Genomic DNA, 57,671 nt, shown 5'->3' on the forward strand with positions numbered 1-57,671 from the left:
ACACAAGAAACTTAGGTTAGCAGGGAAGTCTTTATCTAGAAAAACTAAAGGATCTAATAACTACCAAAAGGCTAGACTAAAAGTAGCCAGGATACACGCAAAAATTAAAGATTCAAGGCTTGATTACGCCCATAAGCGCGCCTACTCAATTAATCGCCCGAAAATCAAACTGTTGTGGTTGAGGAAATAGCCGTAAAGAATATGGTCAAAAAGCGGTGCGACCCCGCGACCACGCCAGCTCGCTTGCGGAACGCGCACCAACAGACCATAAGTTAGCCAAAGCAATAAGTGATGCCAACTGGGCAGAGTTAGTCAGACAGTTAGAATACAAGGCCGAATGGTATGGACGGGAATTAGTCAAGATTGACAGGTATTTTCCCAGTTCTAAGCGTTGTTCTAATTGTGGTCATGTAGTAGGAAAATTACCTCTAAGCGTGAGAGAGTGGGATTGTCCTGAATGTGCAACTCACCATGATCGAGACATAAATGCAAGTATAAATATTTTGCGGATGGGAACCCGCGGGGTGCGTAATATCATGTCCGGTAGCATCGGTCTTGTATAGTAAATAGGCAACAGGCAACAGGCAACAGGCAACAGGCAAGAAAAAACTTAAATTTCCTGTAGATATCCACGCTAACTTTTACACAAACGATTGCCTTCGGACATGATATAAGACGCAAGCGGTCAGACCCCGCGCCGCCGACAGGCGCAAGCGGTCGGAACCCGCGACGACGCCAGCTCGCTTGTGGAACGCCGACCAAGAGAGGGAACGCCCACGCTCGAAGGCTGCGGGAGGAGCAGTGTCAGCGCCAGTCGCTCATGGGGGAGACCCCCTTTGGCGGCGCTGACTTGTCTGTGGAGCGCGCCTTTAGACCATCTGAGAGTAAATCTCGTTTATGCGGGTGCGGCAGAAACAGAAAGTCCCTAACAGTGATGTTAAGGAATCCCGCGCTGTCTCGTGAGAGCAGCGTCGGGAGGATGTCAATTAAATACCAAAAAGAGTTTGAATCCGATTTCTAATCCTAGTAAAGGGAGTATTTTCTGAAGAACTACGATCAAGTAATCCTAATTCTTGTAATGCCTGTCGGCGTTCACAAAGCTTTCGAGAAATATCAGTAGCTAAACTAGGAGATTCTTCTAATAATCTTTGCAAATCATGTTGCTCTATTACAAATAAAATTGAATCTTCAAGAGTTTTTACTGTAGCGGTACGAGGAGAACCCAATAACAAAGACATTTCACCAAAAAATTCTCCTTCGTGAAGAGTCGCAATATATTTACCAGTTTTTTCAGAAATTACCTCAATAGCACCAGAAAGAATAATGTAAAAAGAATCTCCAACATCATTTTCTCTAAATATAATTTGCCCTTGAGGAAATAACTGTCTATAACCATATTCTATTAATTTTCTGAGTTTTAAATCCGTAAGACTTTCAAAATAAGTGACTCTTCTGAGTAGGTCTCGCAAAGTCCAATTATTGGGTGATTTTAATGCTGATTTTTTAATTTTAGGTTGAATACTGCTCTGTTTTTGCTCAGAAGAAACACCATTTTGAGAAAAAACTTTACTTTCGCTAGTATTCGTAACAATACTACTGTTAAATAAGCTACTCAAATCTTGTGGATTTTTTAACCATAAATCTCTCTGAGGAAAGGGAATAACTATATCCTGCTGAGTCAATTCATGCTCAATTAAAAAATTCAAAGAACTTTGAATTATATCGCTATCTTGAGGATGGTCAATCCAAACTAATAACTCAAAATCTAAAGAACTATCACCAAAACCTTTAAACCATACTTTAGGAGAAGGACGATTTAATACACTCGTTTCTGCCCGAGCAGCAGCTAATAATGCTTCCGTTACTAACAGTGGGTCACTACCATAAGCAACTCCAACTGGCATATGAAGACGACTTCTAGGATCTTTATAGCTCCAGTTAATAATATTATTTTCTACAAATTTTATATTAGGTACAATTACAAATATGCCGTCAAGAGTACGCACAATTGTAGACCTAATAGAAATATTTTCTACTGTTCCTAATAAATTGTCTACTTCAATAAAATCTCCTACCTTAATAGGCTGTTCAAATAAAAGTGTTAAACCACTAATAAAGTTACTAGCAAGATTTTGTAATCCGAAGCCAAGTCCAATACCTAAAACCCCTGCTAAAACTGTAATGGTTCTCAGATCTATACCAGCTCTTTGTAAAACAATTAAAATACCTAAAGTGGCAAGTATATAGATAATAACTGAAGCGATCGCTTCTCGATTACCTCGGTCTAAACCCATACGAGTTAGTAGTAATCTCTTGATTCCTTCTCCAATAGTACGAGCAATAATTAAGACTGCTACACCTAATAGAATTAGTCTGACAATAGCACTTATAGAAAGATGATTATCTCCAATATAAAAAAGTGGAGTTGTTAATGCTCTAGATAAGTTTTGAAACCATTCTTTCCCTTGTAAAAAAATCCAATTCATACTTAGTTGTAAAACTATTTTTACTTCCAGATTAAAACTTACCGAATAATTAATAATTAATAATTAATAATTAAATAATTCTGGTTTAAAGCCTCCCCTTGGATAGGGGAAAAAGTGGTCGTTAGCGTAGCTTCCCGTAGGGTGGGATGGCGAGGTCTCGGAGCCATATCCAATCGACCAAGAGAAAAGAAATAATATCTCCTGATATTCAATCAAGGACGGTTTTAACCAGAGGTAATTATCAATTATCAATTATCCATTATCCATTATCAATTAATGAAAGCCTTTTGCACGACTAATTGTTACAGTAACAGCATTGAGTAAATAATAAGGTTTCATTTTTATCTTTGCTTATTGCTTTGATTTGAGCATTGTACTTAATTGTTATGCAAAGTACTGTATAGGGGTTGGCGACTTTAATTAAATACATATGGGTTTTAGATAACAAGACACTGAGAACTTGACATTTCAATTGTTACTATTTCATCTAAAAATAAGTCAACGCTAAATTTTTAAATAAATTTAAATTTTTAATTATTATTTTAGTGGTTTGATGAATATTCAGCAAATAATAGTTATATATAGTAATTAGGAATCATATGTGAGAAACTGATAGAGAAGTTATGGGAATTATAGATGGAAGAACTAGATGTTTTGATTGAATCTAATTGAAAACAAAAGGATTGACCAAAAGGAAAAATTTATCTTGTTTATACTTGTAGAGTGACAGCTCGTGGCACAGCCAGACAGAGGCTTTAAAGCTTAATTATTTAAGATTATAGTTATCTAGATAAAATTTAATTATTTACCAGGGAAAAATTCCCTGGCTGAACTAATCAAAAAGTATCCTTTACTTTAAAATTGTTTTGGAGACAATTCTAGTTTTTTTCCGGTCTGATTCAGAAAGTTCCTCTCCATCTTGTAAACGAGTCGCACTGGTTTGTAAAACAGTTGCTGCTCCTGTATCTCCCATTTGTAATGCTGTTTTAGCAGCAGTTTGTAACATTGTAGCAGCACCCGCTCGATCGCCTTGTTGCAATTTTGTTTCAGCTATTTGAGTTTGCCTATATTTTGCTAAAGCTAAAATATGATTTTGTACTTCCGAATTAATTTGAGGCTGATATTTTTGCGTAACATTAGCTTCAACTAATATAGGTTCAGAAAGTAAATCTTCTTTACTTTGAGCAGGGTCATCATAACGAACTTGTAATTGGACGATCGCCTGTTTTCCTTCAGGTAATTGCCCAATATAAAGATTAACTAGAACTACTCTTTCTACATCTTTCATTAAATCTCCCAGTCTGACCATAAAGCGGTCGTTCTCTTTTTGTACGGGCAATTCAATAGTATCTGGTGCAACTTGTGCAATAGGTTTAAGTTCTGCTAATCTAACTCTAGGCATCAGGGATAATCGCAAATAAGAATTAGTAAGTCCCACAGATTGAATCCGGTTAAACAGTCTACCAAATTCCTCTATTGCCTGTTCTGGACGTTGAATATAAGCAAGAGTCCCCCCACCTGCATCAGCTATTTTTTCCAGAACATCTTGATTCCAATCATCACCAAACCCTAGAGAATTTAAAGTCATACTATAGTCAGTAGCCAACTTTGCTAATTTAAGACAACGGTCATTATCCCCATGCTCATTTTCCCCATCAGTTAATATAAAAGCCTGGGAAATAGCATCCTTTTGGCCTTTATCTAACTCTTCTATTCCTAACTTCAAACCCTCATCAATAGCTGTACCACCAGAGGATCTTAATCTGTTAATCTCGCGCTTAATACTACCAGGGTCATTAATAACTTGATTAGAAACAATCACCTTAGCTCTATGGTCAAAAGCCACAACTGAAAGGCGATCGCCCTCCTTCAATTTATCTACAAGTTGTCCTGCTGCTTGTTTTACAGTTTCCAGTGGCCTTCCTTCCATAGAACCACTATGGTCTAAAATCAAACATAGGTTTAGTGGTACAGTTCTTTCTAGCTCATCAGCTAGAGCTGAAATAGATATGGCCAGTTGACGTTGAGATGAAGATTGAGTGGCATCAATATTGGTATCGTTAAGAACCGAATGTAGATTAACTTTCATAGATATACTAGAAATTTTACTACTACTTATTTAAGGATATATACACAAATATAGGGAAAAATTTCGATATGAATACATAAAAATTAGGTTTCTTAATAAAGTTAATGACAGTCGAGTCTAGATATAGACCAAGAAACCCAATCTATGCTAAGTATATTACCTAAAAAACGACAGAAGGCTCCCGGTATAATCTTTAATTTACCGGGAGATGAATGGTGACAACGATAATTGTGGTTTCCGTTGGTCATGCTACCCCAAGGATGCCATAATTATCTACAAATCTTAACAGTTTATCCAGCAGATATTTTAGGTAAACTTAGTTATAATAATCTTATTTTACAAGGAGTTAATCACAACGAGTGCTAGTAATTGAAGCCAAATTAAAAGGCAGTCAAAATCAGTACAAAGTTCTAGATGAAATGATTCTCGCTGGTCAGTTCATCAGAAACAGTTGTTTGCGCTATTGGATGGATAATAAAAACGTCAAGCGTAACGACTTACAAAAACTTTGTGCTGTACTAGCAAAGGATAAAAATTTTCCTTGGGCTAAGAAACTCAACTCTCAAGCCAGACAAGCGTCAGCCGATAGAACATGGCAATCAATACAACGATTTTATCGTAATTGTAGACAGAACTTACCAGGAAAGAAGGGTTATCCAAAATTTCCTTCGGAATGCTGCGCAAACAAAAAATTCACTCGTTCTGTAGAGTACAAAAATACTGGCTATAAACTATCGACTGACAGAAAGAAAATTGAGTTTATAGATGGTTTTAAAGCTGGTGTATTTGAACTATGGACAACCAGGGATTTAGTCTGGTATTCTCAACAACAAATAAGTCGTGTTAGAGTTGTGAGAAGGGAGTCACGGTTATTATTGCCAATTCTTGGTCAACGTAGAGAGAAAAGAAACTCATAACTTTGAGGGTCATTTCAGTTATCAGTTATCAGTTATCAGTTATCAGTGAACCTCCGACTGAAGTCGGAGGCTTGAAATACTGAACTAAATATTTTTTTCATCCCCTTAAAAGGGGAGGCACATACCCTCATTTTTTGGTAATACAGTAGGAATTGATTTAGGTTTAAACGCTTTCTATACTGACAGTAATGGAAATGCTGTTGAAAATCCTAAATATCTGAGAAAGTCAGAAAAACGACTTAATAAACTACAGCGTCGATTATCACGTCGCCATCAACTAGGTAAACCTCAGTCAAATAATTATCACAAAGCCAGAAAGCAACTAGGGCGGGCAAATCTCAAAATCAGTAGACAGCGTAAAGACTATGCAGTAAAGACTGCAAGGGCGTTAATTCAATCTCACGATTTGGTAGTCTAGACGCGGAGCGGCGCGCCGAAGGCAGATTTAAAGATTGCTAACCTAGTTAAAAACCATAATTTAGCTAAGTCTATATCTGATGCTTCGTGGTATCAGTTCACAGAATGGCTTAATTATTACGCTAAATTACATGGAATTGTCTGTGTTTCAGTACCTCCACATTTCACATCTCAAAATTGTTCAAATTGTGGTCAAACAGTTAAGAAATCATTATCAGTGAGGACTCATAAATGTCCCCATTGTGGGTATATTGCTCATAGAGACCACAACGCTGCAAAGAACATTTTGGCAAAGGGATTAGAAATATTAGGAGCGATAGTAAACAGTACCGAGGGGCACGCCTCTTACAGAGGAGCTGCGCTAACGGAAACTGGGGTCAAAAGCCCAAACGCTACGGGAGAGTCCGACCTCTGGAGAGCGTGATAGCAATATTGCGACCTCTAAGTTGTCTTGATGAACGTAGAATCATCAATGATGAGAATCCCGCATCATAATCTTTGATTATGATGCTGGGAGTATGTCAATCAATTAATAATTAATATAATTAATAGTAAGTACGCCATTTTTGCCAAATAATTATGGTGAAATCCACACCTAGACAAAAAAACTTGGTTTTGTTAATGATATTTCAGAGTATTATAACTGAATTAAAAAAAATGGCTAATATCAATCATACCCGCTACAATAACGCTACAACACGCTAACATAATTTAAAGATAGTACAATCAATGTTAGGAATTATCTAATGAACTCACAAATAAAAGCAGTTCAAGCAGGGAGTTACTACGGAGACACCTCTTTTCGTACACCACCCCCTGATTTAGAATCTTTAATGTTAAAAGAACGAATCGTTTATTTAGGGTTACCACTATTTTCATCAGATGAAGTAAAAAGAAATGTAGGCATTGATGTTACTCAATTAATTATTGCTCAACTACTTTATCTACAATTTGATAATCCAGAAAAACCAATTTATTTTTATATCAATTCTACTGGTACTTCTTGGTATACAGGAGACGCAATTGGTTTTGAAACAGAAGCATTTGCTATTTGTGACACCATGAGTTACGTTAAACCACCAATTCATACAATATGTATTGGTCAAGCTATGGGTACAGCAGCAATGATTTTGTCGGCAGGAACAAAAGGATATAGGGCAAGTTTACCTCATGCTACCATAGTTCTTAATCAAGCTAAAACAGGAGCTAGAGGTCAAGCAACAGATATTTCAATTAGGGCAAAAGAAGTTTTAGCTAATAAGACAACTTTTTTAAATATTCTTGCTAGAAATACGGGGCAATCAGTAGAAAAGATTGCAAAAGATACAGATAGAATGCTCTATATGACACCCGAAATAGCTAAAGAATATGGTCTAATAGACCAAGTTTTAGAAAGTAGAAAAGAACTACCAAAACCACTACCCGCTGCTGTTTAAGTTCTCAATAAAATCAAAAAAATTAAAGGTCAAAAAAATTATGCCTATAGGTGTTCCTAGCGTTCCTTATCGTCTTCCTGGCAGTCAGTATGAGAGATGGATAGATATCTACACCCGTCTTGGTCAGGAAAGAATTATCTTTCTCGGTCAAGAAGTTACAGATGGGCTAGCTAATAGAATTGTAGCCTATATGTTGTATCTAGATTCTGATGACCCAAATAAGCCCATTTATCTTTATATTAACTCTCCAGGTGGCTCTGTAACTGCAGGTTTGGCCATATACGATACTATGCAGTATATTAAGGCAGATGTAATTACTATCTGTTTGGGTTTAGCTGCTTCCATGGGTTCTTTTCTATTAGCTGCTGGTACGAAAGGTAAAAGACTAGCTTTGCCCAATTCCAGAATTATGATTCACCAACCAATGGGGGGTACTCGTGGCCAAGCAACAGATATTGAAATAGAAGCTAAGGAAATTTTGCGTGTTAGATCGCAGTTAAATAATATGCTCGTAGAATGTACTGGTCAATCTTTAGAAAAGATAGAAAAAGATACTGATCGAGACTATTTTATGTCTGCTGAAGAAGCAAAAGAGTATGGTTTAATTGACCAAGTAATTGACGAACGTCAAAACTAATAATTATAGCACTACTCAAATAGGGCGCGGACATTTATAAATGCGGATACGACCCCGGGACAATGACAGTCCCAAGCGGTCGGAACCTAGCGTTTTGCTTGGCAACGTATAAAGCGCAGCGGCTCTGCAAAAGCGGGTTTCCTCGCCATGGGAACGCCGACTAAGAGAGGGAACGCGCACCAAGTAGTTCAAAGTAGGTCAAGTATAACTTCTGACTTCTGACTTGCGCGTAGCGCTATAGTAGTAGGGTGAATTAAGTAGGTAGGCAAATATAGATTGAAAAAAAATTTGTCTAAATTCTTGAGAATGCCCAAAATTAATGTGTAATTGATTTTACACAACTACTTAATATTCACCCTACTTTATTTTCTGTAAAAAAGATATGGATATTGGAGATTATTATCGACAATTAGGGTTAAATATAGGAGCTAGTTTAGGAGAAGTTAAGGCTTCTTATCGACGACTAGCACGGCTATATCATCCAGATGTTAACCCCGACCGGCAAGCTAAAGATAAATTTATTGCAGTTACAGAAGCTTACAAAATCTTGTTGAAAATTGCTCCTACTCAAACAGAATTACCATACAATTATACTGTCAAATCAACAAAAAATAATTCAAAACCAGAAACTAAATCTCCACAAACTTCACCCTCAAAGCAAACAAAAGTTAAAGTAACTCGTAAGTCGAATCAACAGAAAAGTAAATCCCACTTATCGGAAGCAGAAAAACAACTGAAGCAAAATTATTATTTACATTTACAGCAATTATTAAAATATAAAAGATATCCTCGAGCGATCGCTCTAGTAGAAGGTTTGGCTCAAAGAATCCCTCAAGATTGGGAAATACGACAATGGCAAGCGATCGCCTATCAACGTTGGGCACGTCACCTCATTGGAGAAGGACAACTGGATAAAGCTAGAAACTATTTAAAGAAAGCACTCAAAACAGATCCCCACAACCGTGCCCTCTGGTCTGAGGTAGAACGTGATTTTCGTCAATTAGAAAAAATTTATTAATTATTTGTATATTCGACCAATCGTTGTATAATGTACCAAGTTTTTTTATTAGATAAAAATATAGGAATATTCGTTTAGTTTGTGACGTTATCCCTCGTTAAGCTAGCGCTATAACTAGGGCTTCTCTCCCTCACGGAAAAGGGCTTCCTGCAATGCTTGCGCAACGCTGCGCGAACAAAGGTTGAGCATCCTCTTAAGCTCCACAGGCTGCAACGATGAGACCCACCGCCGTTTTGTACTGTCCAGTTCTGTACTCACCTAGCTACCTTCAAGATTTTACCGACAAATCGGAAATTACGCTTGACTTCACCAGTTGAACACCAGCTCTCGAGCTGTCTCGGTTCTGCAATTAGGTGCGTATTACCGCTATTCCTGATTAGATTAATTATAGCATAATTCTTGTTACTTTACAGGTCGTGATTCCCCTCCCGTTAAATCAGAGATTATAAAGGGAGAGCCCTCGCGACATTTAGTTAGACATCTCCATAAAAGAGGGAGTAGGGAGTAGGGGGGGGAAAGAATTAATAAATAAGAGTGCAATAATTGATTGGATTTTTTATTATTGGAGATGTCTATTGAGAAAAAGAGAATAGAGAATAGGGTTAAAGGCTTCAAATTTTTTTCTCTGGTGCTAAATTATTTATCTATTTGACTAAAAGAATAGATTTTATTTCTCCTGACTAATGCTTGCCGTACTTCTTTAATCCGACAGTTCCCCTAACTGACTACTAAAAACACCTTAAGTATTTGTAGCAAACATTTATCTTTTATGTGGCGGGTTGAATACTCATGCAATTTTTCTTTCTGCCTTCTGCCTTATTAAAGAAAATGGTATAAAAGCTAATAGATTAAAATATATACTAATATTTTGATTTGCTTTAACAACAGTAATTTCTGTTTAAAATAAAAAAAAATAATCAAAAAAAACTAACAATGACAGATATAAATCAAGATTTCCAAAAAGCTATAAATCTGCAAAAAGAGGGAAAACTAAAAGAAGCAGAGTCAATATATATTGACATACTCAAGTCTGATAGTAATCATGTACCCACCCTAATTAACTTAGGTTTAATAGAGCAAAACCAGGGCAAACTAGATGAAGCAAGTCAATTCTATAAATATGCTTTTTCCATAGAGCCAAACAATATATCTCTACTTTATCTCTTAGCCAAAATTACACAAGAATTAAATCAATTAGACGAAGCTATTATCTATTGGCAAAAATTAGCAGAACTCAAACCAGATTCTGCCCTAGAATTTTATGGAAATATTGGTAATAGTCTAGTTCAACAAGGCAAATTTGATGAAGCACTAAATTACTTTCATCGTGCCTTAGAAATATCGCCCAAAAGTTTTCAAGCTCATCAAGCGATCGGTAATTTATTAATTAGACAAGATAAACTTTTGGAAGCTAAATCAGAATTTAGTCAAGCATTAGAAATTAATCCTAATTATCAAGTAGCTAAAGTTTGGTTAACTTTAGTTGATAAGTTACTCAAAAGAGACAATCTAGTTTCATTCAATTATCAAAACACCCCCATAAAATTTGAAATAACAGGAAAAAATCTAGCAGTAGAAATTGCTCATGTTGGTGGTAATTTTTATGAATTAGCCCAGTTAGAGTCGATCAGACAAAACTTAAAATCATTAAATCCAGTTATAGTTGATATTGGAGCAAATACAGGGAATCATTTAGTCTACTTTGCCAAATTTATTCAGCCAGCAAAAATCATTCCCATAGAATTTCATCCAGAAATTATTGCAGCTTTGAAGAGGCATATATCAATTAACCAAGTCGGCAATATTGACTTATCTAAATTAGGCTACGCTATTGCTAAAAATCGTGGTAAATCTTTCATAAAAGAACATCCTGCTAAAGATTTATTTTTAACAGAAATTGACAATGAAATCATCAATGCTCAAGAATTAGTAGTTTTTCCTTTAGATGAAATAATTACTGAAAAAGTAGACTTCATCAAAATTGATGTACAGGGCAAAGAAATAGATGTTTTGGAAGGAGCAAAAAATTTGATATCTAGCTATCAACCTGATATGTTAGTTGAAGTTGCCAAAAATAATATCAAGGATTTTAGGAAATTTTTAGCAGCAGTAAACTATCAAATAGTTAAAGCATTCGATCATGGAAGATATGTCAACTTCTATCTTAAACATACTTAATTAATGGATAATGGATAATGGATAATTGATAATTACCTCTGGTTAAAACCGTTACGGAATTGAATATAAGGAAATATTATTTCTTTTCTTGGTCGATTGGATATGGCGAGGAGACCTCGCCATCCCACCCTTCGGGAAGCTGCGAAGATCGACCGCTTTTTTCTCCTTAAAAGGGGAGGCTTTAAATCAGAATTATTTAATTATTAATTATTCGGTAAGCATTTAGCTATTAGCGGTCAGCTATTCCTAGGTCATGCTGCGCAAACAGCTTTTGAATGAATGAAATAAAAATTCGTTTAACTTGTACTAAATTTTTACCTATCAATTTAAGCACAAGAAAGATTTGTTTTGAGTTTTTAACTTATATAATTCAAGGGAATGAAGCTGATAGCTGAATGCTTACGGAAGTGTTTAAATGAATATAGACTTTAAGGTCAAAGGAACCTGCTTTTGTCAGATTTTATTATGACTATATTCTAGCTTAATAAGATTCCTTAATATAGGCTTTAAATCAAGTTCAAAAACAATAGCTGATAACTGACGACTATTTGCTTACAAAAATACTCACTAAAGCTTCAATTTGGATTGGCGACAAATATATGTAAATGGAAAGAAGAAACTAATGCCAAACTTAATTATCTGGATCGTAATATTTATAGTCAGCTTATTCGTTCTGATTAAAGCTTCTGACTTCTTTACAGATGCAGCAGAAAAAATAGGTATATCTTTAGGAATTTCTCCTTTTTTAGTAGGGGTAACAATAGTATCAGTAGGAACCTCTTTACCAGAGTTAGTATCATCTATTATCGCTGTATACCAAAACTCCTCTGAAATTGTTTTTGGTAATGTCGTTGGTTCCAATATTGCTAATATTTTCTTGATTATTGGTACTGCATCATTGATAAGTAGTCCTTTAAGGATACAATATGAACTAATTAATGTAGATTTACCACTATTTGTTGGTTCAGCTTTTTTATTAGGTTTAACAGTTTTAGATAATAATTTTTCTAAAAATGAAGCTATTATTTGTATCTTGGGATATGTTATCTATGTTTTATACACTATTAGTAGTGGTAAGGAAGAACAAGAGTTAGAAAAAGATGGAAATAGAAACTCAAAGAAAACTTTACCAACCAAACAAATAGCCATTGTGATTGCTAGTTCATTATTTGTCTTTTTGGGGGCAACCTATACAATTGAATCAGTTACTAAAATTTCTGAAATACTCAATATTGCTAAGGAATTAATTGCTTTAAGTGCAGTTGCCCTTGGTACATCATTGCCAGAGTTAATAGTTACAATTTCTGCTGCTAAAAAAGGGAACCCTGAAATTGCCGTAGGAAATGTCTTAGGTTCTAATATTTTTAACTCATTAGTAGTAATGGGAATACCAAGATTAACAGGCAATTTAGTAATTCCTGAAGATGTTATTGGTGGTGGATTATTGGTTTTATTAGCAGGAACAATTATGTTCTTTTTTGTCACTCAAGATAAACAAGTAACTCGTTGGGAAGGATTAATATTTTTCCTATTCTACGGGTGGTTTATTGGCAATATATTTGGGTTAGTGTGACATCCTCCGAACTCCAATACTTGAATTTGTAATTCCTGGAACAATAGGGAGTAATACCAATTTGAGAAATCTTTGTTACTATTTCTTGAGTAGGGGAATGAGGGAAAAGTAAACACAAGATTAATTAGGACTAACTAGGGTGCTAATTATCAAAAAAGTTATTTTCTGGTATTAATCACTTAATAATTGAAGTTTCACCTAAGTATAGTATTCTTTTTTCAAATTGGTATAATATAAAATCCTTTTATACAGTAATCGCAAAATTACTTCCTCTTAATGGGACTTAAACAAAACAGATTCATAAAATAATCTCATACCATTTCTCAAAAACTTTTCTACATTTTATTTAGCTGGGGACTTAACCCTAAGAGCAAATTGATAAATGTTTGCTACAAATAGCTAGGATATTTCTTAGGAGTCAACTTACCCCTACTGCTCCCAGGAGAGGAAGTCAGGAGTCAGGTAGGGGAGTCGTCGGATTGGCGACGTACAGAATGAATGGCTTCAATACCATTTTTTAGGTCGGAAATCATCCTTTTTGTCAAAGGGTATATCCTATAAAGTCTTTTTATTCCTCTTACTGGCGCGTCAAGCTTGAAATAGTGTTTTAGGAAAATTCTCCAAACCTTGTCATAGCAAGAATTATACTAAAAAATTTAATACATCATTTTCAGCTTGACGCGCCATTACTATTCGTAACATTCTTTTTTTTAATTGGTATAATATCATTTCTCAAAAACTTTTCTACATTTTCTTGAGCAGGGGACCCACCCCTCGCCCCTCCTGGGAGGGGAAGGGGAAGTGGTGGAGTGGGGGAGTGGGGGAGAAGCAAACACAAGAATAATTAACATGAACTTAGGTGAAATTATTAAAAAAGTGATTTTACTTGTGCTAATTAGTTAAGAACTGAAGTCTTGTCCAAGTATAGAATAATGCATGGGACTTGGTATAACCCCTCCCAGGAGCGGTAGTTGGGGGAGTCGGAGAAAATTAAACATAAGAATAATTAACATTAACTGGGTTGCTAATTGGCAAAAAAGTTATTCGACCGACGTTAATTACTTAATACTTGAAGTTTTACCTCAGTATAGGATTAATCCATGGGAACTGATATCAAATATATATAGGCACAGGGTTTCACGTCAAAGAGGTATAATATCATGTCCGAAGGCAATCGTTTGTGTAAAAGTTGGCATGGATATTTGCAGGAAATTTAAGTTTTTTTCTTGCCTTCCGGAGCTGTTGCCTATTTACTATACAAGACCGATGCTACCGGACATGATATAAATCCTTAACTGTCAGGGTTTTCCTAGGTCATGCTGCGCAAACAGTCATTTTTATCCCATCGACGTAATTCCCTTATCTAGACCGAATTTTCCTGCGGAATGCTGCGCAAACAGTCATTTTTTGGTGGAAAAAATGTCTAAGTACCATTAATACAGATTTTCTACTGAATAGGAATTTAAAAATTCATGCTATTCAAATTCTTTCTTTCTCCTGATATAGAATCCAGTTATACAGTGTATGTTCATAATTCTATAATTACTTCAATATTCAATCTCCCCACCTCCCCATCTCCCCACCCCCCCATCTCTACCAACTATATAATAAGTATTCAACCGAATTTGATATAACTCCTAACTCCTCAGCGAATAGCTAGTCTGAGCCAGAATATCGTAGAACCAATTTTCCATACGATTTCCATAAACTTGAATAGAATATTCAGCTTCCGCTTGTTGCCGACAAGCTAAACGATCAAGTTTGTCAAGATTGTTAATTGCTTTTACCAATTCCACTAGATTACCAGACTCAACTAGCCAACCTGTTTGGCCGTGACGCACAATTTCAGCAGGGCCTCCCTTATTATAGGTAATTACAGGCACACCACAAGCTAATGATTGAATGGCAGTCATGCCAAATGCTTCACTCCATCGATGGGTCATTAAGTACCCTCGACTGCGCCGCAGTACTAACTGCATTTCCTTAACTGGGAGAAAACCCAAATATTCTACTGGCGCATCAGGATAATTTTGCTGGATACTCTCCCAGTAAGACTTATCCTGAAGCAAACCCATTATTTTCAAGGGAATACCAGTATTTTTTGTCGCCTCAACAGCATCTTCCAATCCTTTTTCAGGAGAAATACGCGCTACCCAAACCAAGTAATTATCTGGTTTATCGCAGTATTGGTAGTCTTTTAAGTCAATACCATTTCCCACAATTCGACATCTACTAGCAAATGGGAAAGTTTCTGCCTGAGTTTTTGTGTGAACAGCAATAGTACCAGGAAAACTAATACTGGTTTTTTCTATAATCTCATCCATTGCCTTTGACAGAGAACCCATACTTACCAGATGGGCAATAGGGACATTCAAAAATAGAGATAAATAAAAGGGAAGCCAGTCATAAGCAAAGTTAACAATCAAATCGTAATTATTTTGCTCTTTTCCAATAAACTCCCACATTCTGGTAAGCACAGATTTAGGGATTATTGAAATGGGAGTATCACGATTTAATTGCTGAATACTAACTTGCAGCTCTCCGGTAATTTCAATAATGGGACAATCTACTTTAGTTATAGAACCCTGTGGCGCAACTATATCTACCTTGTGTCCTCTGAGAATCATTTCTTGGGCAATATTTTGTAATGTGAATTCGACTCCACCTCCAGTACCTGAACCAATAGCTCCCACAGGTGTAGAAGCAAATAATAATCGTAAGGGGTTAGCTTGAGTAGCTGCCATTTTTTTTGCCTAAATTATCAAAGGGAACATAAAACCTACATTCCGCACAACAAAATGTAGTATAGAATCAGGAGTCAGGAGACAGGAGACAGGAGACAGAATTTTAGAAGAAAATCATAGCTGCCGTGATTGAGTCATTAATCAAGCAAGTATTTATGCGTAAATTTTTTACTCAGAATTTGATCGACGAAAAAAGTAATTGAGATGATTTGCATAGTATAAATACTTACAAAGCTACGGATTTACATACTACTTTTAATGCTGCAAAATGACGTGCGGAATGTGGGATAAAACAGACAAGAAAATCATTGAGCAACATTAGAGTCTGAGTCAAATTAGAACAAATCCAGGTTATATGAAGCTCTCAATATATTAAATTATCCCGATTCCTTTAGATATTAAGGAATATTTTATAGATAGATACTTCTTTAAATACTTCACAATTTTTGATAACATCTGGTTGTGATTAAATGGGGGTGAAATACTTCTAAAAAATGCGATTGTAGCGTTTGAAAAAAATATTTCACAATGGCTGTATCATCTAAATGAAAAGGATATTCGTTGCCAAAACCCTTAGAAAAATACCAATTAATTAGTAATTTTCCATCAGAACTCAGAAGTTTATGAAACTCAATTAACTGTGATATTGGGTCTGGTAAATGTTCCATGACATCAAAACACATAATTGTGTCAAATGAGTTATCAATTTCCAATTTTGATGTGACTTGAATTTTGTCAGATAACCCTAATTTTTCGGAGCGCTCCAGAACAAAATTGCAGTTAATCGGATTTACATCTAAGTACTGAACTTCGGTAACATTTGGACACAAAGCAGCCGCAAAGGAATGTGTTCCAATCCCCCCACCAAAATCCAAAACCCGACCTTTAGCAAAATCAGCAATTAAATGTAGCATATTACCGATATAATCACAGCTTTTTAAATGCCACGCTGCTAACTCTAAGATATAGGTTGCTCCGACTTGGTCTCGATAAAATTCGATTGCCATTTCCCAATCAAAGTTTTGTCCCAACTTAGTCATAGCTTGATTACTTTCCTGAATTCGAGTCTCAAGGGTATGTCGATCTATCTGCAAAAACTCCTGGATGTGGTTTTTCAGATCGAAAGAATTGTCCCAATAAGCTTTGAGAAACTCAGGTTTAGCTGCAGTTAACATAGAAAATGACTCCTGAATTTTGTAAACTTCATGTTGCCGTTCTTAGAGATATATGATAATCTATAGTTATCTGTTCTATTCTTGCTTCTACCTGGCAACGTCGGCGTTATCCAGTCCACAAGCTGACACGGACTTCGCGGAACGCGGAGCGTAGCTCTTACTGCCCCCCATAGCTAAATTTAACGCTGCATTTCCTACGGAATGCTTCCCTACGGGATGCTACGCAAACGCAAACAAGTCTTGATCGCAGCTAAAATTGCAGTGTTCGCAATTGAACAAACGATTCTGTTTTGATCTTGAAACTAATGAACCAGCGGTTAGCTTTTCTACTAATAGTTACAGACGACAGATTGACATTATCTGGCAATATTTCAAAAGTTTTAACCCATTCAATTCTAGGTAATTTTATCTGACCCACCTCTCTTGCTCCCCTCCCAGGAGGGGATGGGGGTGGGTATTGAACCATCTAAAGTGTTTGCGTAGCATGACCTAGGAAAACTATCATCTTTGCCTTTTTTCTTTAATTTAGGCTAACCAGAGACTTTCTTAAAGTAACGCTTTCAAGATGATGACAAATATCTCAAAGCATATTGAGGTGCTGTTTTAGACACTTTATAGTACCAATAGTTTTGAGGTTTAACCATTGCTACCAAAAGCAAAGGCCAAGTCAATAGCAGTAGGAAATTTAATTTTGCTATCAGGATTAATAGAATTGTGATTAAGGATGTTTCTCGTCAGCCATAATCCCCAATTACAGGCATGACGAGCCACACCAGCCTGTTTGGCCAGTAATGTTTTTTGTTGATTTGTGGGTTTCAACTCAGTTTTGAATCCTAGTAACATAAAACAGATAATCGGAGATTATTATAGATAATATCAGATTATAGGTAACAGTTACAAGTCCTTATCAACTCAATGACTAATCAGATAGTGATTAAGTTGAGTAGCTGCCATCTTTTTATCTCTCTTTTTGCCCCATATTTGCATGGACTATTGCACCATTAATAACTGGGTTAGTAGCTGCAAAATAAATGGTTTGTGCAATCTCTGAAGCTTCGATTAAACGATTTTGAGCATTCATAGTTTTTATCTGCTCAATAATTGTCTCATCATGATTAAGATGATTTCGTAACATTGGGGTATCGGTAAAACCAGGACAAACACAAGCTGTATGAATACCTCGATCTATTAAATCCTGACAAGTGGCTCGCATTAACCCCACTGCTGCGTGTTTAGAAGTGACATAACTAAAGGCACCAGGCACAGCCTTTTCTGATAGAGTGGAACCCACATAAATAATAGCAGACCCCTTTGACATTTTTGGCATAACTATCTGATTCAATATAGTTGGAGCAACTACGTTAATTTCCAGAATATCTCGTAAATTATTGGCTTGAATATTTTCTACATTATCCTTATCTAACCGAGCAGCATTGTGAACTAAAATCACTGTTTCAGAATTTTCTAATTGAGGCGGTAACTCTTTGTTCAAATTTTCCTCAAAACCTTTTGCAGCTAAATCTACCTGAATATTAACTACATCTTTCAACGGACATAAATTTCTAGAAAGGTTAATAACCTGAAATTCCTTTTCCAGAAATAGTTTAGCTATTGCCAATCCTATGCCACTACTTCCACCAGTTATAACCAAATATTTTTTGCTCATTTTTTACTCCAAAAACTGCTACCTGACTGACCAGGACCAGAGAATATTTTAACTTCTATTGTGTGAATAAGATGCTCTTGATTTTCTTGTACATAAACAAGTAATTTTTGCAAAAACCAATGAGAAAGCTCCTCTACAGTAATATTTCGCACCGGAAGTAACTTTACATCTCGTTTAAGAAATGGTATTTTCTCTTTGCCACCATTGAACAAAGCATAGATATATTCATCGAATTCTTCTATTTTGAGATAAGGATTTTTTAATGGTAGTAGAAAAACTTCATCAAGAAACTGACAAATATTAAGGATAATTTCTTTGTAAATACCATAGTCAAAGGTCATGCCATTATTTGTCACTTCAGCCTCGAACATGACATAAACTGAAAAACTGTGGCCGTGTAGGTTTTCCCGTTCACTCTCGGAAAATATAGTGAAATGACCAGCCGAAAAGTTCATTGCTTGTTTGAATAGTTCAATTTTAGTCAGTTGATTGTTCATACAAAATTTAATAGGAAATTACACTAAGTTTAATTTAGCCAAATTACATAGTCATGGGAGAATCAACATAAATATTTGGTTCTTGCAGATAAAATTCTATGCCCAAATTTTTCAATTCCTTAGAAATACTCTGATTTGCAACTTCCAAAAGTCGCTTTCTTAGCTGAATAGAATTTTCACTTGAACCTAAAATAAAGAATGTTACCCTAGCGCGACTTTGATCGATAGTATCATGGTCAAATACTGCTATTTTTGTGCTACCTGGGTCAATACCAAATACTGAATCTGTACTATTTTTAACCACTTGCTGAACTAGAGCTTTTTCTCGTTCTATCAGTTTTTTAGTAAAGTCTAAATATAATAAGACCATCACTTTTTTACCACGGGTAATATTCTCAATTCCTGCATTGGCTAATTGGTTATTAGGAACAATATATAGTGTACCCGTGGCGGCTTTCCTGATTTTTGTAGAGCGCAAACCAATAGATTCTACTCTGCCATACATCTCACCTTCTCCTAATGAGCAACGAATATAATCTCCAGGGATAAAAGGACGGTCTAAATATAATACAACAGTACCAAATAATTGCTCCAAAGTTTTGGAAGCAGCAAAACTAATAGCTACACCACCAATAGATACTCCAGCTAACAAACCTGTCAATGGAAATCTTTGACTTTGAGCATAACCTATTGCGGCAATAAATCCGATTGCTACATTTACTATTGTCTCAAATACTAACAGCAATTCATCAGCTTCTAAGCCAGATTTACGAATAATTTCAATGCCATATATCCTGAGTAACTGCTGAAATAAACGGGAAGCTAACCAAGCAATGCCAATAACTACCGCAAGAACTATTAAAGGATTAAAGAAACTGTATAAAGCATTATACTCTTTCAACCAAACTGAGGATAGAGAAATTAATATAAATGTTCCTGCAACTTGGAAAGGTTTTGTAAGTGGACTAATAAAGTTATTAGTAATTTCTTTGCCTAAATTCGGCATAAATCTATTAATCGTTAGTTGTACTATCCCTGGCGTATATTTTCCTATCAATAACGCTCCCAAGGCAAATATCAAAAAAATTAGATAGTGAGGAATGCTAGAACCTTCCAAAAAAATATATAGCTGATTTACCTTGTTAATTATATTTGAGAAAAACATAGAAAATCAAACTGTAATTGGTGAATCAACATAGATACTTGGTTGCTCAATATCAAAACCAATACCATATTCTTTAAGTTTCAAAGTAATTCTTTGACTAGCATTATCCAACATTTGACGACGTAAATTCATAGATACTTTACCAGAACCCAGGATAAAAAATGTAATCTGGGCTTGAGTTATATCTTGTAAGTTAGAATTCTGTGAATTTTTAAAGGTAATATCAGTATTACGAGGCTCGATGCCAAATACATCACTGGTACTTGCTAAGATTACTTGACGTATTAATGCTTGTTCTTCAATATCTACCTGACGATAAAAAGTTAAGTATAGAATAGATATAACTTTCTTGGCTGCGGTAAAGTTTTCAATATTTACCTGTGTCAGAGAATTATTAGGAATAATAATTAATGTACCTTTACCAGAAGAACGGATTTTAGTAGAGCGTAAACCAATTGATTCTACCCTACCAAAAGTACCATCTGGGAGACCAATATAATCATCTACTACAAAAGGTCTATCTACATAAAGTACGATACCACCAAGTAATTGACTTAAAGTATTTTGAGCAGCAAAAGCAACTGCTACACCTCCTACTCCTAGACTAGCAATAATACCAAATACATTCACTTGGTGAGTCTGGGCAAAAATTATCAGACCTAATACAATAATGATAAAGTTAGCAATAAACTTACCAACTATAAATAACTCACTATTAGCTTTCCGGCCGCTTCTAAATGCTGCTTCTATTAGATAAACATCAAAAAATTGTTTAGCAAATTGAAAACCTAACCAAGTAGTAGTAATAGTTAAGATTAAACTGAGAGTAATTTCTATAATATATACCTGAGAATATGGTGTAACAGCCAGAAGAGTTATCTCAGATATGGCTATGGCAATTACTACTCCAATTAGTGATTTATTTGGAGATATGATGATTTTATATGCTTCGGAAATTTCTGTAGATATAATCCTCTCTATTAATTCAGGCAGTTTGCGAATTCCTATAACTGCGACTATTCCTATGACTGCTATGGCAAGTATTTGCAGGATTGTACTAATATCTATTACTATTTGTTCAGGAATTTGAATAGTTTCGGTCATCAACAATCTTTATTTGAAAATTATTTTCTGAATTTGATTTAATTTTGATCTTTTAGTTTAATTTTTTATTATACTCTAAAATGTTTAAAATGTTGATTTATACTAAATTCGGTTATGATAAGCTACTTATATAAATAATCGCCAAATCCTCTTTAATCAAAGAATTTAATTTCTTTGAACATGGTCTAAGTAAACTTGAATGTATCACCCAGCTTACTTGAACAGCTACAATCCTTGTCTGTTTAAATTTAAGTTTTATCGAGGTTAAAACAGTGCATCACTCACTGATTTGAACCCGTTTATATCCTTTTTATGTATAACTTGAAAAGACTTGATTCAAGTAATTTACGAGGAAAGAGGATTTAGTCTGAGAAAATAGCGATCGCCTAAATTATATTATTGATTAGACCTAGGTGTGAAAAAGATATAGATTTTTTGCAGGAGTAGGCAACAGGCAACAGCTCCGGAAGGCAACAGGTCATTTCAGTTATCAGTTATCAGTTATCAGTTATCAGTACCTCTTGCTTTAGCTAGAGGCTTGAAATCTGAAATATTCTCTTTTTTTATCCCCTTAAAAGGGGAGGCGCATACCCAGAATTTTTCGGTAAGATCTTTTTACGCGCAAAGGCACTAAAAAGGATTTTTTAGGGTAAACTTTTTTTTCTTTAGCTTATCTAATTAAAAGATTTATTTATTTTCCAGCAGATGTCTATTAATTAATTAATTAAATTAATTAAAAAGTTGGCGATCGTGTCAGAGGTGCTGAACACTATCGCTTTTAACTTCATATTATTTTTACTCAGGAAACTCAGGAATTACCCATTTAGGAGGAGCCATTCTTTTCTTCTTCACTGCTTCTTCAGCTATTTCCAACATTTTATCTAAGGGAGTATCATCAATAAACTTTGATGTTTCTTTTACATATTGCTTATGAGGGCATTTGTCACCCAAAACACATCCATTAACACAAGCTTCTACACAATTTACAGTATTTTCCATCCTATTTTCCTCTGGTAGTTTAGTAATTTTATAGCAGATAACTTTTTCTAATTATCCACTTCAGCAGTCATCATTTGACTTTCAATATTATCATAAGCTATATTCTATCTCAATAGCTTTTTGTGGTTTGCTCTGATAGTTCAATTCATATTAACAAAAGGTACTTTTTGAACCTCTCTTCCAACCCTTCAACTCCCACTACCTTACTGAAAAATCGTGGTCTAAAACCTCCCCTTTTAAGGGAATAAAAAGCGGTCGATATTCGGAGCTTCCCGTAAGGTGGGATGGCGAAGTCTCCGAGTCATATCCAATCGACCAAGAGAAAAAAGAATTCCGTATTTTCGTAGCCTCCTTATTGCAGAGGTACTGATAACTGATAACTGATAACTGATAACTGAAATGACTTTCATAGCCAAAAAATTGAACGATGCGGTTGACATCAAGCTCCGCGAAGGCCGGATATACTGTTAAATTGACGAAGGATTATTTCTCTCCATTAAAAAATATGTATTCATCCTTCCTTTTCCCTTAATCATAATAGTTCCCCTGGGATTTAATATATATTTTTCTTTTAAATAATTAGAAGTTTTCTCTGTTACTTGAATAGCATTAGGTACACCGTGAGATTCCATCCGACTTGCAGTATTAACAGCATCACCCCAAAGGTCATAAATAAATTTTTTTCTACCAATAACACCTGCAATAACAGGACCAGTATTAATGCCAATTCTAATACTAAGCTGCATATTATTTTTTTGATTAAAATCAACAATTGCCTGCTGCATATCCAGAGCCATTTCAGCAATGGCTTCAGCATGATCTTGTCTTGGATTTGGTAAACCTCCAACTACCATATAAGCATCTCCAATAGTTTTAATTTTTTCCAAACAATATTTATCAGTCAATTCATCAAAACAAGAAAATATTTCATTCAGTAAATTAACTAACTGTGTAGGAGGAATATTTTCTGATAACTGAGTAAAACCTACTAAATCAGCAAACAAAATAGTTACTTCTGCAAAATTTTCAGCAATATTATCCTGTTCTTCCTTTAATTTTTCTGCAATCGGTTTAGGCAAAATATTTAACAACAATCGTTCCGATTTTTTTTGTTCAGCAGATAATACTTTTTCTGTTTGCTTACGTTGCTCAATTTCTCTAGAAACTCGATCAAACATTTGATTAAAAGCCACCATTACCTCTCCTAATTCATCTTGCCGTTGAACAGAAAGAGAATAAAATTTAATCCCATTACCATTTTTACTCAAAGCTTCTCCAGCAGCAATTAAATCATCTCTTAACCTCAAAATTGGAGAAATTAAACACACTCCTAAAACTAGCATCGTCACCAAAGTAACAAAAAGAGATATGACAATTACAAGAAGTGCAATTCTGCCAATAAAAGCATATAACTTTGGCTGGATATTAGAAGTATCATGGCGGGCAATTAATGTATAATTGATTCCTAAATAATCTGCTGATAATGCCACATCATATCGTTTACCATCTCGACTTCTAACACGCAAAATATCTTTGTTTTTGAGGTCATCAAAGTCTATATCGGGAGCTTCACCAATAGTTTCTATTAACTTTCCCTGAGAATCATAAATTGTAACTCCCAAAACTACAGAGTCTTGCGTTAATGTTTTGACTTTTGCCTGAAACATACCATTAGACTTCATACTGGTTTGAGTTAAACGCACAATAGAATTAAAAATCGCTCCAGAAACATCTTCTAGTTGGCGAAGAAGTTCATCTTCCCGACGCTTATAAGATGGAATTAAAATTACAGCCTCAATTACTAAAATACTGGCAAATATCCACAATACTATTTTTCTAGATAAACGCGCTCTAAAAAAACAAAATAGTCCGGAAAATTTAATAAACATATACAATTTATTTTTTGATAAATTTACTAATAGCTTGTACGACTAACCCTGAAATGAAAAATTAAAATATAATCAATATATCTGTTATAGCACTACAGAAAAAGTTCCGAATATTGTAGAAATTTTATATTGTAGAAATTACCTTTTTTATCAACTATAGCAATTCCAAATGATTTGTAAAAACTCTAAGGATATATAAAAACTCTGAAACTTTTACCGAAAAATCGTGGTCTAAAGGACTCCCTTTTAAGGCAGGGTCAATTTATTGTCACCAGATAAAAAAGGAGGGGGTGGGGAGTGTGGGGAGTATGCGAAGCACAGGATCTAAACAAAATATAGGGTTGTAAATATTCTCTGACGACAAAGAATTAGCCCTACTCTTTTAAGGGGATAAAAAGCGGTCGATCTTTGGAGCTTCCTGTAGGATTGAATGGCGAGGAGACCTCGCTATATCCAATAGACAAAGAGAAAAGAGAATTCCGTATTTTCGTAGCCTCCTTATTGCGGAGGTACTGATAACTGAAATAACCCCTGTTGCATTTTAGGAGTTTTAATTTAGGTGGAGTATAATAAAAGTTATACGTAAATATAGTCATATATAGTCAAATAATGTCAAATATCTTCGTTGATTTGTGCAAAAGAGCGCCTTTATATTTGACAAAATTTAATCACTCCAAGGCAATATGTTTAATAGTATAATGAAATTGGCACGCTTAGTTCCAGACTAAATAATCATCAAAATTCCTAAATTATCGAATCCTAATATAATTTTAACCCCTTGATTTATGAAATTAGTTGAGAGACATATTATTCAAAAAAATCATCGGTTTTATGATGAAATTGACCGACTATGTTTCTTGTCGAAAAATCTTTATAACTATGGCAATTATTTAGTTCGTCAATCTTTCATATTTGAAAATAATTATCGTCACTATTACGACCTGCAAAAAACACTCTCTACTCAATCAGATTATCAAGCAATACCAGCTAAAGTCTCTCAACAAATCTTGATGATACTAGATAGAAACACCGAAAAGCTTTTTAGCAGCAAACGAAGTTTATCTAAAGAACCCATCAAAGTTTAAATCTCGTCCTCGTCTTCCTGGATATAAAAATAAAATAACGGGAAGAAATATTGTGGTTTATACCACACAAGCCATCAGCAAGAGACAATTAAAACAAGGAATTATTAATCCTAGTAAAACAGGAATTTATCTAAAAACATTAGTACCTACTTCACAAATAAAACAAGTTCGTCTCGTCCCTAGACTTAACCATTATATAATTGAGGTCATTTATGAGAAATGTGAAAAACAATACGAGCTAGAGAAAAATCGTTGGGCAAGTATTGATATAGGATTAAACAACTTAGCTACATTAACTTTTAATCAAGCCGGAATCAAACCGCTCTTGATCAATGGCAGACCGTTAAAATCTATCAATCAATACTACAACAAAGTTAAGAGTTCTTTACAATCTCAACTCAAAGAAAATCAATGGAGTAAGAGGCTGAAAAAGCTTTGCAATAAAAGAGAATTTAAAATCAACGATTATCTTCATAAATCATCTCGTTTAATTATTAATACTCTAATTAATCAGAAAATAGGAACATTGATAATAGGGCACAATGAAGAGTGGAAGCAGAAGATAAATTTAGGGAAAAGAAATAATCAAAACTTTGTATATGTTCCCTATAACAAGTTAATTGAAATGTTATCTTATAAAGCCAAGATGGTAGGAATAGATGTAATGATTACAGAAGAGTCTTATACCTCAAAAGCGAGTTTTATAGATAATGATTTGATTCCTGTTTACAAGGAAGGTGAGAAAAATCAAGTCACCTTTTCAGGAAAAAGAGTAAAAAGAGGCTTGTATCGTACCGCCAGCAAAAAATTAATTAATGCTGATGTCAACGGTTCTCTGAACATTATGAGAAAAGCAGTCCCAAATGCATTTGACTATGGGATAGAGGAGCCAGTGCGTTGGGCGGGTCCCCCGACTTAAAGCAACTGGCGTGGTGTTGTAGTTCACCCAGTCAGGGTAACTCCTGCAAAATAAGGATGTGTCATATTTGACTATATTTTTATGAACTATATAGACTCTAATACTACTTCTCTATTAAGCTACCCTGAATCAAAGATGATAATTGTCAGTTTAATAATAAGTACCTGTGAAAAAATTGTTTAATATTTGTAAGTAGGGAGTAGAGATTAAATCAATTAAAAATTAACAGTTAACAGTTAGTCTTCTAGATTGGAATTGTTTTAACAAGTATAACAGAAGGAAGAAATAAGAAGGAAAAATTTTAAGCTTTTAATCTGTTCTAATCTAATACCAATTTGATAAATGTTTGTTACAAATTGCAGAAGAAAGAAAGAAGGAAGAGAAAAGAAGGAAGAAAGGATAAATTTTGAAAAAAAGGGGGAAACGATATAAATTACTATCTAAAATGAACTGAATTAGCTATTTTTCAGCATATCCAATCAAGGTCTACTTTTTTGTAGCATTCTTTTTTTAAATTGGTATAAAACCCGAGAATTTTATACTTTATCTACTTTGAAAATTTTGAAAATGTTGTAAATTTAGGTTTTTGTTATACTAAATCTTTCTTGCTTGTATAGATTATTTTTATTTATGAAGTGAAGAAGTGGAAAACAGAGAAAAATTATAACTCTACTTTGAGAAGCTAGGCTTAATATAATTAGGTTTTTACTATAAAATCAAAAATCAAACTCGTTCAAATGCTCAGAAATCAAAGTAATACTCAGAATAATGGAATTGATAATAGTTGTAGGGGAATTCAAACTCTGTTTAATGGATGCACCGTAGGTAACGCTTAGATATGAAACTAATGGTAGAGAAGGTAGACACAATTAATATTTCCCTACTCCCAACTTCTCTACACAAAAAGTGGATAATTTACTAGATATCAATTTTAAAGAAACCTAAAATTACCCATAAATGTTGATAATTTAACTGCGGCCTAACTTGCTATTCCTTTGCTAAGTAACTCATAAAGAAAAGAGTTAATAAAAGTTAGTCCTAAAGAACCAATTAACGCACTCCAAAGTCCCCAACGTAGTCGAAATCCACTTACTAGCCAAGCAGCTAAACCAAAGATAATAAGATTAACAACTAGAGTAACTAAACCAGGAACAAGTATGTTAGCTGGCAGAGCTAAAGTATTCAAAACTGGACGTATAACTACATTCAAAAGACCAAAAATCGCCGAAGAAGTTAACGCAATATTAAAATTATCTATTTCTACCCCAGTAGGCAACTTAGAAATAATAAATAAACTAACAGCAGTAATCAACCACAGAACAATCAGTCTAACAATCTCTTCAGTACCCATTTTTTTTTCTCCTTAAATTAATAAAAATCTAAACATTAAATCGGAAGAGCAAAACATCTCCTTCCTTCACAACATAATCCTTACCTTCACTCCTCATCAGACCCTTTTCTTTAGCAGCACTCATCGAACCAGTAGCTACTAAATCATTATAAGAAATTGTTTCTGCTCGAATAAAACCACGTTCAAAATCAGTATGAATTACACCAGCAGCTTGAGGAGCTAACATTCCAGCTTGAATTGTCCAAGCCTTAGTTTCTTTCTCTCCAGTAGTAAAATAAGTGCGCAATCCCAATAATTCATAAGTTGCTTTAATTAGAGATTTCAACCCACCTTCTTCTACTCCTAAAGATTCTAAATAATCAGCTCTTTCTTCCTCCGGTAACTCAATTAATTCTGATTCTACCTGAGCTGAAATTATCACAACTTGAGCATTTTCCACCGCAGCAATATTGCGGACTTTTTCAACCCAGTCATTTCCACTAGCTAAATCATCCTCAGATACATTAGCAGCATAAATTATCGGCTTAGAAGTTAACAGATTTAAAGGCTTAATTAAAAAAGATTCATCTTCATTTAAGTCAGCCATTCTCACCGACTTACCTTCATTTAAAATCCCCTCTAATTTTGTCAAAACTTCTAACTCTGCCTGAGCATCTTTACTGGTACGAGCTTGTTTTTTAGTCCGTTCAATTCTGCGTTCAACTTGAGCTAAATCCGACAAAGCCAACTCTAAATTAATTACCTCAATATCTCGCACTGGATCGACAGAACCAGAAACATGAATAATATCCTCACTATCAAAACAACGGACTACTTGAACAATTGCATCAACCTCTCGAATATTAGACAAAAATTGATTCCCTAATCCCTCTCCTTTACTAGCACCTTTTACCAAACCAGCAATATCAACAAACTCAATTCTAGTAGGAACAGTTTGGGCAGAATTAGAAATTTTAGTCAGCACATTTAACCGCTCATCTGGCACCGACACCACACCAACATTGGGTTCAATTGTGCAAAATGGAAAGTTAGCAGCTTCCGCTTTAGCATTAGCAACCAAAGCATTAAATAAGGTAGATTTTCCGACGTTGGGTAGTCCGACAATTCCAGCTCTGAGCATAAATTTAAGTCAAAAGTAAAAAATCAAAAGTAAAAAGTTCAAGAAATTACAGTTTGTATTTATATCCGAATTACCATACAACTGCTTTATCTAGTTAGGATAGCAGAAGGAAAGAAGAATCTTGATTTCTTAGCTAAGTCCTAATCAAAATTCAAAATTAAAAAATGGACTTTCCTTTTCAGGTCATTCCACAATTGACACTCCCCGCTAATCGCGAGACGGGGATTCTTGGCTCAACGACTCGCCATCACCTAGCAGGATTTCTCCAACTAAGCCAGAGGGCGTGTCTCCCCAAGCGTAAGTTCCGGTATGCCCTACCGTACATAGCGCTTTTTGTAGGATGTTTCTTGCAGCATTCACATCTCTATCTGCCTCATACCCACAATGAGGGCAAACATGAGTTCTCACAGATAGAGACTTTTTGACAACTTCCCCACAGTTAGAACAGTTCTGACTTGTATAGTTAGGTGGTACCGCTACTGTAGCCTTCCCATACTTAAAACCAAAATACTCTAACCAACCACGGAAAGTTGACCAGGCAACATCACTGATTGATTTAGCTAGTCTTCGATTTCTTACCATGCCTTTTACATTTAAGTCTTCATAAGCCACCAAGTCGTTAGAATGGATTACGCAATATGCTACTCTCTTAGCGTATTCTTTACGTTGCCTACTTATTCTCAAATGCTTCCGTGCATATCTATTTCTAGCTTTATGGTAGTTGTTTGACTGCGGTTTAGCTCCTTTCTTGTACTTCTTAGATTTTTGACGATTTGCTCTATTTAACTGCTTTTCAGACTTTCTATAAAACTGAGGGTTTTCTATAGTCTTGCCATTACTATCAGCCAAGAAATATTTAATTCCTACATCTAAACCTACTGCTTTTCCTGTTGGTTGAGACTCAATTTTTAAATCTATTTGAATAGCAAATTGAGCATAATAACCATCAGCACGTTTAACTAACCTTACTCGTTTTATTTGGTTGAGTTGATAGTAGTTTAAATCGTAAGTACCTTTCAATTTTAAAGTACCTATATTTTTCTTGTCTGAAAAAGTAATTGCTTTTCTGTTTGATGACAATTTCCAACCAGAAGTTTTATATTCTACAGAACGACAATGTTTTTTAAATTTAGGATAACCCTTTTTACCTTTGACTTTTTTCTTGCAGTTATCGTAAAATCTAGATATAGAAGACCAAGCTCTTTCCGCAGCCGATTGTCGAGCCATTGAATTGAGTTCGTTAGCAAATTTAAACTCTTTAGCCAATACTTTACAATGTTTATTGAGGTCATATTTGCTCACCTTTTTGTTGTCCATCCAATATCTCAAGCATTTATTTTGAATAAACTGAGATGTCCTAATAGCCTCATCTATTGCTTTATATTGCTGTGGTTTAGCTTTGACTTTAAACTCGTAAATTATCATTTTGGCTCGACCTACCTTTTTATTTTTATGCCGTACATAATAGCATAATTTATGAACGAAAATGTCAAGAGAAAATCAGATATTTTCTACAGGTGAGTGAAGTCCCACGTTTTGCTGACGTATAAATTCGTTAACGCTGCATGACATGAAACGCTCTTCATCCATGGGCTGAAGCGATATGGTTTTCAAGAAAAGCGAACTCCTGTTATTATCTAATATCTAAACTTAAACTACAAAGAACGACAGATGAATGATGCTGTGAAAAATCAAGCCCTTGTAGATGCTTTGGTAAATCTTCCGGAGGACGCAAGTGAACCGGAAGTTAGTAATATTTTTGCATCTAAATTATTTAATTTTTTAGGTTTTGAAGAAAATGAAAGAGTACCTGAATTTTCTACAGGAACTGGTACTCAAGCGGTCGATCATGCTCTACGTCAGAATAGAGAAAATGACATATTTAATCAAACCAGAACTAATCCAGATGTGCTTGTAGAATTGAAAGCTCGGAATATTAATTTAGCTGCTGGTTCAAAAGGATATAAAGAGATTTATAAACAAATAAAACGGTATTTATTAGGAGAAAATTGTAGATCGGCGAAGTGGGGAATAATTAGCAATGCTAATCACATCCAATTATTTAGAAAGCATGGAAAAGTTATCCATCCGGTGACAGTTTGTCTGGAAATTAATTCAGAAAATATTATCAATATCGCTACATTAATTAAAGAAAAAATTGATAAACCACGAAAAGTATTAACAGTAGCAGTTTATAACGATAAAGGCGGGGTAGGAAAAACTACAACTATAGTTAATACCGCAGCCACCCTATCACTCCCACCGTATCACAAAAAAGTTTTGGTTGTTGATTTTGATCCGAATCAAAGAGACTTGACAAATTCTCTACCAATTGAACCTAGTACACCTACTTTTTTTGATTGCTTAATAGATAAAAATATTAATGTTAGAGATGTAATTAAACCCTACAACCAGTTAATTAACTTTAGAGGAGGCAAACAAAAATTTGGTTTTCATGTAATTCCTGTACATAAAGATACTGATTGGAATGATATTGGACAAAAAATTACTTTTGACCGATTAAGCAAAAAATTAGAGCCACTAAAAAATTACTACGACTATATATTTATTGATTCTCCTACTAATTGGCAAATTTTTAGTCAAAGTGCTGTTTATGCAGCAGATGTAGTTTTAATACCAGTAAAACATCTATGTTTAGCCTCCCTAGAAAATGCAGCTATAACTATCAAGGAATATATACCAAAAGTTCAACAAGTAAGAAGAAAAAATCAAGATTTCGGACCTATGGCTTTGCCGATTTTTTTCAATGGGGGAAACATGAGCGAAGCTCAAAAGAGACGTGTTCAAATCCATATTAATCAATTGATTAAATATGCTCAAAATAATCGAAATAATAAGTTTAATCTTACACCATATTTTTATCCTCGCTATACAACAGGAAAAAATATGGAAATATTTGAGTTGCGTCATTATGCACCTATAGCAAGTTCTGCTTTTGATGGTGTACCTGCTGTTTATAAAAATAAGATAGCTCGTGAATATTATAAGAGTTTGGTTAAGGAATATTTTCTGCAATGAGCAATTTAAGTAAAATTGGTAAGTTCATATATCTATAATATGGATGAAATTGAACTCGGAGATGGAAAAAATTATCCTGAATTTATAATTTCATCGACAGCAAAAGTTCTGAATGAAACTAATGAAAAAACTGGGTATCTATGATTGTTAAAGTTGGAGAAGAGTATTATAATGAGCAATTTAAGTAAAATTGGTAAGTTGATACATTTATATATGGATGAAATTGAACTGGGAGGTGAAACAAATACTCCAGAATTTATAATTACATCAACAGCAAAAGTTCTGAATGAAACTGGTGGGAGAAACTGGATACCTATCATTGTTAAAGAAGTGGGAGAAGATCGATATCAAGTAATTGGTAATTCTTTTATTTTTGCCGTAGCTGAAGCTGCTGGTTTAGAAAAAGTTTGGTGTATTATTGCTGACAAAAGTGAAGAAACTGAAAAAATTAGCAAAATTTTGTCTGGAGAAAAAATACCACAAATAAATCTTTCCACCGCCACGAGAGACGAAATTAAAACAGCACTTCAATACTTAATTGAAAAACCAGACAGTCAACTTAAAGGAGTCAAACTAGCAGTAGCCACAAATCGTATTGATGAAGCACCACGTCAATATTGGAAAGATTTTCAACCCATCACAAAATTAAAGTGTGGAATTACAACTTCTAAAGTAAATGCTTTGAAAGAAGTTTTTTATCTGAGTCCTCAACCAATACCCGAACTAGAAAAAGTAAATCTTTCCACTGCTACAAAAGACGAAATTCAAGCAGCACTTAAATATTTAATAGAAAAGCCAAATAGTCAACTTAAACAAGTTGAATTAACAAAAGCCACAGAACGTATTGCTGAAGCTCCACGCCAAAATTGGAAAAGCTTAGAACCAATTACAAAATTAAAGTGTGGAATTGGAAAAGCCAAGATTAATGCTTTAAAAGAAATATTTTATCTAAGGAACGTAAATTAAATAAGACCGGAAATTTCTGGTTTAGGCTTTGGAAACCTATTTAAGTTAATTAATTTTCTCCGGTTTTAATTTGTTCTCGTTCCCTAACCACTCAACCAATGTCATAAACATAAAAGAAAACCAGAATATGAAAACTAGAGATTCATACCAATGCTCAAAAAGAATGCTAGAAAAAAGAAAGCCAGAAATTTATGTATAGAATTAGCTATTTTCCATCCTCTAGTCTACTTAGGACTGGCTGATTAACTATCAAAGCCTTTACATATAAATGCTGTACCCTTTTTCGAGCGAAAAAAGTGCAAGCTTTTCGGTCTGCTCAAGCTCAAAAAGTTAGCATTTTGAGCAGATAAGGGCAGAAAAATAATTCTTACAATTCTTCCTCCTAGCTCCTTTATAATTCCTATTTATTCTGAGTTATAAGTTCTGACTCCTACCCTCATTCATAAAATTTTTCAGCAAACCTTACTTATAGATAGATACTTCAGATAAGATAAAAATTTATCCGGTCGGGAACGTAAAGATCGGCTTTTGCACATTACAGATTTGCTCAAAAAATTCTTAACTGAAGCGTATTTACTTAATAGATAGGATTTTCAAATCTAAGATAAGTATCATTTGCAAGTTTTTTTTAAAATTGGCTTTGATGTGAAAATTTACTCCCAAATTTAATTTTCTACTATAGCTAAATCAAAATTTTCCCATTCTTCTGACTCCTGCTCAAAAAACTTAATCTTATATCAAATTAAAAAAAGGTCGTTACAGTAAAAAAGATAGTAGGGAGTAGATAAAACCCTTGCTCTTTATTTAGGGTTTGCGCTCAAAAGTCTTTTTGCTGAGGTAGGAGACAGGAGACAGGAGACAGGAGAAATGGGGAATTTAAAGGAGGCAGTAGGAAGAATTATCCCTTGATTTTTCTGCGATAGTCAACCCAAAATCCTAGCTTTTTGAGTTCCCTAGAACGAAAACCTTGTACTTTTTCAAGACCCAAAAAGGCACTTATCAATATAAGTCAATGCTTTTATATTTATTCAGCAAGCCCTATTTAATTTTTCTATATGGCAAAATCAAGGTCTTCCCTAACTACAAAAAAACTTAATCTAGCAGTATCTTTTGAAACTGGTATTAGTCAAGATACTAAATTAGTTAAATAGGTTTTACATCTATTATTTTTCCCTTAATTTATTCCTTCCTTTTCCTTATCTCAATGCTCGACCAAAACAAAGCACCAATAATTCAAACTCTCAAAAATCTTACCCAAAAATCTCATGCTCCTTTCTACGCACCAGGACATAAACAAGGAAAAGGCATTCCACAAGCACTTAATGACTTATTAGGTAAAAAAGTATTTCTAGCAGACTTACCAGAATTACCAGAATTGGATAACTTATTTGCTCCAGAAAGTGTAATTAAAGAAGCTCAAGAATTAGCAGCAGAAACTTTTGGAGCATTACAAACCAAATTTCTAGTCAACGGTTCAACTACAGGAATTATCGCTGGAATATTAGCTACTTGTGGCAATGGGGATAAAATTATTTTGCCTCGGAATATTCATCAGTCAGTAATTTCTGGGCTAATTATTTCTGGAGCAATTCCCATTTTTATCCATCCTGAATATGACTCAGATTGGGATATTGCTCTGAGTGTCACTCCTGAATCTATTGCCCAAACCTTAGCAAAACATCCAGATGCCAAAGCAGTGATGGTAATTTATCCTACCTATCATGGTGTCTGTGGAGATATTGCAGCGATCGCCCAAGAAGTCCACAAATATAATATTCCCCTATTAGTAGATGAAGCTCACGGCCCACATTTTGCTTTTCATCCAGAATTACCAACTCCAGCATTAGTTGGTGGAGCAGATTTAACAGTACAATCCATTCATAAAGTATTAGGGGCAATGACTCAAGCCTCAATGTTGCATCTTGGCAGTAAGCGTATAGACTCCTACCGACTCAGCCAAGCCTTACAAATGCTACAGTCTAGTAGTCCAAATTATTTACTTTTGGCATCTCTTGATGCTGCTCGCCAACAAATGGCTTTGTTTGGTCAAGAACTAATGAGTCAGACTTTAGAATTAGCTAAGGATGCTAGAAATAGAATTAGTCAACTGCCAAATTTTTCTGTATTTGATAGAGAAAGAAGAAGCTTGACTAGCTCAACAGGAAATTCAGACTTATCAACTGATGAGGGGAAAAGATTACCTTTCTGGATAAAAGGCAGAAAAGTTGATGAAAGTTATATCAATTCTGGATTTTTTGCTCTTGACCAAACCAGATTAACAGTAAAAGTCTCTAATATTGGTTTGAGCGGGTATGAAGCTGATGAAATTTTACATCAGAAATTAGGTGTTACTTGTGAGTTACCAAGTTTCAAAAGTCTGACATTCATTATTTCTCTGGGAAATATAAAGGCAGATATTAACCAGTTAATAGATGCTCTAGTAAATTTAGCAGAGCAAAATTGTAGAAATAAATTTAACCATATCACTGACTTTAAGACAGAAATTGACAATTATTTAATTGATTCCTCAATTCCTTTATCTCCCAGAGATGCCTTCTTTGCCCAGAAAGATTATTTGCCCATAGAACAATCTTTAGGTTGTATCAGTGCTGAACTTATTTGTCCCTATCCACCGGGTATTCCAGTATTAATGCCTGGAGAAATTATTACTCAACAGCATTTGAAAATACTTGAACAAGTCCGAACATTGGGTGGGATAATAACAGGGTGTAGTGACCCAACTCTCAAAACCATGAAAGTGTGTAGATTTTGACATCCTCCCCGGCCTAAAGGCACGGGGATTCCTACTGAGCCGTAGCTCTTCGGCGGGTTGACGCTTCACAGGGTGCTGCTTCCTTGGCGGTAGTCTGACGCTTCCCTCCACGTCCATTTAGAGTTTCCGAGTGCCCCCCGGCAACTAATAATACTGTAGCATATATTCAATTCACTTGCAAATAAAATAAAAAGTCGCCCTACAAGGGCGAGGCTTTAAACCCAATTTTTCGGTCAGCACCCCGCTCTAAAGAGACGGGGCTTCGGGCCTCGTTAATTTAGGTAGCTGACCCGCCTAAGTCTTAACTGACTACGTTGCATTTAAGTGCCAAAGTTCTCACCTTGGGATGCTCCACCAGTCCTGAGCTTCTGAAACCAGATAATTAAAAGTTTACGAGGGGTAAAGCGGTGTTATTTGGATGTGCCGGAATGCAACATTGGCCAGGTGGCCATTACCCTAGCAATAGGAGATTTTTCAATGAGTAAAAATTCAGTTTTTGTGCTGGATACAAATAGAAAACCCTGTAATCCAGTTCATCCTGCTGTTGCCAGAAAGTTATTAACTCAACGAAAGGCAGCAGTATTTCGCAGGTATCCTTTGACAATTATTTTGAAGGAGGAATCAAAAAATCAACCGAAGGAATTAAGAATTAAGATTGACCCCGGTGCTAAGATTACTGGTTTAGCTTTAGTATCAGATACCAACATTGTCTGGTGTGCTGAGTTGGAACATCGAGGGTTTCAAATCAAGGACAATTTAAGCGACAGACGAGCCAGAAGAAGGTCAAGACGCAACCGTAAAACTCGTTATCGTCAGCCCAGATTTCTGAATAGAAAACGACGGGATGGTTGGTTGCCTCCATCGTTAATGTCGAGGGTTTTTAACATTGAATCTTGGGTGAAAAAGCTGTGTCGATTAGCTCCTATTTCTACTATCAGTATGGAGTTAGTTCGATTTGATACACAGAAAATGGTTAATCCAGAAATTAATGGGATAGAGTACCAAAAAGGCGAACTATTTGGTTATGAGATAAGAGAATATCTGCTTGAGAAGTTTAATCGCACTTGTGTTTATTGCAATACAAAAGAAGGGCCTTTTAACTTGGACCATTTCTATCCTAAATCTAAGGGAGGTAGCGATAGAGTTTCCAATTTAGTATTGAGTTGCGTTAAGTGCAATCAGAAAAAGGATAACCAATTGCCTGTTGATTTCTTAAGGGATCAACCCAAGCTTTTAGCATTAATTGAAAAGCAGAGAAAACAACCTTTAGCTGATACTGCGGCTGTTAATGCAACTCGCTGGAAATTAAAGGAAACCCTCGAAGCTATGGGTTTACCTGTTGAAGTTGGTTCTGGAGGATTAACTAAGTTTAATCGAAAACGTCTAGGTATTAGTAAAAGTCACTGGACTGACGCTGCCTGCGTTGGCACTTCTACTCCTGATAGTTTGAACATCAAAGGATACCAACCCTTGCTAATTAAAGCTATGGGACGTGGTTCTCGTCAAATGGTTAACTCTGATAAGTACGGTTTTCCCATCGTAGCACCTAAGCTGAGACAGAAATCATTCTTTGGCTTTCAGACTGGAGATATTGTCAAAGCTGTTGTCAAGAAAGGTAAAAAGATTGGTACTTATGTTGGTCGAGTTGCTGTGAGAAAAACTGGCAGTTTTAATATCAAAACTAAAACTGAACTTATCCAGGGAATTAGTCATAAATATTGCCAACATACCCATAAATCTGATGGATTTAGTTATGGATTTGGGGAAGTGGTTCAATAAAAAGTTAAGGTTGTTAAACTAATAATTAGTCAACCAACTAATTCTACTCAACTCAACCTTTTTGATAGCACTGAATGTTCCATTCAAACCACCAACACCAAAACTCAACGCACTTTTAAATCGAAAAGAACGGAAGGGGAACAATTAAGTTGATTCGGCGATTAAAATCGCCTGGGTCGAACTTCCTCCGCGTACTAAAGTAACGCGGCTTCCGTTCTCCCACCCTTTTTTCGTGAATTACTGCTAAAAAAAATATCCTATGCCTTCTCCACTTTGGCCTTATGTTACTCCAGGCATCTCCGATGACCTATTTGAACGTTTACCAGGCATTCCTATGAGTAAGCGAGAAGTCCGCTTACTGTTAATATCTTATTTACGATTACAATCAGACTCTATTGTTTGGGATATTGGGGCAGGAACAGGCACCATACCAGTAGAAATTGGATTGATATGTCCCGAAGGCCGCATTATTGCTATAGAAAGGGATCGAGATGTAGCAAATTTAATTCGGAGAAACTGCGATCGCTTTGGGGTAGAGAATGTGAAAGTAATTGAAGGTAATGCTCCTGAATGTCTTGATGGTTTAGCTGAGGCGCCTAGTCGTGTCTGTATAGAGGGAGGCCGTCATATCAAAGCCATACTCCAGGAAGTTTGGAAAAGGTTATTACCACAAGGCAGGGTCATAGCTACTGCTGCTAATCTAGAAAGTCTTTATGCTGTGTCTGAAAGTTTTGCTGATTTACAGGTTCGCAATGTAGAAGTAGTTCAACCTGCACTTAATCGTTTGGAGACAAGAGGTATACATCAGACTTTTGCAGCAATTAATCCCATATTTATCCTTAGTGGTGAGAAAATAGACTGAATTTTACTGGAACATTTAACGCTGCATTATTGGAGCAAAAACTTAACCTATCATTAGACATCTCCTCCAAAAGAGGGAATAGATATGGAGGGGGAAAGAACTGATAATTTCTGTACGATAATTGATTTTATTTTTTATTTTTGGAGGTGTCTATTATATATATTATCATATATAATATCTAAATTTGTACATATTATGTCTTGGTCTCGTATTATTAGTGGATTGGTGGCGATCGCTGTTGCTCTGGGAATGATTATTTTCGGGGGATGGTGGTTTACAGTAGGCATGGGAGCGATCGTTTACTTAGGCCAACTAGAATATTTTCAACTAGCACGCACCAAAGGTATTGCACCAGCAGCCAAAACCACCCTAGCATTAAGTCAAGTTATGTTGGTAGTAGCTGCTCTAGCCCCTGATTTAGTAGATGCTATATTTACATTAGCAGGAACTCTAATTTGTTTTTATCTACTATTTCAGCCAAAATTAGCTACAATCGCTGATATAGCATCATCAATTTTAGGTCTATTTTATGGTGGATATCTACCGAGTTATTGGATTAGACTCAGAGTTGGACTAGAAGCTCAGTTACAGACACCTCACACAATTCCACTAGGAAGTTACTGGGATATTTCATGGATAGACCCTTTGAGTTGGCCTCCGAGTTTAACATTTACTCTACTTGGTTTTTGCTGTATATGGGCTGCTGATATTGGTGCTTATTTTGTGGGAAAATTCTTTGGCCGAATTAGACTTTCAGAAATAAGCCCCAAAAAAACTGTTGAGGGTGCAGTGTTTGGAGTTTTGGGTAGTGTAGGAGTAGCGACAGTAGGTTCTTGGTACTTAGGTTGGCCTGGTTTGCCTTGGACAGGTGCTGCTTTGGGTTTGGTAGTAGGTATTGCCAGTCTACTTGGAGATTTGACTGAATCGATGATGAAACGAGATGCAGGCGTGAAAGATTCTGGACAACTAATTCCTGGACACGGAGGGATTCTTGACCGCACGGATAGTTATGTTTTTACTGCACCTCTCATATATTATTTTTTTACTCTACTTTTACCACTTCTCAATACTTAGAATTTAGTATAGTAAACGTTGTACATAAATATAGTCTTATGTAGTCAAACAATGTCAAATATCTTCGTTTATTTGTACAAAATAGCTACTAAATATTTGACAAAATTTAATAACTCAAAGGCCTTATACCAAATTGAAATGAAGCTGCATAGAATAATATTTCAATCATAATTGACTGTAGGTAAGCTTAGATAGGGTTTGCGCTCATAAAGTCTTTTTGCTGGGGTAGGAGACAGGAGACAGGAGAAAGGAGACAGGAGAAAGGAGAAAAGGGTCGGGAGCGAGGAGATAGGAGTAAGAATTTTCCCAAGATTGTTCTGCCCAACTCTTATCTAAAATACTAACTTTTTGAGCGTTTTAGACGTGATATAAGGCACTTTTTAAATGCCCCAAAAAGGCACTTGTCTTTATATGTCAATGCTTTTAGATTTAATCAGCAAGCCCTAGAAAAAGATAGATAGATTTAATGAATTTCATCATTCTATGCAACCTCATATCAAACTGGTATTATGTTTAATGGTACAATCAAACCTACCTGAGAATTAAAGACTAAGTCACAATAATAAAGATTAATAAATACTCGAATCCTTTAGTAATTTTAATCCCTTGATTTATGAGATTAGTTGAGAGACATATCCCATACAAAAAATCATCGGTTTTATGCTGAAATTGATAGACTGTGTTTCTTGTCTAAAAGTCTCTATAACTATGGTAATTATTTACTTCGTCAGTCTTGGATATAGTTGAAGTTATGGGTTGACTGTTAAGCGACCTTGACAACTAAGTTGACCAGAATTTAGTGTTAATTCTTTTAATTCAACATCAGATCCTAAGTCAATTTTTATATTATTTGAAAAGTCATAACTAGGCTTTTGCAAAATCTGAATATCTAGATTGTCTAACAATAGTTCAGAGCTACTAGCAAGCTTCAAATCAGTATGCAAAGTTAAGGAAATCTTTTCATCTGATGTAGACAAAAAATTAGCAAATAAATTTATCCTGTCTGTAAAAATTTCAGCTTTCTGGTCATACAAACTAATTGGTTGTTCTAGCTGTTCTAAAAAATCTGGCGGTAATAATGGAGTTAAAAATTCAACGACCGCTTGAGCTAACAGAGGAGATTGTAGACTAGTATTAAGGTCAGATTGTAGTAATTTAAGCTTACCAAATAAAGGAAAAGATTCTAATATTTGTAATGGTTTACCCTTGATAACTTGACCAATATTAATCTTAATTCCAGTTGCAGATAAATCTATCTCTGTTAAATTTAATCCTCGAAAAACCACATTAGAAGCAGCAACAGAAACCTGCGGAATTTTTCCTGTCAGAATTTGGCGATCGCCACCTTCAATCAGAACTTTTAATTGTTCTACCTGTTCTAGTTGAGATTTTAACCAAAATTTCAATGCAGGGGATAAAAATCTACTAACAATTCTACTTTTTCTTGGAGTTGATATTTCATCTTGACTTTCAATAGCAACATCAGAATTAGAAATTTGATTCTCTTGTGGTAAATTTTTATTCATCAAAGGCACCATTAGGTTAGTATAGTAAGTCTTATAATTACTTCTAGAGACGGAGAATATATAAACTAGCATATTTTATAGCAGAAGATAAGAAGGAAGAAGGAAAAATCTGGCGTTGTCTGACTAAGCTTTTTATATGTCCTAGCCTTTCCTTCAAGTGCTATACCAGGATTGGATTGAAAAACTCTGTATTTCTAGACAAGCTTTGATATTTATTTGAGCTGATACAAATTTAATGTGAGGCTGAAAAGAATTATACAATTCATTCATTCTAAGCACTTAAACAAAATTAATTACCGAATAATTAATAATTAATAATTAAATAATTCGCGCCTTGAAGCCTCCCCTTTCAAGGGGAAAATAAAGAAATAATATTTCCTTACATTCAATTCCGTAACAGTTAAAACCTGAGGTAATTATCCATTATCAATTACCAATTATCAATTAATGAAATATTCTTGACCTAAATTGTCCAGGATTTTGTTCGGGTATTTAAGTAAGCAAGACCAACTCTCATAAGCATCTACTTTAATCCATTCATATTTAATAAATTTCTATCAAATTGTGATTATAGTCATTCTGAATAAGACTGGAACACTTTTTCAGCTGAAACTCTTTCAAGGCAAGAAACCCTTGTCTCAATCTTAACTGGAATGACTATAAGTTGTGCTTTGGTGAGTAATGAGGTAGCCAAAATATGTTAAATTTTTTTGTTCTTATTCTTCTAGCTTTTCTATCAAACTTTGGCTAGTATTAATTGACACTCAATCCATGAAAACTACAGTAAGCTTAATTGGAATTAGACAAAAATTAGGCAAAAAAGTCCTCAAGTCTATAGAAGCCATTTGGTATCTTTGCAGGTGATATGTGCTTTTGTCTGCCTTCCTCAGTCGGTGGTGAAGTCAGGAAATTTAGAAATAGAATAGGTGAAAGGGGAAAAAGGTAGAAAAATGCTCCCATTTCCCCTACTTCCCCACTCCCCTACTCCCCTACTCCCTTTTCCTTCTTTCTTCTTGAATGTTGAAACTTTTTCTTGCCAATAATAGGGAATTGGTAGCATTAAATAAATTTCTCTTTTTCACCTTGTGAAGCAGCTACACAAAATTAATTACACATTTTTTAAGATTAAGTTCCTGATATTCTCAGCATTATATAGAATCATAGTAGGCTAATAATTTTGTTTAGGTGCTTAAATAAGCTCTAACAACTTGTGGATTTTGAACTATTCCCATAAATCAGGTTTTTTACCGAAAAATTGTGGGTATGCGCCTCCCCTTGGATAGGGGATAATAAGCGGTCGTTTGCGCAGCATGACCTAGGATGGGATGGCGAGGTCAAAGGAGCTATATCCAATCGACTCCTGTGAAGAAAAATTATCATTATATGTCAATCCTCTTCTTTCAAGGAGAGGTAATTATTCATTATTCATTATTCATTATTAATTGTTGAATCAGTCCCATTTGCATAATTTCCCCAATCATATTGAACTTTTTTGGAATGCTTTTGATCGTTTATTTGCTCACATTAACTCCCCACTTTTTTGAGGGTTTTTGGATATTATTTAATCCACTGTTTTACTGGCTCTTTTTTCCACTGACTTAACTTAGCTTTTATGCCTCCTCCTTTTCTATATGGCCATAAAAAACTATCTATTTCCCCATGGGGTTAACTAATTGTCAAAAGTTATTTTGCTGACTCCAAATAGTTTGATTAATTCAAGGATAGAAAACTCTTTATCGTTCAACATTATAAATTTACCGAATTATTAATTATTAATAATTAATAATTAAATAATTCAGGTTTAAAGCCTCCCCTTTTAAGGGAAAAAAAGCGGTCGAGGGATGGCGAGGAGACCTCGCCATATCCAATCAACCAAGACAGCGGTCGATCTTCGCAGCTTCCCGAAGGGTGGGATGGCGAGGAGACCTCGCCATATCCAATCGACTCCTGTGAAGAAATAATATCTCCTTATATTCAATCAAGAGCGGTTTTAACCAGAGGTAATTATCAATTATCCATTATCCATTAATGAACTGTATTTCTCGGTTGAGAGAATTGGCTTAAGCAAGTGTCATTTTTTTTCTTGCCAGAAACTATGAACTCTGTCAAACTTTAACTGGTCTATTTGCTATTCAGTCGCTCCTTCAAATATCTGATTTTATGTTTATATCTCAAATTCAAATGCTAAAAACTATATATTGCTTTTATTATAAATTCAGAACAATATAACACTCCCTGTCGGAGTTGTAAAAAATTTCCATGTATTTATTTTTTCTTCTACCTTCCACCTAATATCTACAACCTACCTACACCAAAAATTTACGATTCAAATAGGATTACTATATATTGACTAATAATCTGAATCGACAAAAGTGATGAACTGAAAAGTATGGTTGAAAGAGTACAAAAAATATTATCTCAGTGGGGAATAGCCTCTCGACGTCAAGCCGAACAAATGATTATAGCTGGACGAGTAAGGGTGAATGGTATAGTTATCCCATTAGGTGAAAAAGCCAATCCGGAATTGGACAGAATTGAAGTTGACGGTTTGCCCCTCCGACCAGAAAACCGTCCTAAATCTATATATTTATTGCTCAATAAACCGATGGGAGTGATTTCCACTTGTTCGGAACCTAGTAGACGTAGTAAGGTTCTAGATATTCTAAGTTCAGAACTACAAAATGGGAAGGGAATTCATCCAGTAGGACGCTTAGATGCAGATTCTACAGGAGCGTTACTCCTCACAAATGATGGTCGAGTCACATATTGTTTGACCCATCCCAAACATTGTCTTCCCAAAACTTATCAAGTATGGGTAGAAGGTCATCCGCAAGAATTGACATTAAAATTGTGGCGTCAGGGTATTATCTTATCTGGTAAAAAAACTTTACCTGCTCGGGTTAAAGTCCTAGAAGAAAGTGATAATTCTCAAACTCTTTTAGAAGTGGTTATCTCTGAAGGTAGAAATAGGCAAATTCGTAGAGTTGCAGAAAAATTAGGACATCCTGTTGTGAAACTACACCGTACGGCAATTGGCCAAATCCAGTTGCAGGTACCTGGAGAGTCTGTTTTGCCTAGTGGTCATTACCGACCTCTAAAAGATTTTGAAATTAACTTTTTGCATGACCAAATCAATAAAAGTTCTCAATTAAGCTAAAACTTAGAGAGTTTTAAGAGTTTGATTTAAGTGGGTATACTAAGCAAGACATCCACATAGAATTTCATAATTTTTTCTAGATAAATCTTGCTGATTTGATCGCAATACATCTAGTAGAAAGCTTTTGAAACAATAGTATGAGCAATATATTTAGGAGTTATAAAATTAAAATTAGTGATTAAAATGATGACAGAAAATCAAGAATATTATTGATATCAATAAATTAATTATTATCCTATAATTATCACTCTCATAATGACAAAATTAATAGTTTTTATAAATTAAATCAATGGTAAATTTTACAGCAATAAAAAATATCAAAAACAGTTTATTTTTATTACAATTTAACAAACGCTTTCATCAAGAAAAGGAACTGTCTTTTGAAGAAAAACAAAACCAAATATTAGTAGATATAGGATATAAATTAAAAAGATTTCGAGAGAAACATTCTATTTGTTTAGAAAGAGTGGCAATAGTAACAATGATTAGAATTAATTTGCTAGAAGCTATAGAAGAAGGTAATCTAGAAAAACTACCTGAGCCTGTTTATATCCAAGGTTTAATCAAGCGATATGCAGATGCTATGGGATTAAATGGAGAGCAATTAGCAAATCTGTTTCCGACTGAAAAAACTCAAGAAACTAGCAAACAATCTCTCCTGAATCTATCAATGCCTCAGCTACGACCACATCATCTCTACCTCTTATATGTATCTATTGTTTTATTGTCAGTTAGTTTATTGCCTCGTCTAATGAGTAGCTATTATATACTAGGGAAAAAATATGAAATTAATAATTATAGAAAAGAAAAAAACCAAAGTGATCTAGCTCAGGCATCTTCAGGTAATATTAAAATTGAGGAAAAATCTACAGACCAAATAACAAAAGCAAAGTTAGAAAAACAAAATAAAAAACAATCTTTAGCAGTGAGTGTAATTGTCAAAGAAGACTCCTGGGTATCAATAGAAATAGATGGAAAAATAGCATTTGAAGGGACTTTAGTGCAGGGAACTCAAAAGACCTGGGAAGCTCAAGAACAATTAGTTTTCTTTGCAGGAAACGCCGGAGGAATATTAATACCTATTAATAACGGACAAACAATGCAACTGGGAAAAACAGGAGAAGTAAAAGAAGTTGTTTTTACTCCTACTGATACTAAAATTTCCCAGTCCAGCAATACTAAAAATTAAAAACTATGAATCTTCATTTTGTGGCTCACGACCATAAATTTCTGTGACTTCTCTAAGGCGATCGCTTACCTCTGGAGTTAATATTTCCGGTTGGTAGCGCCAGCTCCAATTTCCTTCAGCAACTCCAGGTTGATTCATCATAGTTTCTTCTCCAAATCCGAAAATATCTTGTAGGGGAAAAATTGCCATAGAAGCCACCGAAGACATAGCCAAACGAATTAAATCCCAATGAATTCCATTACCACAAGTACAACCAAGAAAACGAGTAACTCGTTTTTGTTCTTCAGGAGAACGGTTATTGAACCAGCCCACAGTAGTATTATTATCGTGAGTGCCAGTATAAACAACCCAATTAGGAGAAACGTAGTTGTAGGGTAAATAGGGATTTTCATGGCCTGAGTCAAAAGCAAAATGCAGAATCTTCATACCAGGAAGTTCAAACTTATCGCGCAATTCTTCGACATCAGGAGTAATCAACCCTAAATCTTCAGCAATGATTGGCAGAGAGCCTAACTTTTCATTAATAGTTTCAAAAAAAGCCTCACCTGGTGCCTCGATCCATTCACCATTTATGGCTGTAGTTTCACCTTGTGGCACTGCCCAATAAGCTTTCAAACCACGAAAGTGGTCAATTCTAATCAAATCTACTTTATTCAGCATTGATTGAATGCGTTGCACCCACCACAGAAAATCTTCCTGTTCTAATCTATCCCATTTATAAACTGGGTTGCCCCATAGTTGACCAGTCTCACTAAAATAATCTGGGGGGACACCTGCCATCAAAGATGCTTCACCTGTTTCTGCATCTAGACAGAATATTTCTGGATGTGCCCAAACATCAGCACTATCATGGGCAACATATATAGGAATGTCGCCAAAGATTTTTATTCCTTGTTCATTGGCATAATTTTTCAGCTCATCCCATTGTTGGAAAAACTCAAATTGAACGAATTTATGATACTGAATTTCATCGGCCAAACGTTGCTGCCATTCTTTTAATGCTGCTGGTTGACGACGGGCAATTTCCTGCTCCCAGGTATGCCAACTAGCTCCTTGGTGGGCTTCTTTTAGGGCCATATAAAAAGCATAATCATCTAACCAAAAAGCTTTACTGACACAAAAATCATAGAATGCTTGTTTTTCTTCAGATTCTTTTGTTTGAAAATTATCGTAGGCTTTTTGTAATAGAGGACGTTTGACTTCCCGGACTAAATCAAAATCTACTTGATCGTTTGGAAACTCTGGCAAATTAGATAAGTCTTCCTCACTGAGTAACTCCTGGTCTTGTAATTTATCTGGACTAATTAGCAGAGGGTTTCCTGCCATTGCCGAATAAGCTAGATAGGGAGAATTACCAAAACCTGTTGGTCCTAGTGGTAGAATTTGCCAAATTTGCTGTCCACTGTCTCTTAAAAAGTTGACAAAATTGTATGCTTCATGACCTAAGTCACCAATTCCAAAGCGACTTGGGAAGGAAGTAGGGTGCAGTAGAATACCGCTAGCTCTTGAAAGTGGCATAGCTAAACCTAGAAAATATTAATCAAAAAAATTGCTGGCATTAAACACCAGCTTAAATTTTATTCTACGATGAAGAGAGTATTTTTTGTTGAGACTCTCTACCGTTAAATCAAAGATTATAACGAGAGATTTTTGTATCACAGATTCTCGGGCTAGATGACAAATCAAATAAGTTGAGTTCACCCCCGCTACTACCATCTCCACAAGCTTTCTTGCTCCGTCTTTACGCCCTTAGAAACCTCAGGGCAGGCGGTGCGCTTTTATTCAACCGTGTGCCCCACGGCTATTGATAAAATTATAACACCAAAAATGTTTCACGTATTGCTCAATTATTTTTCTGGTTAAAATTTATGAGGGGCTGTCTGCGTGGATTTCCCGCGCAGTTTATACGCCCCCTCTCACCGTTAAATAAGAGCGATTATAACAAGAGTCTTCTTTCAACATTTATGATAGTTAAAATTTTGTTGAGTATTCTATCTAATTAAAATATTAAATTTCTATATGAGAGCCATAAATTTTAGTATTAAGTACAGTTTTTATACTTGATGTCAGAAAAATTATTACCACATCTTAATAGCTAACTTTTTTTAGTTACTTTCCTAAAATTTTGATATTTATTTGGATTCAATTTATATGATTAAGATAATCATTTTTTACAAACTTAATCTGTGACTTTTAATGATTTGATAATTTGAGGAAATTATCGGGTTTGCATATTAGTTTGAAAATCGCTCATATAATTTTTTTAGACTAAAAATTATCTTAATTATCTGACACTACCGGTTACCGAATAATTAATAATTAAATAATTAAACAATTCGGCTAATTCCGCCTCCCCTTTCAAGGGGAAAAAAGCGGTCGAGGGATAGCGAGGAAACCTGCGCCATATCCAATCGACCAAGAGAATAAATTTTTTCCTTATTTGTCAATCCTCTCCCTTTTAGGGAGAGGTAATTATCAATTATCCATTAATGAAAGCTTTCCTCGTTGTATTAAGCATTTAATTTTCTGTTCACAACTCTCAAAACTAGAAAGCCTTCTCTATATTTATTCAACTAAATATTCCTTTCGAGAATCAGAACTCATTAACTCCTCAATATCCCACAACAGTCGATTACACATATTATCTAAAGGTAAGTCATTCGGATCGTAACCAAAAGGATTTTCTATTTCTAGCCCTATTGCTTCAATTCCTAATAAAGCAAAGCTAATTACTCCTGTAGCAGGAATAGTTATCCAAGATAACTCAGCTACTAATTGAAAAGGTAGAGCAAAACAATACAAAAATAATAAATGTTTTAAGTGAGTTGCATAAGCTAAAGGAATAGGCGTATTTAAAATTCTTTCGCAGCCAGTTTCATCTTTTACCATTAAATCTAAAATTTGATTATAAGTAGATAGCTGAATACTGTCTATGTAATTAAGGTCATAGATTTTTCGGAAATAATCTCCAATCCATTTAGCAATTCTCAGAGGTATATGATTAACTTCTTTCAGTTCTAAATATTGATTATTGCTAATAATTGACTGAAGTTGCCCATCGATACTTTCATTTCTTAAATGTAATTTTGTTCCTATCAGAAAACCAGCTAAAAGTAAAATTGCTGCCTTCTTCTGTTCTGTATCTGTTGGAGTTTTCTCAGGAATATTTACCCACATTTGTCTTGATAAAGACCGACCTGAAATTATTATCCCCCCAATCAGTTTTCGCCCTTCCCAGAATTTATCATAAGATGTATTTGTTCTAAAAACTAATAACAAACCCAAAACAACACCGGGGATTAAACTAGCTAAAATTGGTTGATGAATCCACAGAAGTCCACTCTGATAAATAATGGTAACTATTAGGGAAAAAGTCATTGCAACTACTACCCGTTGCCAAACTCTAGGTATGACAGACCCTTTTAATGTCAACACTAATTCTATCCAGTTTTTCTTATGAAAAGGCATATTTACTTAACAAGTCATTAGTAGTGTATAAATTAAAATTACCATAAAAAAAATTTACTAGTGCAGGATGACGGAAATAACTGACCAGTTACAAAATACTAAAACAATTACAAATCAATACGTAAGCATTCAGCCGTCAGCCATCAGCTATCAGCTATTGTGCTTTTAATTTAGGATAAAAGCAATATTTAATTGTCTTACTACAAAAGTTGGCTCCCTTGCCCTTAAAGTCTATTTTAATTTAAACACTGTCCTATATGAGAGAGTCTTGTTGCTGATAGCTCACAGCAGTCAGCCATCAGCTATCAGCTATTTGTTATTAACTCATTATCATACTAGAGGGAAATTATCCAGCAAAGAGCAATTTTAATTCATTAATGAAATTGCCTATAACCTAACCTTAGCTCTTGCTTGAATATGTTCATACATCTTATTGCTGTTTGCGGAGCATGACAAACGGAAATGCTAATAGCTGAATGCTTAGGAAGTAAGAAATAAGGAAGAAGCAAGAAGGAAGAAGGGATAAATTTTGAAAAAAAAGGGAATACTATAGATATAACCATCTAAAATGAACTAGAGAAACTATTTTTAGGCAGATCCGATAGAGATGCACTTTTTATAGCATTCTTTTTTCAAACTGGTAGTATATAGCAATAGAAAGATAGGGCGTTGACATAAACTGATAATTATCTTTAGACAGGGAATTTTTTTTTCTATTGTTCCCTGTTAAAGGTTCCCTGTTTCCTGCTATAAAAACTCCGATGTGAATACTAATAAAATTATGCAAATCTTTGATCGATTAAAATCTCTGTTTATAAAAGTTCCATTCCAGGAAACTGAGAATGAACTTGATGAACTACCAAAAAATTTTGTTTTTAGTTTAAATCAACAAATTCAGGCTTTGCCTTGTCATCCTAAATATATCAAAATTTTGCAATCTACTTTAGAAGAAGCATTATGCCAATGGCAAGATAATCCAGAAGCTAATGAACTGGTAATTCTAAGCAGTTCTATAGAACCTTTATCTCAAATTATCCAGACAGCTTTAGTTAATTGGAGTCATGAAAATATCAGAGATATAAAATTATTATCCTGGTCAAATAGACCTAAAGATTTCCTGAAAATTGTCTCCAAATTACAAAATGATTTAGGTTTGTCTGCAAAGTTAGATGTTGATTGTAATTCTGGCAAATTTCAGGAATTAATAGTTATTCCTTGTTTGGAATTTTGCTTTCTACGACATATACATGGTTTGGATGGAATTGAGTTTTTAAGAAATAGAATCTTTCAAGATCATTCTCGATTTTGGTTAATTGGTTGTAATTCTTTAACGTGGCAGTATCTTGACTATATTTATAATATTAATTCTTACTTTGAAAAGACTCTATTCTTACCGACTATTACAGGAGAAGAGCTGATGGAATGGCTCAGTCCTGTATTTACTAAAATAGAGTTCAATAAAAATGACTTAGATGAAGAAAAACAATTTGCTAAAATGCAAGAACATTTTGATTATTTATCCCATACTTCTCAAGGTTTAAGTTCAGCAGCTTCTCAATTATGGGTAAAATCTTTGAGTATGATAAATACGGAAAATATTGATTATCAAGAAACAGAAAAAGAGAATATTTTAGTAGAGTATCATCAAATTAGATCATTAGATTTACCAGAATTAAGCAGTAGCGATCGCTATCTTTTATTTTCTATGCTTTTGCACAAAGAAATTAATTTATCTAACCTTGCCTTGAGTTTGGGAGAATCTGAAAGTATAATTCAATTCCAAATTCAACAATTATTACGCATGGAGGTAATTCAACGTTTGAATAATCTTTTTAGTATTCATCCTGCATATTATCCAAAGCTGCGTAAGCATTTAAAAAAATATAACTTTATTACTGATTTAATAGAATAGACTTCTTGCAGAAATCAGAGAATAATGAATAATGAATAATGAATAATGAATGATTAATAATTAATAATTAGGGCTTGCTGATTAAATCTAAAAGCATTTACAAATAAAGGTTTTAGCCTTTTTAGGTCTGTAATACCTTGGTTTTCAGCTCTTCATGCTCAAAAAGTTAGCATTTTTGCTGCTGAGTTGGGCAAAACAATTCTCCCCTACTCCTGAAGAAAGACTTTTTCAGCAAACCCTAATTACCTCTGGTTAAAACCCTTCTTGATTAAATGTCAGGAAATATTATTTCTTCTCTTGGTCGATTGGATATGGCGCAGGTTTCCTCGCCATCCCACCCTTCGGGAAGCTGCGAAGATCGACCGCTTTTTTTCCCTTGAAAGGGGAGGTAGAGTAAGCTGAATTATTTAATTAATAATTATTAATTATTAATTTTTCGGTAAGTATTTAGCTATTATCTGTCAGCTATCAGCAACAAGACTCTCTCATATATGACAGTGTTTAAATTAATACTATTTCTCCATGAAGTTCCGCTTAATAAAAGATAACAGCTATTAGTAAAATTCAGGTTTTGGTAATAATTATTAAGCGCAGGGAATAATTAATAATTAATAATGAATAGTGAATAATGAATGATTACCTCTGGTTAAAACCGTTATTGATTGAATGTAAGGAAATATTATTTCTTCTCTTGGTCAATTGGATATGGTTAGGAAACCCATCCATCCCACCCAACGGGTGCGCTCCGAAGATTGACTGTTTTTTTTCCCTTGAAAGGGGAGGCAGAGTAAAAAGATAACAGTTATTAGTAAAATTCAGGTTTTGGTAAGAATTATTAAGGGCATCGTGACAAATAAAGAAATGGTATAACAACTGACTTTAAGAGCAAGGAAGGCAATTTTTGCAGTAAGACAATTAATAAAGCTTTTATCCTAAACTAAAAGCAATAGCTGTTTGCGCAGCATTCCGCAGGAAATTCTTACATAGGGAATGGTGAGATTAAATTACTGATTTCATATCTTGAATTGATTTAATTAGTTTTTTTGCAAGAGGTATAATGATTTTCAACTATCTAGGGTTAACATTCTTTTTTCATTTTCATCTACTTACAGTAGCGGCAGGATTAGATGGAATAGGTATTAAAGATATAAATCTTCGGACTATTCTACAAACAGTAATTGCTTTAGCTCTTGCTTATGGTTTTCTTATTAGCGTTAAATTTTTGAGTAAGTGGTTATCAGAAAGAGTTCCTTTAAGATTTCGAGCAGCAGCCAAACAATCAGAACCTTTTTTGCAAGCCTTAATTTTATTGACTTCCACAATATATATATTGAGTTTGTTCTTGCAACTTTCGACTGAAAATTTATTAGCTATCACTGGAACAATTGCTGTAGCTTTAGGTTTTGCTTTTAAAGATTATGTTAGTTCTCTAATTGCTGGAGTAGTAGCTCTATTTGAAATTCCTTATCGAGTAGGAGATAGAGTTCAAATTGGAGAAAATTATGGCGAAATTATTACTTATGATTTGCGGGGAATACGTTTACAAACTGTTGAAGATAATCTGATATTTATTCCCCATAACAAAATCTGGAATGAGCCAATATCTAATGCTAATAGTGGTGCTTTAGAAGCTCAAGTCACAACTGATTTTTATTTGGCTCATGGAGTTGATTCTGAAATGGTTATTAAAATTTTACATCTGGCTGCTTATACCAGTAAGTACACTCAATTAAAACTTCCAATTACTGTATTAGTTGAGGAAAAACCTTGGGGAACTCAATATCAGTTAAAGTCTTATCCTATAGATGCTAGGGATGAATATATTTACAAAACTGATTTAGTGAGACGAGTTAAACAAGCTTTTGCTAAACATAATTTTAATTACCCTAAAAGTAATTTTAGTCAAGAGTAGGGGAGTAGGGGAGTAGGGAGTTAGGACGCTCTACCTTCTACTGATAACCTATCATTAATCATTCTAAGATTATATAAATGTAAAATATGTAGGTTAAATTTCGTCATTTTCTATAAAATTAAATATATTACCTTAGCATCCATTAACATGAAAATATTTTTCAATTTCAGGAGGCATATATAATGGAAATTAACTCATTATTGAGCACCGTAGAACTTGATGCCATACACACAAATAATGATTTATTCTCAACCCCTGGAGATAAAATTCATTATTCGGATAGTAGTGAACCTGTATTACTAGAGAACTATTTAACTTTAAAATATGATATAAACTCTGCCGACGATCTGTTTTTATCTCAAGATTCATTGGTCGCTTAATTTAGATGATATCTCGAGAAATTCTGCCAGTGTTAACAACAATCAAGGAACCGATCCAATTACAGGTGAAAGTATAGAACCAAGAAGTATTAACAAGTCAGATAATAGTATTAAAACTGCAACAAACCTGGGTGAAATATCTAGTGAAAAATTGAGAACAAAGGAAAAAATAGGCTTAAAAGAAGGTGGCAAACGGGACAAATATGATTATTATAGCTTTACCTTACCTGAAGAGACTGAAGTCAGTATTACCCTCGATAAAATTAGGAAAAATGCCAATCTGCACTTATTTGATGAAGATAGCAAAACGGTATTAGAAAAGTCTACTAGAAAAGGCAAAAAAGCTGAAAATATTACTGAATATTTAGATGCAGGAACTTATTATTTGCGAGTTTCTAATGTTGGTCAAGCACAAACTCCTTATCGCCTAAATCTAGAATCAATTCCTGATGATAATACTATTGATGTAGCTAATAATTTAGGAAGATTATCTAACAAAAAACTGACATAAAAAGATAATATTGGTTTCAAAGAAGGTGGTGGAAGAGACAAAGTAGACCTCTATACTTTCGACCTGAATCAACAACGTGAGGTTAATATTACTCTGAATAAACTTAGGGGAAATGCCAATGTCAAGTTAATTGATGAAGACGGCGAGACAGTTTTGGATAAATCTACTAACAAAGGTAAAAAGTCAGAGAGAATTAGGGAAGTTTTAGAGCCTGGCAGTTATTATATAGAAGTATCTGTTCCGGGTAATAATAAAACTAATTATCAGCTCAGTTTAAGTTCTGAAAAAATTGATAATGTAGTATATCCACCAAAAAAAGAAGAGATTTATAAAGCTGGTACATGGGTGGCATTTGAAAACCGAGTTGGCTTGCAAATACCAAAAGGATGGGTTGGTGGAGTAACAAGTAATTATGATGAGACATTAATTTTAGCTTCATCTAAAAAATATCCAGATGTTTATGTAGAAGTAGATACCGGAAGTTCTTACTTGACAGGTTCAATGGGAGAATTAGCTAATAACTGGAGCCAGCCTTTTGAACTTAATGGAGCTACCTTTCAACCACAAGGAAAAGCAAAAATAAAAGGTAATCAAATTACTAATACTTATGTTGCTAAAGGTTCTGAACTTGAAGAAAAATTTTATTTAGTTGCCACGGTAGGACCAAATTATGAGGTAGCTACTGTTCTGGTAGGAGGAACAGAGAATAAATTAAAAGACTATAAAGATATAGCAAATAATGTAGTTAACAATTTAGATTTTCCCGAACCAACTGACTGGGAATCATATTTGAGCGATCGGTGGTTATTTTTCTATTTTAATAGTGACTTGTTGGAGATTGACTTGAATTTTAATGGGGTTATCGATCCTTGGGAAGAACATGAAGACCTGGAAATATCTACAGGAATATTTTTAAACGGCGATCGTTCGTTTAGTTATCATTATGATAGCTACAATGAAATTATAGGAACTACACAATTTATTTTATCTGGCATTTGGGATATTACTAACAAAAACGAGTTAGCTTTATATTATGAAGATGGCAGTGTAACTGTGGAACCAATTTTTGGTCCCGATCTAGATAACGAAGTTCTTTATAGCGATGATGTTTATTCAGTTCATAATATTAATTAGTAGTAAAACTTAAGTTGTTTAAATAGGCGGATAAATATTTCTCTCCCACCTGTTGAAAAAAATAGTGAAAAGTTTTTAGTGCTACGCAATTCAAACAGATTTACCAAAAATTCCTGAAGAGCTAACACCTGCGAAGTAAGGATATGTCATATTTGACTATATTTTTATGAACTATAGCTTAACGATCGCGCCTACTTGCAGGTAGTTTCTATACCACAAAATCTTGATTACGTCAAATAGACTGATTATCGGTTTGAAAAAATAGTTATATATTGAGGCGATGGCACAGCACTCAGTTACTACTTTCTAGCTATCTCAGGAACGAAAATACTTAGGTTTGAGCCTATTATTTCTTCACTATTTTTAAAGGTAGTCACAACATTGGCAGCATATCATTGTTTTTCAGTATACCAAATCCCTGAAAAAACGCAAGTTCGTAGAAATACAAAGCAAAATTTTTACCGAATTTGATGACTCATATTTAAAATTTAAAACAAATATTGTGTTTTGTACAAATTTTATTTATATATACTTTTCTCAGACTTTCTCAAATCTGAAATTCAAATCTGTAATATTTTCATCAAATTTTGCTAATTTTATAAATCGAGATATTTTTTCAAGTACATAAAACTGTTATAGTTACTTGAAATTTAATACTAATTTAAACTTAACCAAATCTTAAACAGAAAAATGTGTCATCAATTATAAAAAAAGTACAAAAAAATAGATAAAATAATTCAAGTCAACCCCACAAAAAAAGAACAGAACTATAATATCAACAGATATCAAACCAGCCCCAGAAAAATCCCAAATTAGGGCAAGGAGAGAATATGAAAGTAACAAACGAACAAGAACTTGAAGAGCTGATCAAAAAAGTAAAACAAGCTCAAGAAAAATACGCCACTTATACTCAAGAACAAGTAGACTACATATTCAAAAAAGCCGCCCTAGCAGCCAACGCAGCTAGAATTCCCCTAGCAAAAATGGCAGCCACAGAAACAGGGATGGGATTAGTAGAAGACAAAGTAATCAAAAATCACTTTGCTTCAGAAATAATATATAACAAATATAAAGGCGAAAAAACCTGTGGAGTTATCGCAGAAGACAAATCTTTTGGCTTTCAAAAAATCGCCGAACCAGTAGGAATTCTTGCCGGGATAGTTCCCACAACTAATCCCACATCAACAGCAATTTTTAAATCATTAATAAGTCTCAAAACTCGTAACGCAATTATATTTTCTCCTCACCCCAGAGCAAAAAAATGTACCTGTGAAGCAGCTAGGGTAGTTCTCGAAGCAGCCGTTGCAGCAGGGGCACCAGAAGAAATAATCGGTTGGATAGATGAACCAACACTTCCACTATCCCAACAACTGATGCAGCATTCAGAAATTAAATTGATTCTTGCTACTGGTGGACCGGGAATGGTTAAAGCTGCTTACTCCTCCGGTCATCCATCTCTAGGAGTTGGTGCTGGTAATACTCCAGCTTTGATAGACGAAACTGCAGAGATAAAAATGGCAGTCTCTTCAATTATCCTCAGTAAAACCTTCGACAATGGGATGATTTGTGCCAGCGAACAATCAGTAGTTGTCGTTGATAGTGTTTATGATACAGTCAGACAAGAATTTATTGACCGAGGCGCTTATTTCTTAACTCCAGAAGAAAAAGACAAACTAAGAAGCAAAATTATAGTCAACGGACGGTTGAATGCAGAAATTGTCGGTCAACCTGTGCAAAAAATTGCCGAAATGGCAGGTTTCTCCATTCCAGAAAATACTAGAGTAATTATTGGTGAAGTAGAAAATATTAATAAAGAAGAACCATTTGCCCACGAAAAACTGTCCCCTATCTTGGCAATGTATCGGGCAGATACTTTTGAAGAAGCTGTAGACAAAGCCGAAAGTTTAGTCGAATTTGGTGGACGTGGACATACAGCAGCTTTATATACTTCTCCTGCTAATGCCGACCATATTAAACGATTTGAAGATACTGTCGAAACAGCCAGGGTTCTAATTAATACTCCTTCTTCCCAAGGAGCGATCGGCGACATCTATAATTTCCGCCTTGATCCTTCCTTAACTCTAGGTTGTGGAACATGGGGTGGTAACTCTGTTAGCGAAAATGTCGAACCACACCATTTGCTAAATATAAAGACAGTGGCAGAACGTCGAGAAAATATGTTGTGGTTCCGCGTTCCACCAAAAATTTACTTTAAATATGGTGCTTTACCTACTGCTATGCGAGAGTTGGCAGGTAAACAACGAGCATTCATTGTCACTGACAAACCCATATATGAACTTGGGATGACTCGCGGTTTAGAAAATGTGCTGGATGAAGTTGAGGTTAAGTATGACATTTTTTATGATGTAGAACCTGACCCTTCCTTGGACACTGTAAACCGGGGTTTGGATATGATGCGGAAATTTAATCCTGATGTGATTATTGCCATTGGTGGTGGTTCTCCGATGGATGCTGCCAAAATTATGTGGTTGATGTACGAGCATCCAGAAATTGAGTTTGAAGGTTTGGCAATGCGGTTTATGGATATCCGTAAACGGGTTTATGATTTACCACCTTTGGGAGAGAAAGCTATTTTGGTGGCAGTACCTACTACTTCTGGTACAGGTTCGGAAGTTACACCTTTTGCTGTGGTGACTGACCGCCGAAATAATATTAAGTATCCTCTGGCAGATTATGCTTTGACTCCCAGTATGGCAATAGTCGATCCAGAGTTGGTGTTAAATATGCCGAAAAGTTTGACTGCTTTTGGTGGAATAGATGCTTTGACTCATGCGGTGGAAGCTTATGTTTCTGTTTTAGCTTCTGAATATACTAATGGTCTGGCATTGAAAGCTGTTGGATTAATTTTTAGATATCTGCCTTCTGCTTATAACAATGGTGCTAATGACCCCAAAGCACGAGAAAAAATGCACTACGCTGCAACAATTGCAGGTATGGCTTTTGCTAACAGTTTTTTGGGAATTTGCCATTCTATTGCTCACCAGTTAGGAGCTATTTTTCATATTCCTCACGGTTTGGCAAATGCGTTGATGATTTCTCATATTATTCGTTACAACTCTACCAATGCGCCGTTCAAACAAGCAACTTTCTCCCAGTATAAGTATCCTAATGCTAAATGGCGTTATTCTCAAATTGCTGATTATTTGCTATTGGGTGGAGAAACTGAGGATGAAAAGGTAGATTTGTTAATTGCTGCTATTGAAGAGCTGAAGAGTCAGGTGGGTATTCCTAAAGCTATTAAGGATGTGGTCTCTGTGAGTGAAGCTGAATTTTTTGCTAAGTTGGATGATTTAGCAGACCAAGCTTTTGACGATCAATGTACTGGTTCAAATCCTCGTTATCCTTTGATTAGTGATATTAAGCAGTTGTTGACTAATGCTTATCATGGTGACTTGGCTACTTCTGGGGAGTTAAATGGTGATGGTGCTGCGATTATTCCTCCAAGTACACCTGTCGGGGGGGGAGTAAAATAAGAAGTCAGTAGGGTGCTGAAGCGCGATAGC

At 34.9% G+C, this 57,671-nt stretch carries 39 protein-coding genes and 2 pseudogenes; 24 read left to right on the forward strand and 17 right to left on the reverse strand.

Annotation, left to right across the window (positions count from 1 at the left end):
* Nucleotides 1–515, forward strand: a pseudogene (locus tag F6K23_RS28395) (RNA-guided endonuclease TnpB family protein); the annotation flags it as partial.
* Between the two features lie 471 nt (nucleotides 516–986).
* On the opposite strand, the gene F6K23_RS28400 reads toward F6K23_RS28395, so the two are convergent.
* Nucleotides 987–2,486 (reverse strand): cyclic nucleotide-binding domain-containing protein, encoded by a 1,500-nt coding sequence (locus tag F6K23_RS28400; RefSeq protein ID WP_293162010.1) that lies wholly within the window; start codon nucleotides 2,484–2,486, stop codon nucleotides 987–989.
* A gap of 850 nt (nucleotides 2,487–3,336) precedes the next feature.
* The gene (locus F6K23_RS28405; protein ID WP_293162012.1) at nucleotides 3,337–4,575 is read right to left on the reverse strand and encodes a VWA domain-containing protein; all 1,239 of its coding nucleotides are present in this window, start codon (nucleotides 4,573–4,575) and stop codon (nucleotides 3,337–3,339) included.
* Between the two features lie 359 nt (nucleotides 4,576–4,934).
* Between F6K23_RS28405 and F6K23_RS28410 the strand changes: the two genes are divergently transcribed.
* The 7 genes and pseudogenes from F6K23_RS28410 (at nucleotide 4,935) to F6K23_RS28440 (ending at nucleotide 12,751) form a co-directional block, all read left to right on the forward strand.
* A complete protein-coding gene (locus F6K23_RS28410; RefSeq protein ID WP_293162014.1) occupies nucleotides 4,935–5,492 on the forward strand; it encodes a hypothetical protein in 558 nt (185 codons plus the stop codon).
* A gap of 136 nt (nucleotides 5,493–5,628) precedes the next feature.
* Nucleotides 5,629–6,333, forward strand: a pseudogene (locus F6K23_RS28415) (RNA-guided endonuclease InsQ/TnpB family protein); the annotation flags it as partial.
* 322 nt (nucleotides 6,334–6,655) lie between these two features.
* Nucleotides 6,656–7,345 (forward strand): ATP-dependent Clp protease proteolytic subunit, encoded by a 690-nt coding sequence (locus tag F6K23_RS28420; RefSeq protein ID WP_293162016.1) that lies wholly within the window; start codon nucleotides 6,656–6,658, stop codon nucleotides 7,343–7,345.
* Between the two features lie 40 nt (nucleotides 7,346–7,385).
* The gene (locus F6K23_RS28425) at nucleotides 7,386–7,982 is read left to right on the forward strand and encodes an ATP-dependent Clp protease proteolytic subunit (protein WP_293081746.1); all 597 of its coding nucleotides are present in this window, start codon (nucleotides 7,386–7,388) and stop codon (nucleotides 7,980–7,982) included.
* 382 nt (nucleotides 7,983–8,364) lie between these two features.
* A complete protein-coding gene (locus F6K23_RS28430; RefSeq protein WP_293162018.1) occupies nucleotides 8,365–9,000 on the forward strand; it encodes a DnaJ domain-containing protein in 636 nt (211 codons plus the stop codon).
* Nucleotides 9,001–9,933: 933 nt separating this feature from the next.
* Nucleotides 9,934–11,178, forward strand: a complete 1,245-nt coding sequence (locus F6K23_RS28435) for an FkbM family methyltransferase (RefSeq protein WP_293162020.1) — start codon at nucleotides 9,934–9,936, stop codon at nucleotides 11,176–11,178.
* Nucleotides 11,179–11,800: 622 nt separating this feature from the next.
* Complete coding sequence (locus F6K23_RS28440; protein WP_293162022.1) at nucleotides 11,801–12,751, forward strand: calcium/sodium antiporter; 951 nt, start codon at nucleotides 11,801–11,803, stop codon at nucleotides 12,749–12,751.
* 1,637 nt (nucleotides 12,752–14,388) lie between these two features.
* Here F6K23_RS28440 and F6K23_RS28445 read toward each other — a convergent pair.
* The 9 genes from F6K23_RS28445 to F6K23_RS28485 form a co-directional block, all read right to left on the reverse strand.
* Nucleotides 14,389–15,495, reverse strand: a complete 1,107-nt coding sequence (locus F6K23_RS28445; RefSeq protein WP_293162024.1) for a glycosyltransferase family 4 protein — start codon at nucleotides 15,493–15,495, stop codon at nucleotides 14,389–14,391.
* Between the two features lie 437 nt (nucleotides 15,496–15,932).
* Complete coding sequence (locus tag F6K23_RS28450; RefSeq protein ID WP_293162026.1) at nucleotides 15,933–16,670, reverse strand: bifunctional 2-polyprenyl-6-hydroxyphenol methylase/3-demethylubiquinol 3-O-methyltransferase UbiG; 738 nt, start codon at nucleotides 16,668–16,670, stop codon at nucleotides 15,933–15,935.
* A gap of 636 nt (nucleotides 16,671–17,306) precedes the next feature.
* Nucleotides 17,307–17,513, reverse strand: a complete 207-nt coding sequence (locus F6K23_RS28455) for a helix-turn-helix domain-containing protein (RefSeq protein WP_293162027.1) — start codon at nucleotides 17,511–17,513, stop codon at nucleotides 17,307–17,309.
* Nucleotides 17,514–17,628: 115 nt separating this feature from the next.
* Complete coding sequence (locus tag F6K23_RS28460) at nucleotides 17,629–18,336, reverse strand: SDR family oxidoreductase (protein ID WP_293162028.1); 708 nt, start codon at nucleotides 18,334–18,336, stop codon at nucleotides 17,629–17,631.
* Nucleotides 18,333–18,833 (reverse strand): 6-carboxytetrahydropterin synthase, encoded by a 501-nt coding sequence (locus F6K23_RS28465; protein ID WP_293162030.1) that lies wholly within the window; start codon nucleotides 18,831–18,833, stop codon nucleotides 18,333–18,335. The genes F6K23_RS28460 and F6K23_RS28465 overlap by 4 nt, the downstream gene beginning before the upstream one ends.
* A gap of 43 nt (nucleotides 18,834–18,876) precedes the next feature.
* The gene (locus F6K23_RS28470; protein ID WP_367267848.1) at nucleotides 18,877–19,950 is read right to left on the reverse strand and encodes a mechanosensitive ion channel family protein; all 1,074 of its coding nucleotides are present in this window, start codon (nucleotides 19,948–19,950) and stop codon (nucleotides 18,877–18,879) included.
* Between the two features lie 54 nt (nucleotides 19,951–20,004).
* The gene (locus F6K23_RS28475) at nucleotides 20,005–21,102 is read right to left on the reverse strand and encodes a mechanosensitive ion channel family protein (protein ID WP_293162034.1); all 1,098 of its coding nucleotides are present in this window, start codon (nucleotides 21,100–21,102) and stop codon (nucleotides 20,005–20,007) included.
* Between the two features lie 795 nt (nucleotides 21,103–21,897).
* Nucleotides 21,898–22,101, reverse strand: a complete 204-nt coding sequence (locus tag F6K23_RS28480) for a hypothetical protein (RefSeq protein ID WP_293162036.1) — start codon at nucleotides 22,099–22,101, stop codon at nucleotides 21,898–21,900.
* Between the two features lie 467 nt (nucleotides 22,102–22,568).
* Entirely contained in the window at nucleotides 22,569–23,927 is a 1,359-nt protein-coding gene (locus tag F6K23_RS28485) for an adenylate/guanylate cyclase domain-containing protein (RefSeq protein ID WP_367267849.1), read from the reverse strand.
* 848 nt (nucleotides 23,928–24,775) lie between these two features.
* On the opposite strand from F6K23_RS28485, the gene F6K23_RS28490 reads away from it, so the two are divergent.
* Both F6K23_RS28490 and F6K23_RS28495 read left to right on the forward strand, forming a co-directional pair.
* The gene (locus tag F6K23_RS28490; protein WP_293162040.1) at nucleotides 24,776–25,075 is read left to right on the forward strand and encodes a transposase; all 300 of its coding nucleotides are present in this window, start codon (nucleotides 24,776–24,778) and stop codon (nucleotides 25,073–25,075) included.
* A gap of 34 nt (nucleotides 25,076–25,109) precedes the next feature.
* Entirely contained in the window at nucleotides 25,110–25,994 is an 885-nt protein-coding gene (locus F6K23_RS28495) for a transposase (RefSeq protein WP_293162084.1), read from the forward strand.
* A 979-nt stretch (nucleotides 25,995–26,973) separates the two neighbouring features.
* Here the strand turns inward: F6K23_RS28495 and F6K23_RS28500 are convergent.
* The 3 genes from F6K23_RS28500 to F6K23_RS28510 all read right to left on the reverse strand — a co-directional run bounded on the left by F6K23_RS28500 (nucleotide 26,974) and on the right by F6K23_RS28510 (nucleotide 29,890).
* The gene (locus F6K23_RS28500) at nucleotides 26,974–27,345 is read right to left on the reverse strand and encodes a phage holin family protein (RefSeq protein WP_293162041.1); all 372 of its coding nucleotides are present in this window, start codon (nucleotides 27,343–27,345) and stop codon (nucleotides 26,974–26,976) included.
* Nucleotides 27,346–27,373: 28 nt separating this feature from the next.
* On the reverse strand, nucleotides 27,374–28,465 hold the full coding sequence (gene ychF / locus F6K23_RS28505; protein WP_293162043.1) for a redox-regulated ATPase YchF: 1,092 nt from the start codon (nucleotides 28,463–28,465) through the stop codon (nucleotides 27,374–27,376).
* Between the two features lie 207 nt (nucleotides 28,466–28,672).
* A complete protein-coding gene (locus F6K23_RS28510; protein ID WP_293162045.1) occupies nucleotides 28,673–29,890 on the reverse strand; it encodes a transposase in 1,218 nt (405 codons plus the stop codon).
* A gap of 246 nt (nucleotides 29,891–30,136) precedes the next feature.
* On the opposite strand from F6K23_RS28510, the gene F6K23_RS28515 reads away from it, so the two are divergent.
* The 6 genes from F6K23_RS28515 to F6K23_RS28540 all read left to right on the forward strand — a co-directional run bounded on the left by F6K23_RS28515 (nucleotide 30,137) and on the right by F6K23_RS28540 (nucleotide 38,958).
* Complete coding sequence (locus tag F6K23_RS28515; protein ID WP_293162047.1) at nucleotides 30,137–31,504, forward strand: ParA family protein; 1,368 nt, start codon at nucleotides 30,137–30,139, stop codon at nucleotides 31,502–31,504.
* 171 nt (nucleotides 31,505–31,675) lie between these two features.
* Nucleotides 31,676–32,470, forward strand: coding sequence for a Rho termination factor (locus F6K23_RS28520; RefSeq protein ID WP_293162049.1), 795 nt, complete (start codon nucleotides 31,676–31,678; stop codon nucleotides 32,468–32,470).
* Nucleotides 32,471–33,674: 1,204 nt separating this feature from the next.
* Nucleotides 33,675–35,243: an aminotransferase class I/II-fold pyridoxal phosphate-dependent enzyme gene (locus tag F6K23_RS28525; RefSeq protein ID WP_293162050.1), complete on the forward strand. Its 1,569-nt coding sequence runs from the start codon at nucleotides 33,675–33,677 to the stop codon at nucleotides 35,241–35,243.
* Nucleotides 35,244–35,720: 477 nt separating this feature from the next.
* Nucleotides 35,721–37,022: an RNA-guided endonuclease IscB gene (iscB, locus tag F6K23_RS28530; protein ID WP_293162052.1), complete on the forward strand. Its 1,302-nt coding sequence runs from the start codon at nucleotides 35,721–35,723 to the stop codon at nucleotides 37,020–37,022.
* A 259-nt stretch (nucleotides 37,023–37,281) separates the two neighbouring features.
* Nucleotides 37,282–37,884: a precorrin-6Y C5,15-methyltransferase subunit CbiT gene (gene cbiT / locus F6K23_RS28535; RefSeq protein WP_293162053.1), complete on the forward strand. Its 603-nt coding sequence runs from the start codon at nucleotides 37,282–37,284 to the stop codon at nucleotides 37,882–37,884.
* A 195-nt stretch (nucleotides 37,885–38,079) separates the two neighbouring features.
* Nucleotides 38,080–38,958 carry a phosphatidate cytidylyltransferase gene (locus F6K23_RS28540; protein ID WP_293162054.1) on the forward strand — a complete coding sequence of 293 codons (879 nt, stop codon included), beginning with the start codon at nucleotides 38,080–38,082 and terminating at the stop codon, nucleotides 38,956–38,958.
* Between the two features lie 749 nt (nucleotides 38,959–39,707).
* On the opposite strand, the gene F6K23_RS28545 is transcribed toward F6K23_RS28540, so the two are convergent.
* Nucleotides 39,708–40,484, reverse strand: coding sequence for a DUF2993 domain-containing protein (locus F6K23_RS28545; protein ID WP_293162056.1), 777 nt, complete (start codon nucleotides 40,482–40,484; stop codon nucleotides 39,708–39,710).
* Nucleotides 40,485–42,873: 2,389 nt separating this feature from the next.
* Here F6K23_RS28545 and F6K23_RS28550 point away from each other — a divergent pair.
* Nucleotides 42,874–43,641, forward strand: a complete 768-nt coding sequence (locus F6K23_RS28550) for a pseudouridine synthase (protein WP_293162058.1) — start codon at nucleotides 42,874–42,876, stop codon at nucleotides 43,639–43,641.
* 289 nt (nucleotides 43,642–43,930) lie between these two features.
* Nucleotides 43,931–44,830, forward strand: a complete 900-nt coding sequence (locus F6K23_RS28555) for a RodZ domain-containing protein (RefSeq protein ID WP_293162059.1) — start codon at nucleotides 43,931–43,933, stop codon at nucleotides 44,828–44,830.
* Between the two features lie 3 nt (nucleotides 44,831–44,833).
* On the opposite strand, the gene malQ is transcribed toward F6K23_RS28555, so the two are convergent.
* On the reverse strand, nucleotides 44,834–46,348 hold the full coding sequence (gene malQ, locus F6K23_RS28560) for a 4-alpha-glucanotransferase (protein ID WP_293162060.1): 1,515 nt from the start codon (nucleotides 46,346–46,348) through the stop codon (nucleotides 44,834–44,836).
* A 1,047-nt stretch (nucleotides 46,349–47,395) separates the two neighbouring features.
* On the reverse strand, nucleotides 47,396–48,298 hold the full coding sequence (locus F6K23_RS28565) for a bestrophin family protein (protein WP_293162061.1): 903 nt from the start codon (nucleotides 48,296–48,298) through the stop codon (nucleotides 47,396–47,398).
* A 763-nt stretch (nucleotides 48,299–49,061) separates the two neighbouring features.
* Between F6K23_RS28565 and F6K23_RS28570 the strand changes: the two genes are divergently transcribed.
* The 6 genes from F6K23_RS28570 (at nucleotide 49,062) to adhE (ending at nucleotide 57,641) form a co-directional block, all read left to right on the forward strand.
* Nucleotides 49,062–50,210, forward strand: a complete 1,149-nt coding sequence (locus tag F6K23_RS28570) for a hypothetical protein (protein ID WP_293162062.1) — start codon at nucleotides 49,062–49,064, stop codon at nucleotides 50,208–50,210.
* Between the two features lie 1,057 nt (nucleotides 50,211–51,267).
* Nucleotides 51,268–52,122: a mechanosensitive ion channel family protein gene (locus F6K23_RS28575; RefSeq protein ID WP_293162064.1), complete on the forward strand. Its 855-nt coding sequence runs from the start codon at nucleotides 51,268–51,270 to the stop codon at nucleotides 52,120–52,122.
* A 200-nt stretch (nucleotides 52,123–52,322) separates the two neighbouring features.
* Nucleotides 52,323–52,502, forward strand: coding sequence for a hypothetical protein (locus tag F6K23_RS28580; RefSeq protein WP_293162066.1), 180 nt, complete (start codon nucleotides 52,323–52,325; stop codon nucleotides 52,500–52,502).
* A gap of 151 nt (nucleotides 52,503–52,653) precedes the next feature.
* Nucleotides 52,654–53,013, forward strand: a complete 360-nt coding sequence (locus F6K23_RS28585) for a PPC domain-containing protein (RefSeq protein ID WP_293162067.1) — start codon at nucleotides 52,654–52,656, stop codon at nucleotides 53,011–53,013.
* 9 nt (nucleotides 53,014–53,022) lie between these two features.
* Complete coding sequence (locus F6K23_RS28590) at nucleotides 53,023–54,147, forward strand: PPC domain-containing protein (RefSeq protein WP_293162086.1); 1,125 nt, start codon at nucleotides 53,023–53,025, stop codon at nucleotides 54,145–54,147.
* Nucleotides 54,148–54,977: 830 nt separating this feature from the next.
* Complete coding sequence (adhE, locus tag F6K23_RS28595) at nucleotides 54,978–57,641, forward strand: bifunctional acetaldehyde-CoA/alcohol dehydrogenase (protein WP_293162068.1); 2,664 nt, start codon at nucleotides 54,978–54,980, stop codon at nucleotides 57,639–57,641.
* Nucleotides 57,642–57,671: the final 30 nt, after the last annotated feature.

The sequence above is a fragment of the Okeania sp. SIO2C9 genome (assembly GCF_010672455.1).
Classification (GTDB): Bacteria; Cyanobacteriota; Cyanobacteriia; order Cyanobacteriales; family Microcoleaceae; genus Okeania.

Coding starts and splice junctions, on each gene's coding strand:
- F6K23_RS28400 (WP_293162010.1), bottom strand. CDS start 2,486: ATGAATTGGATTTTTTTACAAGGGAAAGAATGGTTTCAAAACTTATCT.
- F6K23_RS28405 (WP_293162012.1), bottom strand. CDS start 4,575: ATGAAAGTTAATCTACATTCGGTTCTTAACGATACCAATATTGATGCC.
- F6K23_RS28420 (WP_293162016.1), top strand. CDS start 6,656: ATGAACTCACAAATAAAAGCAGTTCAAGCAGGGAGTTACTACGGAGAC.
- F6K23_RS28425 (WP_293081746.1), top strand. CDS start 7,386: ATGCCTATAGGTGTTCCTAGCGTTCCTTATCGTCTTCCTGGCAGTCAG.
- F6K23_RS28430 (WP_293162018.1), top strand. CDS start 8,365: ATGGATATTGGAGATTATTATCGACAATTAGGGTTAAATATAGGAGCT.
- F6K23_RS28435 (WP_293162020.1), top strand. CDS start 9,934: ATGACAGATATAAATCAAGATTTCCAAAAAGCTATAAATCTGCAAAAA.
- F6K23_RS28440 (WP_293162022.1), top strand. CDS start 11,801: ATGCCAAACTTAATTATCTGGATCGTAATATTTATAGTCAGCTTATTC.
- F6K23_RS28445 (WP_293162024.1), bottom strand. CDS start 15,495: ATGGCAGCTACTCAAGCTAACCCCTTACGATTATTATTTGCTTCTACA.
- F6K23_RS28450 (WP_293162026.1), bottom strand. CDS start 16,670: ATGTTAACTGCAGCTAAACCTGAGTTTCTCAAAGCTTATTGGGACAAT.
- F6K23_RS28455 (WP_293162027.1), bottom strand. CDS start 17,513: ATGTTACTAGGATTCAAAACTGAGTTGAAACCCACAAATCAACAAAAA.
- F6K23_RS28460 (WP_293162028.1), bottom strand. CDS start 18,336: ATGAGCAAAAAATATTTGGTTATAACTGGTGGAAGTAGTGGCATAGGA.
- F6K23_RS28465 (WP_293162030.1), bottom strand. CDS start 18,833: ATGAACAATCAACTGACTAAAATTGAACTATTCAAACAAGCAATGAAC.
- F6K23_RS28475 (WP_293162034.1), bottom strand. CDS start 21,102: ATGACCGAAACTATTCAAATTCCTGAACAAATAGTAATAGATATTAGT.
- F6K23_RS28480 (WP_293162036.1), bottom strand. CDS start 22,101: ATGGAAAATACTGTAAATTGTGTAGAAGCTTGTGTTAATGGATGTGTT.
- F6K23_RS28490 (WP_293162040.1), top strand. CDS start 24,776: ATGAAATTAGTTGAGAGACATATTATTCAAAAAAATCATCGGTTTTAT.
- F6K23_RS28500 (WP_293162041.1), bottom strand. CDS start 27,345: ATGGGTACTGAAGAGATTGTTAGACTGATTGTTCTGTGGTTGATTACT.
- ychF (WP_293162043.1), bottom strand. CDS start 28,465: ATGCTCAGAGCTGGAATTGTCGGACTACCCAACGTCGGAAAATCTACC.
- F6K23_RS28510 (WP_293162045.1), bottom strand. CDS start 29,890: ATGATAATTTACGAGTTTAAAGTCAAAGCTAAACCACAGCAATATAAA.
- F6K23_RS28515 (WP_293162047.1), top strand. CDS start 30,137: ATGAATGATGCTGTGAAAAATCAAGCCCTTGTAGATGCTTTGGTAAAT.
- F6K23_RS28520 (WP_293162049.1), top strand. CDS start 31,676: ATGAGCAATTTAAGTAAAATTGGTAAGTTGATACATTTATATATGGAT.
- F6K23_RS28525 (WP_293162050.1), top strand. CDS start 33,675: ATGCTCGACCAAAACAAAGCACCAATAATTCAAACTCTCAAAAATCTT.
- iscB (WP_293162052.1), top strand. CDS start 35,721: ATGAGTAAAAATTCAGTTTTTGTGCTGGATACAAATAGAAAACCCTGT.
- cbiT (WP_293162053.1), top strand. CDS start 37,282: ATGCCTTCTCCACTTTGGCCTTATGTTACTCCAGGCATCTCCGATGAC.
- F6K23_RS28540 (WP_293162054.1), top strand. CDS start 38,080: ATGTCTTGGTCTCGTATTATTAGTGGATTGGTGGCGATCGCTGTTGCT.
- F6K23_RS28545 (WP_293162056.1), bottom strand. CDS start 40,484: ATGAATAAAAATTTACCACAAGAGAATCAAATTTCTAATTCTGATGTT.
- F6K23_RS28550 (WP_293162058.1), top strand. CDS start 42,874: ATGGTTGAAAGAGTACAAAAAATATTATCTCAGTGGGGAATAGCCTCT.
- F6K23_RS28555 (WP_293162059.1), top strand. CDS start 43,931: ATGGTAAATTTTACAGCAATAAAAAATATCAAAAACAGTTTATTTTTA.
- malQ (WP_293162060.1), bottom strand. CDS start 46,348: ATGCCACTTTCAAGAGCTAGCGGTATTCTACTGCACCCTACTTCCTTC.
- F6K23_RS28565 (WP_293162061.1), bottom strand. CDS start 48,298: ATGCCTTTTCATAAGAAAAACTGGATAGAATTAGTGTTGACATTAAAA.
- F6K23_RS28575 (WP_293162064.1), top strand. CDS start 51,268: ATGATTTTCAACTATCTAGGGTTAACATTCTTTTTTCATTTTCATCTA.
- adhE (WP_293162068.1), top strand. CDS start 54,978: ATGAAAGTAACAAACGAACAAGAACTTGAAGAGCTGATCAAAAAAGTA.